The following is a 57,671-nucleotide window of genomic DNA, read 5'->3' as shown; positions in this document are numbered from 1 at the left end:
AGGTTCCTGGGGTTGGTCAGCACGTTTTTCGTGCCCAACACCATGGTCGGCCCGAGGAAAAACGTGCCGCCAAAGCCTAGCAGGAACTGGCTGATGTACATGTTTTGCGGGCGCGTGAGGTTGCTGGAGAAACTGTCCATCACCGAGCCTGTGGCCATGAAGGCCAGGGAGATGATCAGCGGCATCAGCAAGTGCGAGGGGTTGATGGTCAGCGCGCTGACGGCCAGGCCGGCAATCGCCCCCGCCAGCATCACCCAATACAGCGTGCGCATCTGCTCGTTGCTCATGTTCAGCATCTGCATGAAGCCCACGGCGCCGGTGGACTGCTCCGAGAGCACCATGCGAATCAGGATTACCGCCAGCGCCAGGCGAATCATCGCCCCGCTGCCCAGCCAGCGGGTCATCAGCAACGGGTTGGCGCGGTTATGCTCGATGGCCAGGCCGGCCATGATCAGCACCAGCGAGCAGGCCGAGGCGATACCGATCCACGGCGCCTCCAGCCACCAGTCGATTCGCCCCAGGGACAGCACAGCGCAGAGCAAGGCGACGCCGGTGGCGAGGATCGCGAAGGTGAGGAAGTCGAGTTTTTCGAAGGTCTTGAAGCGGTCGCCTGGGGGCAGCTTGAGCAGGAACACACAGCCCAGGCAGGTCAGGGCCATGCCCAGTTCGAACAGATACAGGCCGCGCCATTCGGCGATTTGCAGCAGGTCTTCGGAGAATAACCGGGCCAGGGGTAACGCGAGCTGTGCGGTGCCCAGGCCGAGTACCAGGGCTTTCATCCGCCATTTTGCGGGGAAGGCCTGGATCATATAGTACAGGCCCAGGGAACTGAGGGCGGCGCCGACCATGCCATGGGCGGCCCGTACGGCGATGGCGGAGCTGAGGTCGTTGACGAACAGGTGGCCGAAGGTGACCAGGGCGTAGAGCACCAGGAACACTTCGGTGAAGGCCCGCAGGCCGAATTGCTGGCGGAACTTCACCAGCAGCAGGTTCATCGAGACGTTGGTCATCACGTAGGCGGCGGGGAGCCAGGCCATTTCTGCGGTGGTGGCGCCCAAGGCGCCTTGCAGGTACACCAGGTTGGCGATCACCAGCGAGTTGCCGAGGCCGCCGGTGATTGCCACCAGCACGCCGACCAGGGCATAGGCCCAGCGCTTGCGGGTGGAATGCAGCGGCGTCGACGGCGAGCCCGGCAGGCTCGGGCGTTCGTGGGGCTGCCAGGTGTGGGGGGTGTATTTGTCCATTCGGTGACCTTGATGAACCGACGTGCAAGGTCGGTGAAACCATTACTCATAGAGTAGTTAACCTGAGTCCGGTTCATCTTGCCATCTTGGGATGGGGGATGGGTTGGTGTGTATATCCGTTGCTGCGGTCAGGGCCGCTATGGGTTCCGCCCTTACGGCGGCTCACTTTTGAAAAGCGCAAAAGTAAGCAAAACGCTCTTGCCCCACCACTCGGCACCTCGCTTGGGCTCGGTGTGCCCTCAGCTCCGGTATTACTCCGCGGGCCGCCGCGACGGGGCGTCCCTGCCCCGTCGCGGCTAAACCGGCGTCCTGCCGGTTTACCCGCTCCGTACTACCTGCGTTCGGCCAGCGTGGTTTAACGGGGCGCCTAAGATCAAGATCAAAAGCAGATCAACAGCACAGCACAGCGGCCTACAGGCCGGCTTGAGTGTGGTGAAGCAAAAGCAACATCAAATCTAAAGCGACCACGGTCCACTGTAGGAGCTGGCTTGCCGGCGATGGCATCACCTCGGTGTATCTGATGTACCGAGTTGTCTGCATCGCCGGCAAGCCAGCTCCTACAGAAAAGCGGCTTTTGCCTTTGCTTCTACCACTCAGGTCGGCTTTCAGGCCGCCGTGCTTTTGATTTTGATTTTGATCTGACTGCCCCATTCAGCCCGGAGTGAGGAACACCGAGCCTAGGCGAGGTGCCGACAGGCGGGGCAGAGCGTTTTGGTTACTTTGCCGCTTTTGCAAAGTGAGTCGCTGTAAGAGCGAAACCATAGGCGGCCGTTACCTGAATAACGGATATGTACACCCACCCCCTCAAATCCACCCCAACCAACTCCAATACGTAGCCGCAAACACCAACATCAACCCATACCCAATCAACGTCACCAAAATCCCAACCTTGGCAAACTGCCGCGCCGTAAACGTCCCCGTCCCCAAACACACCATGTTCTGCGGCGCATTGATCGGCAGGATAAACCCGTAGCTCATCACAAACCCCAACAACATCGTCATCCCCAGCCGACTGAACTCCCCAGGCAACGTCTGCAACACCGCAATCAAAATCGGCAACAACGCCGAGGTCAACGCCGTGGCACTGGCAAACCCCAGGTGAATCACAATCAGAAACGCCCCCAGAATCGCAAACACCCCAAGCGGCCCCACCTGATCCAACCCGGTGTGCGCCACCACCTGAGATCCCAGCCACTGTCCCGCCTGGGTAGTCAGCAACGCCGTGCCCAGGCTGATGCCAACCCCAAACACAATCACCGTGCCCCACGGAATCCGCGACTGCACATCCTTCCAGGTCATCACCCCAATCCCCGGCATCAGCAAAAACACCAACCCGGCATACGTCGTGGAGGTCGTATCAAAGCTGTGCAACCGGCCCTCCGTGGCCCACGCCAGCAACAGCAACACCGACACCGTCAGCAAGCGCTTCTGCGGCCCGGTCATCGGCCCGATGTCCGCCAGCGACTGCGCCACCGCCTCCTTGCCCCCAGGAATGCTGTCACTCTCCGGCGGCAACAGCTTCAATACCAGAAACAGCAACACCGCCGACATGATCAGCGCCCACGGCGCCCCCGCGATCAACCAGTCGATCCACGACACCCGCTGCCCCAGCATCTTGTCCATGAAACCCACCGTCAGCAGGTTCTGCGCCGCCGCGGTCTGGATGCCGACGTTCCAGATGCTGGTGCCCTGGGCCACGACGATCATGATCCCGGCCGCGATGTTGGAACGCTTGTCCACACCAAACGCCGCAATCACCCCCATCATGATCGGCACCACGCACGCGCTGCGGGCTGTGGCACTGGGCACCACCAGGCTGAGAAGGACGGTCACCGCAATCGCCCCGACAAGAATCCCCCGGGTGCTGGTGCCCACGCGGGTCAAGGTGACCAGCGCGATGCGCCGGTCCAGGCCGGTGTGGGTCATGGCCGCCGCGATAAACAGCGCCCCCGCCACCAATGCCAACGCCGGGTTGGAGAACCCGGTCAACGCCATACTGATGGCCGGGCTGGAACCGATCAGGTGCGTCGGGTCTTGCAGCGACGGCGCAGTGCCAAGCAAAAACGCCATCAGGGAGGTAATCATGATCGCGCTGGCCTCATAGGAGACCGCTTCGGTGATCCACACCACCACGGCAAACGCGAGGATCGCCAGCATCCGGTGCCCGGCCACCGGCAAGTCAGCCGGCAGCGGCAACAGCAGCACGCCGGCCATCACCAGCACGCCGACCACCAGGCCCAAGGGCAACTTGAAGGAAGCAGCAGTTGTTGCGGGGGCGCTCATGGGGTTCTCCGTCGACCTTTAAATCAGGCCGACAGCATGAGGCAAAGCGTCACGTCCGGTGTTGACGGGTATCAAGGCCCTGGGCCAATAACTGGCTCAACACCGCTCGCAACTTGCCGGGCTTGACCGGTTTGTTCAGCAACGGCGCGCCCAGGCGCTGCAAGGCGCGGCGGCACTGGTCAGTGCGGTCGGCGGTGATGATCACCGCCGGGATACGGCAGCCAAAATGCTCGCGTAACTCGCGCACGACCTCGCAGCCCACCACACCATGGTCCAGGTGATAGTCGGCCAGGATCAGCTCCGGCGCCCTGCCCTGCAACGCCACCAGCGCGTCCGCCTGGTCGGTGGCGGTGACCACCTCGCAGCCCCACTGCCCCAGCAACGCGCTCATGCTGTCGAGGATGCTGACTTCGTTGTCGAGCACCAGCAGGCGGCGGCCCGGCAACGGATTGCCGGCGCCCGGTTGCGCCGCCACCACGCTGATGGGCAACGGCATTTCCTCGCTGATGGGCACTTCGATGCTGAACATCGAGCCGCGCCCCGGCCACGAACGCACCGCCACCGGATACCCGAGGATCTCGGCGATGCGCTCGACAATCGCCAGCCCCAGCCCGACGCCTTTGCGGTCGGCAGCGCGGCCCACGTCCAGTTGATTGAACTCCAGGAAGATCGAATCCAGACGGTCCGCCGCAATCCCGCGGCCGGTGTCCCACACTTCCAGGCGCAGGCGATCGCCCCGGCGCCGCGCCCCCAGCAGGATGCAGCCCGCGCTGGTGTAGCGGCAGGCGTTGCTGAGGAAGTTGCGCAGGATGCGGGTCATCAGCCGCAGGTCGGTGTTGATCGCGTAGCGGCCGGTGTGCGCTCGCAGGTTCAGCCCCTTTGCTGCGGCGACCGACTGGAATTCCGAGACCAGCGGCGCGAACAGTTCGTCGAGGCGGTACAGGGCGATGTCCGGCTTGACCGCCGCCTGGTCGAGACGGGAGATGTCCAGCAGGTCGGTGAGCAAATCCTCGGCGCCTTCCAGGGCCTGGTGGGTGCGCTCCACCAGCACCTGTTCGACACTGGGCAAGTTGCGCTCGCGCAGGGTGGAGATCAGCAGGCGCGCGGCATTGAGGGGTTGCAGCAGGTCATGGCTGGCAGCGGCGAGGTATTTGTCCTTGCTGCGGTTGGCCGCCTGGGCGGCGTCCCGGGCATCGCGCAGGTCTTGCTCGATCCGCTCGCGTTGGGCGATCTGCTGTTGCAGATTGTGGTTGGCTTCCAGCAACTCGTCGGTGCGTGCCGCAACGCGCTGCTCCAGTTCATCGTTGAGGCGAATGTAGCGTTTGCGCTCGGCCTCCAGTTCATCGAGGCGCGCGGTCAGTTCCGGGTAATGACTCTTGCGCGCCGAATGGTTGCCCAGCCCCAGCAGCCCGGCGAGGGCCCGTTGCTGATCGTCAGAGAGCTTCGCCATAGACGACCTCGACGTCACGCTGGCTGGATTCGCGCGGGTTGGTGAGGATGCACGGGTCGTGCATCGCGTGCTGCGACAAAAACGGAATGTCCGCCACCCGCACGCCATGCAGGCCGAGGGTTTCGTGGAAGCCGATCGCGTGCTTGAGCGCGATCAGATGCTCCACCAGCCGGCCGCAGATTTGCCGATGGTTGAGGCCCCGGCAATCGATGCCGAAGGTCTCGGCAATCACCTTGAAGCGCTCCGGCGCCGAGTTGTAGTTGAACGCCACCACGTGTTCCACCAGCACCGCGTTGCACAGGCCATGAGGCAGGTCGAGAAACCCGCCGAGGCTGTGGGACATGGCATGCACCGCGCCGAGAATCGCATTGGAAAACGCCAGCCCGGCCTGCATGCTGCCGAGCATGATTTTTTCCCGCAGGGCGATGTCGCCGGGGTTGGCGATCATCTGCACCAGGTTGCCGTTGATCAGCCGCATGGCTTCCAGGGCGTGGGGATCGGTCAACGGGCCGTGGCCGGTAGACACGAACGCTTCGATGGCGTGCACCAGCGCATCGATGCCGGTACAGGCCGAAAGGAACGGGTCCATGCTCGCCGTGGTTTCCGGGTCGATCAGCGACACATCGGGCACCACCGCCTTGCTGACGATGGAAAACTTCATGCGCTCCTGCTGGTCGGAAATGATCACGAACTGCGAGACATCCGCCGAGCTGCCGGCGGTGGTCGGGATCAGGATCAGCGGCGGGCTCGGCACGCGGATGGTGTCGACGCCTTCGAACTCCAGGATGCTGCGGCCGTGGGCGACCACGATGCCGATGGCCTTGCCGCAGTCCATCGGGCTGCCGCCGCCGACGGCGACGATCACGTCGCAATGGTTTTCGCGGTAGACCTCGGCGCCGAGCATCACCTCTTCAACCCGGGGGTTGGGCGAGACGGCGGTGTACAGGCAGTAGTCAATGCCGATGGCTTGCAGGCTGGCTTCGACATCGGCCACCCAGCCGACGGCGACCACACCGGGGTCGCTGACCACCAGCACCTTGCGCGCGCCAAAGGTCTTGGCGTAATTGCCTACGTTGTGCCGGCAGCCGGCGCCAAAGATGATTTCAGGGGAAACGAATTTACGCAGGAGACTCAGGTTCGGGCTCATTGGTAAGCCTGTTTTTATTATTTTGGAGAATGCACCCCACACTAACCCATCCGGCACTGAATGCAATCAGACCAATGGGTAGCGCTGGACCCGCGACCCACGGCACGATCTACTACTTTGGTACTGGTTTCCCTCTCTATCGTCGCATTCCCAAGGGATCGAGACTGGCATGTAATAGCCGCATGCCCCTATGGATTGGACCGGCTTGAATAAGCAAAAAAATAAGGTGAACGGCCATGTACAAAATTCTGATTGCCGACGATCACCCGCTGTTTCGCGAAGCGATCCACAACGTCATCAGCGACGGGTTCCCGGGCAGCGAAGTGATGGAGACCGCCGACCTGGACAGCGCCCTGGCCCTGACCCAGGAGCACGATGACCTGGACCTGATCCTGCTGGACCTGAACATGCCCGGCATGCACGGCCTCAATGGCCTGATCAACCTGCGCAACGAGGCGCCGACGATTCCGGTGGTGATCGTGTCTGCCGAGCAGGACAAGCAGATCGTCCTGCAAGCCATCACCTATGGCGCGGTGGGGTTTATCACCAAGTCCTCGCCCAGGCTGCAAATGACCGAGGCGATCCAACAGATTCTCAACGGCAATGTGTATTTGCCGCCGGACATCATTCGCAGTCAGAAAATCGGCGGGCAGCGGCGCATGAATGATTGCCTGAGGCTTGCGCCGGAACTGCTGCAAGCGCTGACCCGCAAGCAATTGCTGGTGCTGGAGCGGATGACCAAGGGCGACTCGAACAAGCAAATTGCCTATAGCCTGGAAATTGCCGAGACCACGGTGAAGGCCCATGTCTCGGCGATCTTGCGCAAGTTGAATGTGCACAACCGGGTGCAGGCGATTCTCAGTGCCGGGGATATCGACTTCAGCGCCTATCTGCGGCGCTGATACCGCAGTACCTGGAAGTTGAGCCTTTTTCAAGGCGCCTGGATGAGGGCCCGCGCCAACATGCCCACCGCCACCAGCACACACAGGGTGGCGAAGCCCACCTGCAGGGTGCGCGCCTTGATCACCGAGCACAGGCGCCGCCCCGCCAACATGCCGACGATGCTCGAGCCGATAAACACCCAGCCCATCGGCTCGATACGGACCCCGGCATGAAACGCCCCGACCACGCCGACCAACGAGATCAGGCTGATCACCATCAGGGAGGTGGCGACGATGCCGCGCATCTGCACATCGGTCAGTTGCTTGAACGCCGGCACAATCAGAAAGCCGCCGCCCACGCCGAGCAGGCCCGACACCGCACCGGTCACTGCGCCAAGGGCCGCCAGGGTGGCGGTGCACTTGGCGGTCCAGGAAAAGCGCCCGGTCTGCTGGTCGAGCATGCAGTTCTTCTGGCCCCAGGACGCGGTACCGTGGTCGCTTGGCCCGGCCTCAATCTTCTCCCGCTGCAGCATGCGCCAGGCCACCAGCACCATCAGCGCGCTGAACAGGCCCATCAGGACCTTCTCCGGCATCTGGTGGGCGAAGAACACCCCAAGCGGCGAAAACAGCGCGCCGAGCAGCGCAATCAGCAGCGCCGCGCGGTAACGCACCAGGCCATGGCGCAAGCCGTCGGCTGCACCCACGGCCGCAGCCGCACCCACGGCGAATAACGACACCGGTGCGGCCTGGGTCATGGTCAGACCCAGCCCCAACACCAGCGCCGGGACGCCAAGAATACCGCCTCCGGCACCGGTCAAACCCATGACCAAGCCCATCAACACACCCAGCAAACTTGCCAGCAGCATAGGGTTGCCTCAATCCACCTTGGCCAGACGGGTCAGCCACTCGCGGCCCTTGAGCATGCCGTTCCAGTAGAACCACGGCAGGAAGCTCGCCTTGAGGAACCACGCCGAACGCCGCGCCACGGTCGGGTCGAGGGGAAAGGTCGGCAGCAGCTTGCCGCCGTAGCCGAACTCGGCCAGCACCACCTTGCCCTTCTCCACCGTCAGCGGGCAGGAACCATAGCCGTCGTACTTGAGAGGCAAAGGCGCCTGTTTGCGCAGGGCCAGCAGGTTTTCCGCCACCACCACGATTTGCTTGCGCACCGCCGCGGCGGTTTTCGCGTTGGTGGTGGAGCACACATCGCCCAGGCCGAAGATGTGCGGGTAGCGCAGGTGTTGCAGGCTCTGGGGATTCACTTCGCACCAGCCGGCGGCATCGGCCAGTGGGCTGTTGCGGATAAAGTCCGGGGAGACCTGCGGCGGGACCACGTGCAGCAGGTCGAAGGTTTTCTCTTCGACGCGCACGTTGCCATCGGCGTCCTTGATTTCAAACCAGGCCTTGCGCGCCGGGCCGTCGACTTTGACCAGGTTGGAGTTGAAGGCCAGTTGCGCCGAGTACTTTTCAACGTACTTCATCAGCGGCGGCACGAAGGTCGCCACGCCAAACAGGGCAGCGCCGGCCAGGTTGAATTCGACCTTGATGTTTTTCAGGTCACCCTGCCTGAGCCAGTGATCGCACGACAAGTACATGGCCTTTTGCGGGGCACCGGCGCATTTGATCGGCATGGCCGGCTGGGTAAAGATCGCCTTGCCCTGCTTGAGTTGCTGCACCAGTTGCCAGGTGTAGGCGGCATGTTGGTAGCTGTAGTTGGAGGTCACACCGTGTTGGCCGAGGGTCTCCGGCAGGCCTTCGATTTTTTCCCAGGCCAGGCGCAGGCCCGGGCACACGATGAGGTTTTTCCAGCTGACGCGCTGGCCGCTGTCGAGCACCAGGGTTTGCTCGTCGGGCAGCAATTCGCTGACCGCCGCCTGGATCCAGGTGACGCCGTTGGGCAGCACGTCGGCCATGGGGCGCACGGTCTTGGCAACGTCATAAGCGCCGCCGCCCACCAGGGTCCAGGCCGGCTGGTAGTAGTGATGGTCGCTGGGTTCGATCAGGATGAGGTTCAGGTGCGGGTCGCGCTTGAGCAGGCTGGCCAGCAGGCCGATGCCCGCCGAGCCGCCACCGATGACTACGATATCGCCACTGATGGTAGGGCCCCAGTGTTGGTCGTTCATGGTCTATGGCCTTTTTCAGTTAATGCACGCAAGGGTCGTTGCCGTATGGCACCACGCCCTAGCTGTTTGCCACCACGATGCCATCCTTTGCCTCGGGTCCTTTAATTCACTTAAGCTCACAAGGTTATGTGGAAACCTAACTGAATGTAAGTCGCCATTAGCTATCTGGGAAACCCGTCATGTCAGCGTTGATTCAATCCTTTCTGGACGAGGCGTCGTCGACCTACACCTACGTCGTCTATGAAACGGACGGTGGCCCGTGCGCCATCGTTGATTCGGTGCTCAACTACGACCCGGCCTCCGGGCGCACCGGCACCGGCCAGGCAGACCAGGTGATCGCGTTTGTGCGCGAGCATGGCTTGCAGGTGCAGTGGTTGCTGGAGACCCACGCCCATGCGGATCACTTGTCGGCTGCGCCGTACCTGCGTCGGCAGCTGGGCGGCAAGATCGCGATTGGCGAGTCCATCAGCAAGGTGCAGGGGGTGTTCAAGAACCTGTTCAACCTGGAGCCGGAATTTCGGGTGGACGGGTCGCAGTTCGATCATCTGTTTGCGCCGGATGAGGTTTTTCACATCGGCAAGCTGAAGGCCCAGGCGCTGCATGTGCCGGGGCATACGCCGGCGGATATGGCTTACCTGATTGAAGACTCGCTGATTCTGGTGGGCGATACGCTGTTCATGCCGGATGTGGGAACGGCACGTTGCGACTTTCCTGGTGGGGATGCGCGACAGCTCTTTGCGTCGATGCGCAAGTTGTTGGCCTTCCCGCCTGAAACCCGCCTTTATGTGTGCCATGACTATCCGCCTGAAGGCCGCGCGGCCAAGTGCCTGACCACGGTGGCGGAACAGCGGGCGGGGAATATTCATGTGCATGACGGGGTGGATGAGGCGGCGTTTGTAGAAATGCGCACCACGCGGGATGCCGGGTTGGGCATGCCGACGTTGTTGCTGCCGGCGATCCAGGTGAATGTGCGGGCCGGGGTGATGCCGCCGGCGGAAGAGAATGGAGTGGTGTATCTGAAGATTCCGCTCAACCAGCTCTGAAATGCATTATTGACAACTGTGGGAGCTGGCTTGCCTGCGATAGCGGTGTGTCAGACACCCCATCTGGCGGCTGGTACTCCGCTATCGCAGGCAAGCCAGCTCCCACAGTTGGGCTGTGTTGTTGTTTAGGAACAGGGCTCTTTAACCAAGGTTGATGCCGTTGGCCGGCAGCGGCAGCGCGGTTTTGTAGCGCACTTGCTTGAGGGCGAAGCTGGAGCGGATGTTGGCGACGCCCGGGACTTTGGTCAAAAAATCCATCATGAAGCGCTCCAAAGACTGGATGGTCGGCACCAGCACCCGGATCAAATAATCCGGGTCGCCGGCCATCAGGTAGCACTCCATCACTTCGGGGCGGTCCGAAATCGCCCCTTCAAATTGCTGCAATGCCAGTTCGTTCTGTTTTTCCAGGCTGACATGGATGAACACATTGACGTGCAACCCCAGCAGGTCGGCGTCCAGCAGCGTCACCTGGTCGCGTATCAGCCCCAGCTCTTCCATGGCCTTTACCCGGTTGAAACACGGGGTGGGCGACAGGTTGACCGAGCGGGCCAGGTCGGCGTTGGTGATGCGGGCGTTCTCCTGAAGAGCGTTCAGAATGCCGATATCGATACGGTCCAGTTTGCGCATGAGACAAAACCACCTGTTTATTATGTTTATGCAGTTTTTTTATCCCCAAATGATCTCCAACGCAACGAAACAGAGATAAATATTCTCCTGAGCCGAGCCTATGATTGTTGTAGGACAAGATTTCTTCTACCCGAAGAAGGACTGTCAGCTACCGCGCCCACTACAAGAAATTCACAAGATAGAGCGTAGAAAGCCATGACTCAGCAGTATGAACCACTGCGCCTGCACGTTCCCGAACCCTCGGGCCGCCCAGGCTGCAAGACCGACTTTACCTACCTGCGCCTGACTGACGCAGGCACCGTGCGCAAACCCCCTATCGACGTAGAACCGGCCGACACCGCCGACCTGGCCAAAGGCCTGATTCGCGTGCTCGACGATCAGGGCCAGGCCCTCGGCCCGTGGGCCGAAGGCGTACCGGTGGAGATTCTGCGCAAGGGCATGCGTGCCATGCTCAAGACGCGGATCTTCGACAACCGCATGGTGGTCGCCCAGCGTCAGAAAAAGATGTCGTTCTACATGCAAAGCCTTGGCGAAGAAGCCATCGGCAGCGCCCAGGCCCTGGCCTTGAACATCGACGACATGTGCTTCCCCACCTACCGCCAGCAAAGCATCCTGATGGCCCGGGAAGTGCCGCTGGTCGACCTGATCTGCCAACTGCTGTCCAACGAGCGTGATCCGCTCAAGGGTCGCCAGTTGCCGATCATGTACTCGGTAAAAGACTTCGGTTTCTTCACCATTTCCGGCAACCTCGCCACCCAATTCGTACAGGGCGTGGGCTGGGGCATGGCCTCGGCGATCAAGGGCGATACCAAGATTGCCTCGGCCTGGATCGGCGACGGCGCCACCGCCGAATCCGACTTCCACACCGCCCTCACCTTCGCCCACGTGTACCGGGCGCCGGTGATCCTTAACGTTGTGAACAACCAGTGGGCGATCTCCACCTTCCAGGCCATCGCCGGCGGTGAAGCCACGACCTTTGCCGGACGCGGCGTAGGTTGCGGCATCGCTTCCCTGCGGGTGGACGGCAACGACTTTGTCGCGGTGTACGCCGCCTCTGCCTGGGCCGCCGAACGCGCCCGCCGCAACCTGGGGCCGACCCTGATCGAGTGGGTGACCTACCGCGCCGGCCCTCACTCCACCTCCGATGACCCGTCCAAATACCGTCCCGCCGACGACTGGAGCCACTTCCCGTTGGGCGACCCGATTGCGCGCCTCAAGCAGCACCTGATCAAGATTGGCCAGTGGTCCGAAGAGGAGCACGCGGCGGTCAGTGCCGAGCTTGAAGCCGAAGTGCTCAAGGCGCAGAAAGAAGCCGAACAGTACGGCACCCTGGCCGGTGGCCAGATTCCAAGCGCCGCGACCATATTCGAGGACGTTTATAAAGAGATGCCGGAGCACTTGAAGCGCCAGCGTCAAGAGTTGGGGATCTGACATGAACGATCACAACAACAATATCCAGCTGGAAACCGCCATGACCACCACGACCATGACCATGATCCAAGCCTTGCGCTCGGCCATGGATGTGATGCTTGAGCGAGACGACAACGTGGTGGTGTTCGGCCAGGACGTCGGTTACTTCGGCGGCGTGTTCCGTTGCACCGAAGGCTTGCAGAACAAGTACGGCACCTCCCGGGTGTTCGACGCACCGATCTCCGAAAGCGGGATCGTCGGCGTGGCGGTCGGCATGGGCGCCTACGGCCTGCGCCCGGTGGCCGAGATTCAGTTCGCCGACTACGTGTACCCGGCCACTGACCAGATCATTTCCGAAGCCGCCCGCCTGCGTTATCGCTCGGCCGGCCAGTTCACCGCACCGTTGACCATGCGCATGCCCTGCGGCGGCGGCATCTACGGCGGCCAGACCCACAGCCAGAGTATCGAAGCGGTGTTCACCCAGGTCTGCGGCCTGCGCACAGTGATGCCGTCCAACCCTTACGACGCCAAGGGCTTGCTGATCGCCTCCATCGAAAACGATGACCCGGTGATCTTCCTCGAACCCAAGCGCCTGTATAACGGCCCGTTCGACGGCCACCACGACCGCCCGGTAACCCCGTGGTCGAAACACCCCCAAGCGCAAGTGCCGGACGGTTATTACACCGTGCCGCTGGATGTGGCCGCCATCGCCCGCCCAGGCAAGGATGTGACCATTCTCACCTACGGCACCACGGTGTATGTGTCGCAAGTCGCCGCTGAAGAAACCGGCATCGATGCCGAAGTCATCGACCTGCGCAGCCTGTGGCCGCTGGACCTGGAAACCATCGTCAACTCCGTGAAGAAAACCCGTCGCTGCGTGATCGTTCACGAAGCCACCCGTACCTGCGGGTTCGGCGCCGAGCTGGTGGCGCTGGTGCAGGAGCATTGCTTCCACTACCTGGAAGCGCCGATCGAGCGCGTTACCGGTTGGGATACCCCGTATCCCCACGCGCAAGAGTGGGCGTATTTCCCTGGCCCGACCCGAGTGGGCGCGGCTTTGCATCGGGTTATGGAGGTCTGAATGGGCACGCACGTTATCAAGATGCCGGACATCGGCGAAGGCATCGCAGAAGTTGAATTGTCGGTGTGGCACGTCAAGGTCGGCGACCTGGTGGTAGAAGACCAGGTGCTGGCGGATGTGATGACCGACAAGGCCATGGTGGACATTCCTTCGCCGGTGCACGGCAAGGTGATTTCCCTCGGCGGCGAGCCCGGCGAAGTCATGGCAGTGGGCAGTATCCTGATCAGCATTGAAGTGGAAGGCGCCGGCAATACCCGGGAGTCGGCGTTGTCAGCGGTGGTTGAAGACGTCGCGCCCGCTCCTGCTGCGAAAGTTGAAGCCAAGGCCGCGCCAGTGGTTGAGCCCAAGCCGGCAGCCAAGCCCGCGGTGGCGGCTGCACAAGCCCCCGTGGCCCGCGAGGCCGATGACCGCCCACTGGCCTCCCCGGCCGTGCGCAAACATGCGCTGGATGCTGGCATCCAGCTACGACTGGTCCAGGGTTCCGGCCCGGCCGGCCGGATTCTGCATGAAGATCTGGACGCTTACTTGCTCCAGGGTCCGGCGCAAAATGCCAATGCCTCCAACCCTTACGCCGAACGCAACGACGAACAGCAAATCCCGGTGATCGGCATGCGCCGCAAGATCGCCCAGCGCATGCAGGACGCCACCCGGCGCGCCGCGCATTTCAGCTATGTGGAAGAGATCGACGTCACCGCCCTCGACGAGTTACGCGTGCACCTCAACGAGAAGCACGGCGCCACCCGCGGCAAGCTGACCCTGCTGCCGTTCCTGGTACGGGCCATGGTTGTGGCGCTGCGGGACTTCCCGCAGATCAACGCGCGTTATGACGACGAAGCCCAGGTGATCACCCGCCTCGGCGCGGTGCATGTGGGCGTCGCCACCCAGAGCGATGTCGGCCTGATGGTGCCGGTGGTGCGGCATGCCGAAGCCCGCAACCTGTGGGGCACGGCGCAAGAAATCAACCGTTTGGCCAACGCTGCGCGCAATGGCAAGGCCAGTCGCGATGAGCTGTCGGGCTCGAGCATTACCCTGACCAGCCTGGGTGCCTTGGGCGGGATTGTCAGCACACCGGTGCTGAACCTGCCGGAAGTGGCCATCGTGGGGGTCAACCGGATTGTCGAACGGCCGATGGTGATCAAGGGCCAGATCGTGATTCGCAAGATGATGAACCTCTCCAGCTCCTTCGATCACCGGGTGGTCGATGGCATGGACGCGGCGCAATTCATCCAGGCCATCCGTGGCCTGCTCGAACAACCCGCCAGCCTGTTCCTGGAGTAACACATGTCTCAAACATTGCACACCACGCTGCTGATTATCGGCGGCGGGCCTGGCGGTTATGTGGCGGCGATTCGCGCTGGCCAACTGGGCATCCCGACCATCCTCGTGGAAGGCCAGTCCCTGGGCGGCACCTGCCTGAACATCGGCTGCATTCCCTCGAAAGCGCTGATTCATGTGGCCGAACAGTTCCAGCAAACCGTGCACCACAGCCTGGGTTCACCGTTGGGCATCGAAGTTGATGTGCCGACCCTGAATATCGGCAAAAGCGTGGAATGGAAAGACGGCATCGTCGACCGCCTGACCACCGGCGTTGCGGCGCTGCTGAAAAAGCACAAGGTGCAGGTCATTCAAGGCTGGGCCAAGGTCGTCGATGGCAAGACCGTCGACGTCGGCGACCAGCGCATCCAGTGCGAGCACCTGCTGCTGGCCACCGGTTCGAAAAGCGTCAACCTGCCGATGCTGCCGATTGGCGGGCCGATCATCTCCTCCACCGAAGCCCTGGCGCCGAAACGCATCCCTAAACGCCTGATCGTGGTGGGTGGCGGCTATATTGGCCTGGAGCTGGGGATTGCCTATCGCAAGCTCGGTGCCGAGGTCAGCGTGGTGGAGGCGCAGGACCGGATCCTGCCGGCCTACGACGCCGAACTGACCCAGCCGGTGGCCGAGTCCCTGAAACAGCTCGGGGTGAAGGTATTCCTGAAGCACAGCGTCACCGGCTTTGAGAACAGCACCCTGCAAGTGCGTGACCCCAGCGGGGATACGCTGTCGCTGGAAACCGACCAGGTCTTGGTTGCCGTTGGTCGCAAACCCAACACCCAGGGCTGGAACCTCGAAGCGCTGAACCTGGACATGAACGGCTCTGCGATCAAAATCGACAGCCGTTGCCAGACCAGCATGCGCAATGTGTGGGCGATCGGCGACCTGAGTGGTGAACCGATGCTCGCCCACCGCGCCATGGCCCAGGGTGAAATGGTGGCCGAACTGATCAGCGGTAAAACCCGCGAATTCAACCCGGCAGCGATCCCGGCCGTGTGCTTCACCGACCCGGAACTGGTGGTGGTCGGCAAGACCCCGGACGAGGCCAAGGCCGCCGGGCTGGACTGCATCGTGTCGAGCTTCCCGTTCGCGGCCAATGGCCGGGCCATGACCCTGGAGTCGAAAACCGGCTTCGTTCGGGTGGTGGCGCGCCGCGACAATCACCTGATCGTCGGCTGGCAGGCGGTGGGCGTTGGCGTCTCGGAATTGTCCACGGCCTTCGGCCTGAGCCTGGAAATGGGCTCACGCCTGGAAGACGTGGCGGGCACCATCCACGCCCACCCAACCCTCGGCGAAGCGGTACAGGAAGCGGCGCTGCGGGCCCTGGGGCATGCATTGCACCTTTGAGACCGCGGTGGCGCCATCGCAGGCAAGCCAGCTCCCACAAGGGATCGACATTCGACAGGGCAACTCGGTCGAATGTGGGAGCCGGGCTTGGCCGCGATGACGGTGGATCGGCCAACCAGGATGTCGAATGGTCCACCTACCCCGCTCCCACACAAGCCAAGAATGAAGTATTGTTGCGCCCATCCAGAAATAAACCATAAGCCTGCCTTCGACCAGGCGGTTGACCAAAGATAGAGGGTGTCATGGGTAACGAAAGCATCAATTGGGACAAGCTGGGTTTTGACTACATCAAGACCGACAAGCGTTTCCTCCAGACCTGGAAAGACGGCGCCTGGCAAGAAGGCACCCTGACCGACGACAACGTGCTGCACATCAGCGAGGGCTCCACCGCCCTGCACTACGGCCAGCAATGCTTCGAAGGCCTCAAGGCCTACCGCTGCAAGGACGGCTCGATCAACCTGTTCCGCCCGGACCAGAACGCCGCGCGCATGCAGCGCAGCTGTGGCCGCCTGCTGATGCCACAAGTGCCGACCGATACCTTTATCGAAGCCTGCAAGGAAGTCGTCCGCGCCAACGAACGCTTCATCCCACCGTACGGCACCGGCGGCGCGCTGTACCTGCGCCCGTTCGTGATCGGCACCGGTGACAACATCGGCGTGCGTACCGCGCCAGAGTTCATCTTCTCGATCTTCTGCATCCCGGTAGGCGCCTACTTCAAGGGCGGCCTGACCCCGCACAACTTCCTGATCTCCGGTTACGACCGTGCGGCGCCAAACGGCACCGGCGCAGCCAAGGTCGGTGGCAACTACGCCGCCAGCCTGATGCCCGGCTCCCTGGCCAAAAAAGCCAACTTCGCCGACTGCATCTACCTCGACCCGGCCACCCATTCGAAAATCGAAGAAGTCGGCTCGGCCAACTTCTTCGGGATCACCCACGACAACAAGTTCGTCACCCCGAACTCGCCGTCGGTGTTGCCAGGCATCACCCGCCTGTCGCTGATCGAGTTGGCCAAATCCCGCCTGGGCCTGGAAGTGGTTGAAGGCGACGTGCTGATCGACAAGTTGTCGGACTTCAAGGAAGCCGGCGCCTGCGGCACCGCGGCCGTGATCACCCCGATCGGCGGCATCGAATACAAAGACAAACTGCACGTGTTCTACAGCGAAAAAGAAGTCGGCCCGGTCACCCAGAAGCTCTACAAAGAGCTGACTGGCGTGCAATCCGGCGACGTCGAAGCGCCTGCAGGCTGGATCGTAAAAGTCTAAGCAACACCGCAACACCAGCAACACCAGCAACACCACAAAACCAATGTGGGAGCTGGCTTGCCTGCGATAGCGGAGTATCAGTCGACATGTTTATTGACTGACCCACCGCCATCGCAGGCAAGCCCGCTCCCACATCGAGTTTCCAGCGTTTGGAAAAATCGGGCTTCAGGCCTTACCCGCCGGGATATTTTCCAGAATCTTCTTGCCCATGCTGATCCGCGGCTCGGCGCCATAACCCAGCGCCTCATAAAACCCCATCACCGCATCATTGCCGCTGGTGATCTGCAAATTGATCTTCATGCAACCCAACGCAGTCAACGCCTGCTCCGCATGCCGCACCAGCGAGGCGCCCAGGCCCTGACGGCGATAGTCGTTATGCACTGCCACCGAATACAGCCAGCCACGATGCCCGTCGTAGCCGGCGAGGATGGTGCCTATCACTGCCTTCTTATCGGTAGCCACGAAAAACAGCCCATCATTGACCGCCAGCTTCTTGTCGATCGCCAGGTTCGGCAGGTTGTGCGCCGCGTCATAACCAAACGCCGCCTGCCACAGCGCCACCACCTGTGCCCTATGCGCCCGGTCGCGATAGCCGCCGATGGGATGGCGGGACGACAACCCCTTCTCCATCACCAGCGTGCGCTCATTGCCATGGTAGACATCGCGCACCGTGTGAAAACCCAGCTTGGTGTAGAACGGCTCGGCCGTGAGTGAAGACGGCACATGCAGCGTCGTCACGCCTGCCTCCCGGGCGCGCAACTCGAGCTCAATCATCAGCAAGCGCCCGATGCCCTGCCCTTGCAGCGCCGGATTGACGAACACCGAGCGCACTACGTTGGCATCCAGCGCGGCAGTGGCAACGATCACCTCATCCTGGACGGCCACCAACACCGTTCGACGCGCCAGCAATCCCACCACCGCCTCAGGGGTAAAGTTGCTCGCCACCCGCGCAATCACATCCGCCGGGTAATCCCGCGCGTTGCTGTCATGCAGGGCCGCCAGGATGACCTGGCTGATGCCCTCGGCATCGGTGGTTTGGGCGAGACGGACTTCAGTGGGCATGGGCACTCCTTAATGACGGACTCAATTCCTGCAGCCCCCCCATACTAATGTGGGAGCTGGCTTGCCTGCGATAGCGGTCTGTCAGTCGATACTTGATTGAATGACAGACCGCTATCGCAGGCAAGCCAGCTCCCACAGTTGATCAGCTTTGTTCCTTCAATCGCGCCCGACAGCCGATTCGGCTGCCCCACCCCACTCTTCAGCTTTCCCGGCTGAGCCACCCCCTCACTTCAGCCGGGATTCTTCCTTCACACCGCACAAAATAGCCTCACTGCCCAACCCCATGGACCCGTGCCCCCATGCAAACCACCAACACCGTCCTGATGATCCGCCCGGCGCACTTCGCCTTCAACCCGGACACCGCGATCAACAACCGCTTCCAGCGCGCGCCCCTCGACCCGTTGGCCGCACAGCAGAAAGCGCTGGAAGAATTCGACGGCTACGTCGACACCCTGCGCCATCACGGCGTTGAAGTGCTGGTGGTCCAGGACACTCCCGCGCCCCACACCCCGGATTCGATCTTCCCCAACAACTGGTGGAGCAGCCACGCCGACGGCAGCCTGGTGCTCTACCCGATGGAAGGCCAGAACCGACGACTTGAACGCGACAAAGGCGTGCTGCAAGTGCTGGAGCAACGCTTCGCGATCCACAACACCATCGACTTCAGCCACCTCGAACAACAGAACATGTTCCTGGAAGGCACCGGCAGCATGGTCCTCGACCGCCAGCACCGCATCAGCTACGCCTGCCATTCCGGGCGTACCCATCAGGACGCCCTGCGCCAGTTCGCCGAACGCCTGGACTACCAGGTGTGCGTGTTCCACGCCGTCGACCGCCACCAAGCGCCGATCTACCACAGCAACGTGATGATGAGCGTCGGCCGCGACCTCTCCGTGGTGTGCCTGCAAGCCCTGCCCGACGACCACGAGCGCCAGGCCCTGGAACGCTCCCTGCGCGACACCGGCAAAGACATCGTTGCCCTGGACTTCGACCAGCTGGAAGCCTTCGCCGGCAACATGCTGGAAGTCCACGACCGCGACGGCCAGCCGCTGCTGGTGATGTCGGCCAGCGCCTGGGGCTCGCTCAAGCCGGCCCAGCGCCGGCACGTGGAGCGCCATACCCGGCCGGTGGTGGTGAACATCGACAACATCGAACGCATCGGCGGCGGCAGTGCCCGCTGCATGTTGGCGGAAGTGCACCTGCCCGCCCGCCCCTCATTTCAATAAGGAGTCTTCCCATGACCCGCTATATCGACGTCAACGACTTGAGCTACCTGGTTTCGCAAAAAGGCCTGCAAACCTGCATCACCGAGATGGCCGAGTACATCCGCGCCGACTACCTGCGCTGGCAGGACTTTGAAAAGTGCGCGCGCCTGGCCAACCATTCCCCCGAGGGCGTGATCGAGTTGATGCCGGTGTCCGACGCGTCGCTCTACGCCTTCAAATACGTCAACGGCCACCCGAAAAACACCCAGAGCGGCATGCTCACCGTGATGGCCTTCGGCGCCCTGGGCGATGTGGACACCGGCAAACCGGTGCTGCTGGCGGAAATGACCCTGACCACCGCGATCCGCACCGCCGCCACCTCGGCCCTGGTGGCGCGCTACCTGGCCCGGGACAACAGCCGCAGCATGGCGCTGATCGGCAACGGCTCCCAGAGCGAATTCCAGGCCCTGGCCTTCCACGCGATGCTGGGCATCAATGAAATCCGCCTGTTCGACATCGACGCCAAGGCCACCGCCAAGCTGGCCGCCAACCTGAAAGCCTTCCCGGCGATCAAGGTGATCCTGGCCGCCAGCGTGGCCGAAGCCGTGAAAGGTGCCGACATCGTCACCACCGTGACCGCCGACAAGGCCTACGCCACCATCCTCACCGACGAAATGATCGAACCCGGCATGCACCTGAATGCCGTGGGCGGCGACTGCCCGGGCAAGACCGAGCTGGACCGACGAATCGTCGAACGTGCGCGGGTGATCGTCGAGTACGAACCGCAAAGCCGCATTGAAGGCGAGATCCAGCACATGCCGGAAGATTCGCCGGTCACCGAGCTGTGGCAAGTGATCAACGGCCAGGCCCCGGGCCGCGAAAATGCGCGCCAGGTCACCCTGTTCGACTCGGTGGGTTTTGCCATCGAAGACTACTCCGCCCTGCGTTACGTGCTGGACGTGGCCAAGGCGCTGGACGTGGGCAGCGAACTGGAACTGGTGCCGGACCTCGCCGACCCCAAAGACCTGTTTGCCCGCCTGGCCCAAGCGCCGGCTGCACAGCAGAAAAAGCGCGCCTGAGACCGCTCTGGCCTGCCGCTTTGCGTGAGGGGCAGGCCGGAAAAAGTCGACTGACAAGCCGATTCAGCGGGTTCCGCAGCCGTTTCTGCTGCGGCCCGCGTTTTAACAGCACATACCGCGCGCCGCAGCGGGGGTAAACGACACAAAAAACGCACCATCATGAAGCATTCTGAGCGCGACCCAAGAGTCAGCAAATGAATGCACCAGCAGCACCTTCTACTGCCCTGACATCAATTACAAAATATAGGGAATACACATGACTCCGCTCCGATCACTTTTCGCTGCGCTGCTCCTGCCATTGGCCGCCACCGCTGCCCAGGCCCAGGAATGGAAAGAAATCCGCTTTGGGGTCTTCCCCGAATACCCACCGTTTGAATCGGTCGCCGCCGACGGCAGCCTGCAAGGCTTCGACATCGACCTGGGCAACGCCATCTGCGCCAAGCTTGAAGTCAAATGCGTATGGGTCCACAACGAATTCGACGGCATGATCCCGGCCCTGCGCGCGCGCAAGTTCGACGCCATCATGTCCTCCATGGCCGTGACCCCGGCCCGCCAGAAAGTCATCGACTTCAGCGACCGCCTGTTCCTCAGCCCGACCTCGGTGATCACCCGCAAAAGCGCCGACTTCGGCGACACCCCCGAATCCCTGAAAGGCAAACAGGTCGGCGTGCTGCAAGGCTCGCTGCAGGAAGCCTACGCCCGTGCGCACCTGGCCAAGCTTGGCGCGCAGATCAAGGCGTACCAGTCCCAGGAACAGAACTACGCCGACCTGCAAAACGGCCGGCTCGACGCCACCCTGACCGACAAGCTCGAAGCCCAGCTCAACTTCCTGTCCAAGCCTGAAGGTGCCGACTTCAAGACCGGCCCGGCGTTCAAGGACCCGACCCTGCCGCTCGACATCGCCATGGGCCTGCGCAAGAACGACAAGGACCTGGTGGAGCTGATCAACAAAGGCATCGCCGCCGTCCAGGCCGATGGCACCTACGCACAGATCCAGAAGAAATACTTCGGCGATCAGGACATCTACAACGAGTAAAAACAACGCCCCCCCCCGTAGCAGCTGTCGAGCGCCAGCGAGGCTGCGTTGGCCGCACTGCAGCCCTCGAGCCAAGCAAGGTACCGAGGCGCGCCTGACGCAGCCTCGCTGGCGCTCGACAGCTGCTACGGGGGGGGTAGTTAGAGATGCGTTGTTTCACCCCACAGAGATCTCCCCTCCATGAATGAATTCCTCAACTTGCAAGGCTTCGGCCCGCTGCTGGCTCAGGGTGCCTGGATGACGGTCAAGCTGGCGTTCCTGGCGCTGGTGCTGAGCCTGTCCCTGGGCCTGATCGCCGCCGGCGCCAAGCTGTCCAGCGTCAAGCTGCTGCGGGTTCCGGCCACGCTCTACACCACGCTGATTCGCAGCGTGCCGGACCTGGTGCTGATCCTGCTGATTTTCTACAGCCTGCAACTGTGGCTGAACGACCTGAGCGAAATGCTCGGCTGGGCCTACTTCGAAATCGACCCGTTCACCGCCGGCGTCATCACCCTCGGATTTATCTACGGGGCGTATTTCACCGAGAACTTTCGCGGGGCGATCCTCAGCGTGCCCGCCGGCCAGCTGGAAGCCGCCACCGCCTACGGCCTGAGCCGCTGGCAGCGCTTTCGCCTGGTGCTGTTCCCGCAGTTGATGCGCTTTGCCCTGCCGGGCCTGGGCAATAACTGGCTGGTGCTGCTCAAGTCCACGGCACTGGTGTCGATCATCGGCCTGTCGGACCTGGTCAAGGCCGCACAGAACGCCGGCAAGACCACCAACGACCCGTTGTATTTCCTGATCCTCGCGGGCCTGGTGTACCTGGTGATCACCACTCTCTCCAACCGCATCTTCAAGCGCCTGGAACGGCGCTACAACGTGGGCATCAAGGGGATGGCGCGATGATCGAACTGATCCAGCAATACGGCCTGGCCTACCTGTTCACCGACGGCAACGGCTTTTCCGGGGTGGCCATGACCCTGTGGCTGTTCATTATCTCGGTGGTGCTGGGCTTCTTCCTGTCGATCCCGCTGGCCATCGCGCGGGTGTCGGAGCACTTCTGGATTCGCTGGCCGGTGGAGGTCTACACCTACCTGTTTCGCGGCACGCCGCTGTATATCCAGTTGCTGATTTGCTACACCGGCCTCTATGGCCTGGACGTGGTGCAGGACAACGCCCTGCTCAACCAGTTTTTCCGCAATGCGCTGAACTGCACGCTGCTGGCGTTTGTGCTGAACACCTGCGCCTACACCGTGGAAATCTTTGCCGGGGCGATTCGCAACATCCCCCACGGCGAGATTGAAGCGGCCAAGGCCTACGGCCTGCACGGCTGGCGCCTGAACCTGTTCGTGGTGGTGCCCGCCGCGCTGCGTCGCGCATTACCGGCCTACAGCAACGAAATGATCCTGATGCTGCACGCCACCTCCCTGGCGTTCACCGCCACCATCGCCGACATCCTCAAGGTGGCCCGCGACGCCAACGCCGAGACGTTCCTGACGTTCCAGGCCTTCGGCATCGCGGCCCTGCTGTACATGCTGCTGTCCTTTGCACTGGTGGGCCTGTTTCGACTGGCCGAACGTCGCTGGATGCGTTTTCTTGTTCCTACCCGAGGCTAACCCATGACTCAGTCCGCGCAGGCCCTGGCCGCTTATCCCACCGATGTACGCCCGGCCGCCAAACCGGTGGCCGTGGCCGAAAACGCCAACGTCAAACTCCAGGTCGAAGGCCTGCACAAACGCTATGGCGACCATGAGGTGCTCAAGGGCGTCTCCCTCAACGCACGCAATGGCGATGTGATCAGCCTGATCGGCGCCAGCGGCTCCGGCAAAAGCACGATGCTGCGCTGCATCAACTTCCTCGAACAGCCGGACGCCGGGGTCATCACCCTGGACGGCATCAGCATCGAAATGCAGCAAGGCCGCGCCGGCACCCGCGCGCCGCACCAGGCGCAACTGCAGAACCTGCGCACCCGCCTGGCCATGGTGTTCCAGCACTTCAACCTGTGGAGCCACATGACCGTGCTGGAAAACATCACCATGGCCCCGCGCCGGGTGCTGGGGGTGAGCGCCGCCGAAGCGGAAAAACGCGCACGGATGTACCTCGACAAGGTCGGCCTGCCGGGCCGCGTGGCGGATCAATACCCGGCATTCCTGTCTGGCGGCCAGCAACAGCGGGTGGCCATCGCCCGGGCCCTGGCGATGGAACCGGAGATCATTCTGTTCGACGAACCCACCTCGGCCCTCGACCCTGAACTTGTAGGAGAAGTCCTTAAAGTCATACAGACGTTGGCTGAGGAAGGTCGTACCATGCTCATGGTCACCCACGAAATGGGCTTTGCCCGGCAGGTGTCCAGCCAAGTGCTGTTTCTGCACCAGGGGCGCGTCGAGGAACAAGGCGCAGCGGAAATCCTCGACCAGCCGAACAGCGAACGCCTGCAGCAATTTCTTTCCAACCGATTGAAGTGAACACCACACACCATGGATACCAAGGCCACCGGATCGAACGCCTCCCCTGTGCTGGACCGCATCGATGAAGCCATCATCGACGTGTTGCGGCACCAGGGGCGCATCACCTACGAAAAACTCTCGTCGCTGGTGCACCTGACACCCAGGCCGTGCCTGGAACGGGTGCGTAAACTGGAGCGACGCGGGGTGATCCGGGGGTATGGGGCAATCATCGATGTACAGATGGTTTCGCCGGGGTTGTCACTGCTGGTGCTGGTGGCCCTCTCCAACCAGAGCGGGCGCTCGGCGCAGAAGGCCTTCGAGGCCTGCGTCAAAGCCTGCCCGCAAGTGTTCGAATGCCAGTTGATCAGCGGGCCGTTCGACTACAGCCTGCGCATGCGCTGCCGGGACATGGAGCACTATCGGGTGCTGACGGAAACCTGGTTGAACAACGACGAATTGCACATTGATAAATTGGTGGCACATCCGGAGTTAGCGGTCGTAAAAAACACCGCGACTGAACTGGCCTGAACCTACCCCGAAACACCGAAGATCAACTGTAGGAGCTGGCTTGCCGGCGATAGCATCACCTCGGTCTAACTGAAATACCGAGCCGCCTGCATCGCTGGCAAGCCAGCTCCTACATTAACCGTGCCCGCTTGAGATTCTCTTGCCCGGCCTGGCCCCAATCATCTTCGCCTGCCCATCCCGCTGCTTGCCCGTACGCGCTTCGCTGATCAACCCCGGAATCAGCTTGCCCTCCGGCAGATTCTTCCAGAACCGGCTCGGCAAGTGCCCTTCCATCACCTTGGGATTCAACCGTGCCGGGTTAAAGATATGGCTGTAATACGTCAACCACATCGCACTGTGGGGATCCTCGACATTCTGCGCCAACGCCTGCCATTCCACCGGGCATTGCCGCTGGTGAATCAACTGCTCCCCATCGTAATAAACCCCATCCAGCGGTGTAGCGATCATCCAGCGATGGCGCCCCATGCGCCCGACAAAATGCTGACTGGCCACCTTCAAGATATCGTGAGCCGGCTCATGCCAGGCCACATACTCCGGCAACTCCATCCCCGCCCCCGCCGGCAATGCGATAAACCGCACAAACGCATGCAGGTGATGGGCCTCGCGCTGCACCTGCTTGATCCGCCGCTGCAACTCGCTGCCCAGCTTGTCACCCGACATCATCGCCGTGCGATCACCATGGCTCACGCGCCATAACACCTCATACAGCAGGCTCCAGCGCTGCTCACCGTGATAACACGCGGCAGACTCCAGCAGCTCCAGCAGCGCCTTGGGAATCCGCGCCTGGAACGGCCCGCACTCGGCCGGGTACTGCTCGTCGGTGGCAAACAGGTCCGCCACCTCGGCCATGCCCCAACTCACATGGCTTGGGTCAATCTGATGGCTGAGCAACCAGCGCGCCTGTTCGCGCCAAGTGCTGAAAAGGTTGTCGCACTCCAGGCTGATCATCCCCAAAGCCCCATCTGCTGCGGCTGCGGGCGATCCCGCAGTTGCTCACGCAGCAGCACGCTGGTGCTTTCCGCCTGCTGCGGGTGGTAGTCGCTGGTGATGAAAAACGGCTTGGCCTTGGTCAGCACACAACGCATGCGCGCCAGGTCTTCGAAGCGGATCTTGCGCTGGCGGCGCAGGTCCACCAGCCGCTGGGTGGTGCGCAGGCCGATCCCGGGAATACGCGCAATCAGCGTCGCCTCGGCGCGGTTCAGGTCCAGCGGGAACACCTCGCGGTGCTCCAGAGCCCAGGCCAGTTTCGGGTCGATATCCAGGGCCAGGTCACCTGGCCCTTCGAACAGTTCATTGGCGCTGAACCCGTAGCTGCGCAGCAGGAAGTCCGCCTGGTACAAGCGGTGCTCGCGCATCAACGGTGGCGCGGCCAGGGGCACGCTTTTCGGGCTGTTGGGAATCGGGCTGAACGCCGAGTAATACACCCGGCGCAACTTGAAGTTGCCGTACAACGCCTCGGCGCTGTGGAGGATGGTGCTGTCGTCGGTGTCATCGGCGCCGACGATCATCTGCGTGCTCTGCCCCGCCGGCGCAAAACGTGGTGCGCGGGGTTCGTTGAGTACGGTCTGTTCACCGGTGTAGATGGTTTGCATCGCCTGTTTGATCGAGAAAATCTGCTTCTCGGGCGCCAGGATCTGCAGGCTCTTGTCGGTCGGCAACTCGATGTTCACGCTCAGGCGATCGGCATAGCGCCCCGCCTCGGCAATCAGCGCCGGGTCAGCTTCGGGAATGGTCTTGAGGTGGATATAGCCGCGAAAGTCATGCTCTTCGCGCAGCAGTTTGGCCACCCGCACCAACTGCTCCATGGTGTAGTCGGCCGAACGGATGATGCCGGAGCTGAGAAACAGCCCGCTGACGCAGTTGCGCCGGTAGAAATCGAGGGTCAGGGTCACCACCTCCTCCGGGCTGAAGCGTGCACGGGGCACGTCGCTGGAGCGGCGGTTGACGCAGTATTGGCAGTCGTAGAGGCAGAAGTTGGTCAGCAATACCTTGAGCAAGGATACGCAGCGACCGTCGGGCGTGTAGCTGTGGCAGATGCCCATGCCATCGGTGGAACCCAGCCCCGCCTTGCCCTCCGAGCTGCGCTTGGGCGCGCCGCTGCTGGCGCAGGACGCGTCGTACTTGGCGGCGTCGGCGAGGATGCTGAGCTTTTCGATCAACTGCATGGGGCTTCTACCGATACTGGTTTTTTGTACAGTATCAGCAGCTGCGCGCCAATTCCAGTGCCGTCTGTAGGAGCGAGCTTGCTCGCGAAAAACCTGAGAGCGCCGCGTTGAATCAGGATGCCAGCGTTATCGTTGGCGACCTTCGCGAGCAAGCTCGCTCCTACAGTGGGCAGTGGGCGGTCCTCAGCTAGCGGTCGCCAGTAAGAGGTCCTGCACCGAACGGCTCTTGCCGCGGTTGCGGTCGTGCTCGTACAGCGACGCGGCAATTTCGTCGGCACGGATCGGCAGGATCGACAGCAAGGTGTCGCTCAAACCATGGCTGGCCTGGCTGAAGCCCTGCATGTAGATGCCGGCCTTGCAGCGCTCGTCGGTGACGATGCGATAGTCGCGGCTGACTTCGAAGTCGCCCATATAGTCGGCCAACGGCGCCAGCAACTGACGGTGCATCTGGCGTTCGTAACCGGTGGCCAGCACCACGGCGTCGTAGTGGTTGAGGCTGGTCTCGCCAGTGGCGTTGTTGCGCAACGCCAACTCGACGCCCAGCGGCCCGGCCGTGGCTTTTTCCACGGTGGTCAGGGTGCGGAACGCGTGACGGGCAATGCCGGAGACTTTCTGGCGGTAGAAGATCCCGTAGATGCGCTCGATCAAGTCCAGGTCCACCACCGAATAGTTGGTGTTGTGGTACTCGTTGACCAGGCGCTCGCGCTCGCTGCCGTTCTGTTGGAACACCAGGTCGGTGAATTCCGGCGAGAACACTTCGTTGACGAACGGGCTGTCGTCCGCAGGCTTGAGGGCCGAGCCACGCAGGATCATGTCCACCTGCACCGACGGGAAGCTGTCGTTCAGATCAATGAAGGCCTCGGCCGCGCTCTGGCCGCCACCGATGATCGCAATGCGCATCGGCTTGCCGTCCACACACGGCTGCTGGGCCATGCGCTCCAGGTACTGGGAATGATGGAACACCCGCCCATCCTCCTTGAGCGCCTTGAAGGACTCGGGAATACGCGGCGTGCCGCCGGCGCTGACCACCACCGAACGGGTGGTGCGCACATGCTGCTCGCCCTGCCCATCCCGGGAAATCACCCGCAGCGCCTCGACCTGCTGCTGATGCAGGATCGGCTCGATGGCCAGCACTTCCTCACCATAACGGCTCTGCGCCTGGAACTGCCCGGAAACCCAGCGCAGGTAGTCGTTGTACTCCATGCGGCACGGATAGAAGGTACCCAGGTTGATGAAATCCACCAGGCGGCCGTGGGCTTTCAGGTAATTGACGAAGGAATACGGGCTGGTGGGGTTGCGCAGGGTCACCAGGTCCTTGAGGAAGGAAATCTGCAATTCGCTCTGGGTCACCAGGGTGTTGCCATGCCAGCGGTAGTCGGCCTGCTTGTCGAGAAACAGCACGTCCAGCTTGCCCTGGGCTTTCTCGCGTTCCTGCAGGGCGATGGCCAGCGCCAGGTTCGAGGGGCCGAACCCGATACCGATCAGGTCGTGAACGGCGGGCGATGCAATTGCCTGTGTCATTCCAGTGTCCTCTGGATAAGCCCCGTGGCAGTGGGGCGGGAAAGCCTCAGAGACCTGAAGGCACAGCAACAGGTCGTGTGTTGATAGGAGACGAGGACAATGAAAAAAAATTTAGCTGGCGCTGGAATCAGTGCGCATCCCACTCACGCATGCGCGCTCGGCAATGCTTCATGGCATTGACGATGTGTTTTTCCACCAGCGCGCGGGAAATACCAAGGCGCCCGGCGATTTGCAGGTGGGACAGGCCGTCGAGCTTGCGCAGCAGGAAACTGTCACGGCAGAGCGGCGGCAACTCGGCCAGCGCGCGCTCAAGCATTTCCAGGCGCTGGCCGTGGTCCAGGCAGTGATGGGGCGAAGACAGCGAAAAACGCTCCTCGCTGTCGAGTACTTCCAGGGGTTCATCCTGGCGCAGGGCGTTGCGTCGATGACCGTCGATCACCAGGTTCAGCGCCGTGCGATAGAGAAACGCCCGGGGCTGCTCGATCGGGACCTCGCTGGCACGCCCCAGCACCCGCACATAAGCGTCATGCACCACATCTTCGGCCACCTGACGGTTGCCCAGCTTGGCGTTGAGGAAACACACCAGCTCGCGATAGTAGTTTTCCAACATGACTCCCGACCGCCTGGAGGCGGCATTAGGTCCTTTGAGTACGAAGATAACGGCCGATTCGGTGATGCAGCCCGATGATGGCAGTTTGAGGCACGTGTAATTTATAGTAATTCTCATCTAGTTTTAAACAAGACTTGCGTCGCCAGGCAATTATTTTGTCTGCCCACACCTGTAACCGCATATGTAATGGCCTAAATCCCGGGGCAATTTCCTCGTCTACCTGTCAGCTTCCCGCTCCTGCGGGCCGATCTTTCCTGGCTGGAACTCTGCATGAAACGTCCTCGACCTGCCCGACGCGCCCTGCTTGTGGTCGCGTGCCTGATCCCCGTCATCGCTTTAGCTGCCTGGCAGGTCCTGCCGCCGGGCCGGGACAAGCTGGCGACCGTCACCGTGACGCGTGGCGATATCGAAAGCAGCGTCACGGCCCTGGGCACTCTGCAACCCCGGCGTTATGTCGACGTGGGCGCGCAGGCGTCCGGGCAAATCCAGAAGATTCACGTAGAGGCCGGTGCCGAGGTCAAGGAAGGCCAATTGCTGGTAGAGATCGACCCTTCGACACAAAAAGCCAAGCTCGATGCCAGCCGCTATGCCATCGAAAACCTGCAGGCCCAGTTGCAGGAGCAACGGGCCCAACACGAACTGGCCCGCCAGAAGTACCAGCGCCAGCAGCGCCTGGAGGCCGGTAACGCCACCCGGGAAGAAGACGTGCAAACCGCCAAGGCCGAACTGAGTGCCACCCAGGCTCGGGTCGAGATGTTCCAGGCGCAGATTCGCCAGGCCAAGGCGAGCCTGCGCAGTGACGAGGCCGAGCTGGGGTATACGCGCATCTATGCGCCAATGAGCGGCACTGTGGTCGCCGTTGACGCCCGCGAGGGCCAGACCCTCAACGCCCAGCAACAAACCCCGCTGATTCTGAGGATCGCCAAGCTTTCGCCGATGACCGTATGGGCCGAAGTCTCGGAAGCCGATATAGGCCATGTCAAACCCGGCATGACGGCCTACTTCACCACCCTGAGCGGCGGCAGCCGACGCTGGACCAGCACCGTGCGTCAGATTTTGCCAATCCCGCCCAAGCCGCTCAACGAAACCAGCCAGGGCGGTGGCAGCCCGAGCAGCGCCAGCAAAAGCGGCACCGGGCGAGTGGTGCTTTACACGGTGCTGCTGGATGTCGACAACACCGACAACGCGTTGATGGCGGAAATGACCACCCAGGTATTCTTCGTCGCCGGCCAGGCCCGGGACACCCTGACCGCACCGGTCGCTGCCCTGCAAGGTCACGTCGGCGGCGACAAACAGATCGCCCGTGTGGTGACGAAAAACGGCAGCATCGAGCAACGCGAAATCCGCCTGGGCCTCAGCGACCGCCTGCGGGTCCAGGTGCTGGAAGGCCTGAACGAAGGCGATCACCTGCTGATCGGCCCGGCCGATGGCAGCGGAGGTTGAATGTCGACCCCACTGATCGAACTCAAGGGCATCCGCAAATCCTACGGCGGCGGCGACACGCCGCAGGTTGATGTGCTGCGCGGCATCGACCTGGCGATCCATGCCGGGGAATTCGTGGCGATTGTCGGCGCCTCCGGCTCCGGCAAATCCACGCTGATGAATATCCTCGGCTGCCTCGACCGCCCCACCGAGGGCGATTACCTGTTCGCCGGGGAAAACGTCGCCCGGCTCGACAGCGACGAACTCGCCTGGCTGCGCCGCGAGGCCTTCGGTTTCGTGTTCCAGGGCTATCACCTGATCCCATCCGGCTCGGCCCAGGAAAACGTCGAGATGCCGGCGATCTATGCCGGCATCAGCGCCGCCGAACGCCATGCCCGCGCCAAGGCCCTGCTCACGCGCCTGGGCCTGGCCGAGCGCACCGGCAACCGCCCGCACCAGCTTTCCGGCGGCCAGCAACAGCGGGTGTCGATTGCCCGGGCGTTGATGAACGGCGGGCATATCATCCTCGCCGACGAACCCACCGGCGCCCTCGACAGCCACAGCGGCGCCGAGGTCATGACCCTGCTGGACGAACTGGCCAGCCAGGGCCACGTGGTCATCCTGATCACCCACGACCGCGAAGTCGCGGCGCGGGCCAATCGCATCATCGAGATCCGCGACGGGCTGATCATCAGCGACTCTGCCGACACCAGCGAGACGCCCCCCGTGGCCATCTCGGGCGCCTTGCAAGCCGTGGACCTGCGCCAGCGCCTGGCCGATGGCGCCGAGCACAACGGCGCCTGGAAAGCCGAGCTGCTGGATGCCGTGCAAGCCGCGTGGCGGGTGATGTGGATCAACCGTTTTCGCACGGCGCTGACGCTGCTGGGGATCATCATCGGCGTGGCGTCGGTGGTGGTGATGCTGGCGGTGGGCGAAGGCAGCAAGCGCCAGGTGATGGCGCAGATGGGCGCTTTCGGCTCCAATATCCTCTACGTCAGCGGGTCGGCGCCCAACCCGCGCACACCACCCGGCGTGATCACCCTCAACGACGTGGCCGCCCTGGCGGCCCTGCCTCAGCTCAAGCGCATCATGCCGGTTAACGGCGCAGAGGCCGGCGTTCGCTTTGGCAACGTCGACCATATGGCGTATGTCGGTGGCAATGACACCAATTTCCCGGCCATTTTCAACTGGCCAGTGGTCGAGGGGAGTTACTTCACCGAGGCCGACGAGCGCGCCGGAGCCACGGTGGCAGTGATCGGCAAACGGGTACGCGACAAGCTGTTCAAGGATGTGGCCGACCCGATCGGGCAATACATCCTGATCGAAAACGTTCCATTCCAGGTGGTCGGTGTGCTCGCCGAAAAAGGCGCCAGCTCCGGCGACAAAGACAGCGACGACCGTATCGCCATCCCCTACTCTGCCGCCAGCGTGCGCTTGTTCGGCAGCTATAACCCCGAATACGTAGTGATTGCCGCCGCCGACGCGCGCAACGTGCACGACGCCGAACAGGCTATCAATCAGTTGTTGCTGCGCCTGCACAACGGCAAGCACGACTTTGAACTGACCAACAATGCCGCGATGATCCAGGCCGAGGCACGCACCCAGAATACCTTGTCACTGATGCTCGGCTCGATTGCCGCGATCTCGTTGCTGGTAGGCGGTATCGGGGTGATGAATATCATGCTGATGACCGTGCGCGAACGCACCCGGGAAATCGGCATTCGCATGGCCACCGGCGCACGGCAGCGGGACATCCTGCGCCAGTTCCTCACTGAAGCGGTGATGCTCTCGGTGGTCGGCGGCGTCACCGGCATTGGCCTCGCCCTGCTGGTGGGCGGTGTGCTGATCCTGAGCAACGTGGCCGTCGCTTTCTCGATTCCGGCCGCGTTGGGAGCCTTCTTCTGCGCCCTCGTCACCGGCGTTATCTTCGGTTTCATGCCGGCCCGCAAAGCCGCCCGACTTGACCCGGTCAAGGCCCTTACCAGTGAATGATCGCCCTATGAAAGTGCCCCTGACCCTCCTCGCCGCCAGCCTGCTGCTGGCCGCCTGCAGCACCCCCGCACCGCGTCCCGACGCAGGCATGCAAACACCGCTCGCCTGGCACAGCGCACGCGACGCAACGGCGCTGCAGGCCAACCAGCAATGGTGGACACGCTTTGACAGCCCCCAGCTCAACCAACTGATCGAACAGGCCCGCAGCGGCAGTTACGACTTGGCCAGCGCCATGGCCCGGGTGCGCCAGGCCCAGGCCAGCGCAGTGATAGCCGGCGCACCGTTGCTGCCTGAACTCACCGGCGCGCTCAATGCAAACCGCCAGAAGCTGCTGCGGGGCAAGGGCTACAGCCAGCTGGATGCCGACAGCAGCAACAAGGCCGTGGATTACTTTGATGCGCGCCTGAGCGCCACTTACGAAATTGATTTCTGGGGTGGCAAACGCGCCGCCCGGGACAGCGCCGTGGAAGAGGTGCGCGCCAGCGAATTCGACCAGGCCACCGTTGAGCTGACCCTGCTCAGCGGTGTTGCGACCAGCTATACCCAGTGGCTGTCATTGCGTGAGCAACTGCGCATCGCCCAACTCAACCTGGACAACGCCCAAAACGTGTTGAAGCTGGTGCAGACTCGCCACGATGCAGGCTCCGCCACCGCCCTGGAACTGGCCCAGCAAAAAAGCCTCGTGGCCGCACAGCAACGCCAACTGCCGCTGGCACAGCAACAGGCCGACGAGGCCTTGATAAGCCTCGCGGCACTGCTGGGCACACCGGTGCAGGACCTGCACCTGGCCCCGCAACCCTTTGCCCAATTGAACTGGCCGAGCATCGCCGCCGGTGTTCCCAGCCAACTGCTCAGCCGCCGGCCCGACATCGCCAGCGCCGAGGCCCGGCTGGCAGCAGCCCAGGCAGACGTCACCGTGGCCCGGGCAGCCATGCTGCCCACCATCACCCTCAGTGCCGACCTTGGCTCGGGCGCTGACAAGCTCGGCGACGTGTTACGCAGCCCGTTCTACAACCTCACTTCCGGGCTGGTCGCACCGATCTTCAACAATGGCCGCCTGAGCGCCGAACGGGACAAGGCCCGCGCACGCCAGGATGAGCTGCTGCAGACTTACCGAGGGGCGATCATCAATGGCTTTGCCGATGTGGAAAAAGCCCTGAGCAGCATTCGCGGGCTGGATGCACAGCGCCAATGGCAGAGCGTGGAGTTGAGTGAGGCGCAGACCGCCTTCGAGATTGCCCAGAGCCGCTATGAAGCCGGGGCGGAGGACTTGCTGACGGTGCTGGAGACGCAGCGTACGTTATATGCTGCGCAGGATTTGAATGTGCAATTGCGCCGGTCGCGGCTGAACGCAAGCATTGCGTTGTATAAGGCGCTGGGTGGCGGATGGCAGGTGCCAGGCACGATCAACTGAATGAAAGCCGGGCTTTCCCGGCCACCACCGTTGAACGGCGCCCTTTAGAGCGCCCGCTCCTTGACCTTCAAATGCCGCGCATACCAGGGACGCTTTGGCACCTTGCGAAACAGCTCGGCCAGCTTGTCCTCATCCGCCCCGAAGGTAATCCGCAGCGCCAGCTTCATGGTTTCCGGGTCCATCTCCATCGACTTGCCCATCTGCAAACCCGGCACAGTGCTGCAACCGTGGGTGTCCGGCCCCAACCAGGGGTCATCCACCTCAACCCAGCGCCCCGGCGCAAACCATGGCACGCCGTTGACCTCCAGCCGGCTCACTTCACCAGGATGAAAACGCTCATGGGCCCGAAACCAATCCTCGACCCGATCATCAATCCACCCATGAAAGTGCCAGAACACCGGGTTCACGTGGGATGAAAACGGATCACCGAGGAAGTCGTTCTGCGCCGTGTACCAGCGCGCAGCGAAGTCCGCAGGGTCACGGGCAAACGGCACGGGTGCGCCGTTGGACGGGTCCCGCGGTACCGACGCCCAGCGCATGTGCAACCAGTCATGCAGGCCCAGCTCGACTTCTGAACCGAACTGCCCCAACGTCAACTTGGCCAGGTAGCGCGGGTCGCGGTACTGCGACTCCCATACCTCAAAGTTGCTGTGGTAGGTCTCGGCCGCCTTGATATCGCTGACCCACTGGGTGTATTCGGCATCGTCACTGGCCATCCAGGTCGGCGGCAGCGCGAAGCCGTCATGGTTGTCGAAATACCGGATAAACCCTTGCCGGTCACGCTCAAGTGCAGGCTGCGGCTGGGGAAAGTACGGCCACGAGGGCAAGTCCTGCATGGACCGCGCAGTGCCCAGCATATGCCGGTGCATGAAAAAGAAATCGATGCCCGAGCCATTGCGATCCTTGTGCGGACCACGGGCGTCGCGCTCCTTGTCCCGTGGCCCGGGTTGCCAGCCAATCCCGCGCAGCGCGTTGCGCTTCTCTTCGGAGAGTTTGTGCCACTGATCACGGGAGGCGTGCCAGAGTTGGTGAAACAGGCGATGTTCGGGAGCAATCAACCAGGCCAGCAATGTCGGGTGCAGGCCGATACGCTCCCGGGCTTCGGGAAACAGCTGCTTGCTGGCGACAAAATGGTTGTCCAGCTCAAGCAACGCCAATGGCCGATCCAGGCGCAGGATTTGCCCGCTGAGGGTTCCACCACCGGCATTACCGAACTCGCCCCACACTTCATCAAGGATCATTGTGAGTTCATGGGTCGGCGCGGCGTCCGGCGCATCACGGTCGATCAACCGCACGTACAGTCGAGCGCCATTGCCAGGCGCCAGGTCACCGATCACCCGATAGCGTGGCTCTTCGTCCAAGCGCAGTTGTTCGGCGGTGTCCAGATAGCCCCGCAGGCCACGACCACGGGGAGCGACGTCGAGCAGCAGCTCCAGCCCGCTGAGCGGCAAGCCCGCAAGCCCGGCATCCCGACCCTTGAACCGCAGGCTCCAGACACCCCTCAGGCTGTTCGCCAACTGCTGGCCAGCGGTGTCCGCAAGGTCGACCGTGGCCTCGCCCGGCGTGATCGGAAACTCTTCTTCACGCGTCAACTCGCGATGGGCGTAATAGGCCGCAGGCACTACGGCGCCCGTCAGTGCCAAGCCTGCGATGAACCCTCGTCGAGAAATCGTCATTGCTTTACCTGTGTCAGCCATCAAGCAGGCTTTATCCAAGCTAGAACGTTCCCGGCAAGGGGAAATTTACCGCCAATGGCCACCCGCCTAAATTTGTCCCGCCATCACTCGTTCTTCCCTGATAGCAAAGGCCTCAACTGACTGAGATGGCAATGACAAAACCACGTTCGAAAAAGGCGCTGTACCTGGGCCTGCCGCTGGTCCTGGCCATTGGCGCAGGTGCTGGCTTCCTGGTCTGGGATCACTGGTTCAAGGGCAACGCCGGCTACCCGCTGGAGGTCATCAAGCAAGCCGATGAGTTGCAGGACCGCCTGCTGTCGTTCGACAGTCACATCACGGTGATGCTCGACTTCGGCGCCACCGGCAACGAGGCGGACAAGGACGGTGCCGGTCAGTTCGACCTGGCCAAGGCCAGCCGTGGCCGGCTGTCCGGTGCTGCACTGACGATTTTCGGCTGGCCGGAAATGTGGAACGGTCCGAATGCCCCGCACAAGCCCACCGAAGGTTTTGTCGAAGAAGCCCGACACCAACAGGAAGTCCGCTACAAGATCATCACCGGCATGGTCCGCGATTTTCCCAATCAGGTGGGCATTGCCTATACCCCGGATGACTTCCGACGCCTGCACGGCGAAGGCAAGTTTGCGGTCTTTATCAGCATGCTCAACGCCTACCCGCTGGGCAACGACCTGAACCAACTGGACCTGTGGACCGCACGCGGCATGCGTATGTTCGGCTTCAGCTACATTGGCAATAACGCCTGGGCCGATTCGTCACGCCCACTGCCGTTTTTCAATGATTCGCCCGATGCCCTCGACGGTCTCTCGGACATTGGCAAACAAGCGGTACACCGCCTCAATGACCTGGGGGTGATCATCGATGTTTCGCAAATGTCGACCAAGGCCCTGGAGCAAGTCGCCCAACTGAGTCGCACGCCGATGGTTGCCTCGCACTCGGCACCGCGCGCCTCGGTGGACATCCCGCGTAACCTCAGCGACAAGGAAATGCAACTGATCAAAAACAGCGGCGGCGTGGTCCAGGTCGTCGGTTTCTCCGCTTACCTGCGCCCGCTCAGCCAGCCCACCCAAGACAAGCTTAACGCCCTGCGTGCACGCTTTGATCTACCGCCGCTACCCAACCTGGCCATGGCCTTGATGCCTGGCGATCCGATCATCTCGGCCTGGTCCGAGCAAAAATTCGGCCAGTACGCCAGCGCCCTGTACGCGATTCTCGACGAGGAACCCAAAGCCACACTCAAGGACCTGGGCGACGCCATCGATTACACCGTGCGCAAGATCGGCATCGATCATGTCGGCATCGCTTCAGACTTTAACGAAGGCGGCGGGGTTCAGGGCTGGGAGAACGTCGGCGAGGTGCGCAATGTCACCGCCGAACTGATCCAGCGCGGCTACTCCGAAGCCGATATCGCCAAACTGTGGGGCGGTAACTTCCTGCGGGTCTGGGACCAGGTACAAAAAGCCGCCAAGCCCTTGGCCAATCGCTGAACCACCCCCAATGAATGAAGTGAATTCATGACCGACCGCCGTACGTTTCTCAAGCAGGCCGGGCTTCTCGCCGCGAGCCTGCCGCTGGGCACCGCCATCATTCCCCAGGCCCTGGCAGGCAATCCGGCGTCACCCGGCGACTCATGGGCAGGCTTTCGCCAGCTGTTCACCCAAGACCCGGACTACCTGCATTTTTCCAATTTCCTGGTGACCTCGCACCCCAAACCGGTGCGCGATGCGATTGACCGCTACCGCGCGCAGATCGACCGCAACCCCGGCCTGGCCATGGATTGGGACCTGCAGGAAACCTGGAAACGTGAAGGCCAGGTGCGCGAATGGGCCGGCCGCTACCTGAACGCCAAACCTGGCCAGATCGCCCTGACCGGCAGCACGTCCGAAGGCCTGGCGATGATCTATGGCGGAATCCAGGTGCGCCCTGACCAGGAGATCCTCACCACCGTCCACGAACATTACGCCACTGAGTACAGCCTCGACTTCCGGGTGCGCAAACAAGGCACCCAGGTGCGCAAGATCAAGCTGTTCGAGGATGCCAACCGCGTGTCCGCCGACGAAGTGCTCGGCTCGATCAAGCGCAATATCCGCCCCAACACCCGTGTACTTGGCATGACCTGGGTGCAGTCCGGCAGCGGCGTCAAATTGCCGATTGGCGAAATCGGCACGCTGGTGGACGAACACAACCGCAACCGTGACGACAAGGACCGCATCCTTTACGTGGTCGACGGCGTGCACGGCTTCGGCGTGGAAAACCTCGACTTCCCCGACATGCATTGTGATTTCTTTATCGCTGGCACTCACAAGTGGATGTTCGGCCCACGCGGCACTGGAATCGTGTGTGCCCGATCAGAGCAGAACAGCTACGTGACGCCGATGGTGCCCACCTTCTCCGAAGACAATAACTTCGCCACCATCATGACACCGGGCGGCTATCACGCCTTCGAACATCGGTGGGCGGCAGACGAGGCCTTCAAGCTGCACTTGCAACTGGGCAAGGCGCAGGTGCAGGCGCGCATTCACCAGCTCAACGACGAACTGAAAAGCCAACTGCTGGCCCACTCGCAAATCGAGCTGGTGACGCCGCGCAGCCCCGAGCTGTCGGCCGGCTTTACGTTCTTTCGGGTCAAGGGCCAGGACAGCGGCGAGGTCGCGGCGCACATGATGAAGAACCGCGTGGTGATCGATGCCGTGGACCGCGACGTGGGCCCGGTGGTGCGTACCTCTCCGGGCCTGCTCAACACATCAACCGAGATCCAGCGCTTCATGACCTTGCTCAGCCAACGGTTTTGACGCCCCTTTTTCCTTTTGATCGAGACGCCCCATGAACAGTGACACTCCCGCTCCATCCCGCCTCAAACCACTGGCCGCTCTGGCCCTGACGATGCTATGCGGCGCCCTGCTGCCAGGCCTCGCCCAGGCAGCCGCCGCGCCACAGCCGGGCAAGGTGTTCAAGGACTGCAAGGACTGCCCGGAGATGGTCGTGCTGCCCGCCGGCACCTTCACCATGGGCACGCCGGAAGATGAAGTCGGCCGCGAGCCCGACGAAGGCCCCATGCACGATGTCACGTTCGCCAAACCCTTCGCCATGAGCCGCTTCCACGTCACCGCCGGTGAGTGGGACAGCTACGTGCGCCAGACCGGGGTCAAGATCGCCAACGGCGACGAGCGCCCAGGCCGCGAATGCATCGCCAGCAAGCCGCGCTACCCCCAGGGCCCGCGCCAGCCTGCGGTGTGCATGGACTTTGACGACGTGAAGAACTACGTCGCCTGGCTGTCGAAAAAAACCGGCCACACCTACCAGATGGTCAGCGAAGCCCAACGCGAATACGCTGCCCGCGCCGGCTCCACCGGACCATTCCCGTTCCCGTTTGACGCGGGCAAGGGCTACAGCATCGCCGAGCACGCCAACACCTACGGCCCGGCGGATGGTTATAGCTATTCATCGCCGGTGGGCAGCTACCCACCCAACGCCTTTGGCATGTACGACATGCACGGCAACGTCTACGAGTGGCTGGCCGACTGCGAACACACCAACTACATCGGGGCGCCGACCGATGGCAGCGCCTGGGTGGAACCGGGCTGCGAGTCCCGCCAGATTCGTGGCAATGACTGGGGCGAAGCTCCGGTGTTTTCCCGCTCGGGCAACCGTAACAATATCTACCCGCAAACCCGCGGTGACTGGATTGGATTTCGGGTGGTGCGCGATCTCTGAGGCCTGCCGCAACCTCCCGCGCAAGCAAGGTCGCCGTCAATCGGCGACCGTCTAAATTAAGCGCGTGACCAGACGTTCTAAAGGGTATCTGCCTATTCCACCCAAGGAACCGTCCCCTCATGACCCAGCCAACGCGCGGCGCCATTCATGAATTGTTTACCCTGCTCAAACCCTTCAGGTTAATCGTCGCCCTTTCCATCCTGCTGGGCATGATCGGCGGCTTGAGCGTGACGGTATTGCTGGCGACCATCAACAATGCCCTGCACGCCGACAGCAGCCCCACCAGCAGTGTGGTGGCCCTGTTTGCCGGCCTGTGCCTGCTGGCCCTGCTCAGCTCGATTTTTTCCGACATCGGCACCAACTTCGTCGGCCAGAACATCATTGCCACGTTGCGCAAGACCCTGGGGGAGAAGGTTCTCGCCGCGCCCATCGATCAGATCGAGCGCTATCGCAGCCACCGACTGATCCCGGTACTGACCCACGACGTCGACACCATCAGCGACTTCGCCTTCGCCTTTGCGCCCCTGGCCATTTCGATGACCGTCACACTGGGCTGCCTGGGCTACCTGGCGCTGCTGTCATGGCCGATGTTCCTGTTGATGCTGGTGGCGATTGCCATCGGTACCGGCGCCCAGTTCATCGCGCAGTCCAGCGGGGTCAAGGGCTTCGAGGCTGCGCGGGAAGCCGAGGACGATTTGCAGCGTCATTACAACGCGATTGCTGATGGCGCCAAGGAACTGCGCATCCATCGCCCGCGCCGCCACCGCATGTTTGTGCACGGGATCCAGGCGACCGCCGACTTTATCTGCAAGACGCAGATTCGCTCGATCAACACGTTCGTGATCGCCAAGACCTTCGGCTCCATGTTGTTTTTCATTGTGATCGGCTTGGCGCTGGTGCTGCAAACCGTGTGGCCAAGCCATGACAAGGCCGTAATGAGCGGGTTCGTACTGGTGTTGCTGTACATGAAAGGCCCGCTGGAACATCTGGTAGGCACATTACCGATTGTCAGCCGCGCGAAGATCGCGTTTCGCCGGATCTCGGAACTGTCGGATCAGTTCTCCTCCCCCGAGCCGCACCTGTTGCTCAGTGATACCGAACAGCAAAAGCGCAGCATCCAGAGCATCGAACTGCGGGATGTGTCGTATGCATTCCCTCCGGTTGAAGGCGCGGATCCTTTCCGCCTCGGCCCGGTCAACCTGCAGATCAAGCAAGGCGACATCGTGTTTATCGTGGGTGAAAACGGCTGTGGCAAAACCACGCTGATCAAGCTGCTGCTGGGCCTGTATGCACCGCAGCAAGGTGACGTCAGCCTCAATGGGCAAGCGGTTACCGCCCAGGGTCGCGATGAATACCGCCAGTTGTTCACCACCATTTTTGCCGATTATTACCTGTTCGATGACGTCGTCCAGGGTGACAGCCACTTGCCACAAGACGCGCAAAAATACCTGCAGCGCCTGGAGATCGCCCACAAGGTCAGCGTGCGTGACGGCAAGTTCACCACCACCGACCTGTCGACCGGCCAGCGCAAGCGACTGGCCCTGGTCAATGCCTGGCTGGAGGAGCGTCCAGTACTGGTGTTCGACGAATGGGCCGCCGACCAGGACCCGACCTTCCGACGAATTTTCTACACCGAGTTGCTGCCCGACCTGAAGCGCCTGGGCAAGACCATCATCGTTATCTCCCACGACGACCGCTACTTCGATGTCGCCGATCAACTGGTACGGCTGGAAGCTGGAAAAGTCGCAATCGAACAGGTTCCGGCCTGATACCTGAAATTAACCGGAAGATTTTTTCCGGTTCTGGTGTGTTGCTGCGTCTCACTTTCATTAATAACAATCATTACCATTAGCATCGCCAACATAAGAGCCCAGCCAATGCCCGCGCCGACAACGTTGACACCCCTTTCAAAAGCCATCTGGATGCGCCACCTGCTCAAGCCCCGACTGGCACCCAGCCTGCTCGGGCTGATGGTTGCGCTACCGCTGGCGTGCCAGGTACAAGCCCAGGAAATCAGCTTCCAGATTCCCGCCCAGTCCTTGACCAGCGCACTTCAGGCCTTTGGCCAACAAAGCAAATTGCAGGTGCTGTATTCGCCTGACCAGCTCAAGGGCCTGAAAAGCATCGCTGTGCGCGGCTCCATGGAGCCCACCGTGGCGCTGCAGAAGCTGCTGGGGAGCAGCGGCGTGGCGTACGGAGTTTCCGGCAACACCATCACGATCACCGGCCGCAGCGAAGGCGGCGCCCTGGAGCTGGGGGCCACCAGCGTTACCGGCCAACAACTGGGTGAGACCACCGAAGGCACCGGCTCCTACACCACCGCCTCCATGAGCACCGCGACCAAACTGGCGACCTCCATGCGCGAGACGCCGCAGTCGGTCACGGTGATCACCCGCCAGCGCATGGATGACCAGAACATGCAGTCCCTGGAGGACATTTCGACGTATACCCCAGGCCTGACCATGCGCAAGACCGGCGGTGAACGCCCGGAGTTCTACTCCCGCGGCTCCGCCATCGACAACATCATGATCGACGGCCTGCCCGTCGCGTATGACAGCGACACCCTCGGCACCTCGACACTGGCGATGTTCGACCGGGTGGAAGTGGTACGCGGTGCATCGGGCCTGATGATCGGTGCCGGCAACCCGTCCGGCACCCTCAACCTGATCCGCAAACGCCCCACCGTCGAGCCGCAAGTGTCGGTCACCCTGGGTGCCGGCTCGTGGGACAACTACCGCACTGAAATCGATGCCAGCAGCGCCCTCAACTCCAGCGGTTCGATCAGGGGCCGCGTGGTCGGTGCCTTCCAGGACAAAGACAGCTTTACCGATGGCTACAGCAGCAAGCGACAGTTGCTGTACGGCATCACCGAATTTGACCTGAGCGAAGCCACCACCCTGACCCTCGGAGCGTATTACAACCGTGAGGACAACCCGGGTGCCGACTGGTCGGGCATTCCGACCCGCGCCGATGGCACGTTCCTGCCGATATCCCGTTCGACGCGCATGAGCCCGAACTGGACCTACTGGAACAAGAAAAACACCAGCGCATTTGCCGAAATTGAGCACCGCTTCGACAACGACTGGAAACTGCGCCTGAATACCACGTGGCTGCGAGGCGACCTGGACATGCTGGGCACCAGTTTCTATCGACTGGACTCCAGTGCGGATCAGTTGAACCTGAACGTGGGCCGCTACACCTACCAGCACACGCAAAAAAGCGTCGACGGCTACGTGTCCGGCCCCTTCACCCTGTTTGGTGCGACCCACGAACTGGTGCTCGGTGGCAGTTATCGCAACGATAAAACCGACGATGGCCCCGGCGGTGGTTTCCTCAACGACCCGAACATCGTGCTCGACCCGTCAAACTTCGACTATCACGGCGTAGAGAAACCGGCCATCAACTACAACTGGTCGCGCAAGGGCAAGGTCGATCAATACAGCACCTACGCCACCGTACGCTTCCATCTGCGCGACGACCTGAAACTGATCCTCGGTTCACGCCTGGACTGGTACGAATACGAACAGAACACTATTTCCGGCGAATACACATTCGGCGCCGACTACAAGGCGACGCGGGAATACACCCCCTATGCCGGCCTGATCTACGACATCAACGATACCTACTCGGTGTACACCAGCTGGACCAGAATCTTCCAGCCGCAAGCCAACGTGGACTTCCAGGGCAGCCTGCTGCCGCCAGTCACCGGTACCAACCGTGAAGTCGGGATCAAGGGCGAGTACTTTGACGGCGCGTTGAACGCCAGCCTGGCCTACTTCCAGTTGAACCAGGAAAACCTCGCCCAAGGGCTTGATGCCTGTGCACCGGGTGTTGCTTCCTGCTCCGTGGCCTCCGGCGAAGTGGAAACCAAAGGCGTCGACCTTGAACTGCAAGGCATGCTTGCCCGTGGCTGGCAGGCCTCGGCCGGCTACACCTATGCCGGTGCCAAAAACGTCAAGGGCGGCAGCGGTCGCTTCGACAGCGACACGCCATACAACCTGCTCAAGCTGTCCACCACTTATCAATTGCCGGGCGATCTCGAAAAATGGTCGATCGGCGGTTCATTCCGTAGCCAGAGCAGCACATACACAACCTACGGCGTGTCTCAGGGCGGCTACAGCATCGTCGACCTGATGACCGGCTATAACGTGAACAAAAACCTCAAGGTGCAAGCCAACCTGAACAACGTGTTCGACAAGCACTACTACCAGAGCATCAGTAACCCGGCAGGCGCAAACATCTTCGGCGACCCGCGTAACGTGGCCGTGACCATGAAGTGGAGCATGTAAAACACAGCCCCTGAAACAACAACACCCTGCCACGGCAGGGTGTTGTCAACACAGCAAGACAGCAACCGGGACGCAAGGTCTCAGCGACTGGCCAACCACCGGCCCACCTCAAGGTAAATCCCCTCAACCTCCGCCACCAGGCCCTGCATGCGCAGGAAGTCATGGGTCAGCCCCGGCTGGATGACTGCGGTCACCGGTGTGCCGCTCGCCTCAAGACGCGCGATCCACTCACGCCCCTCATCCAGCAACGGGTCAAATTCGGCCAGCATCACGCAGGCCGGCGCCAGTGCGGGCAACGTCGTGCTCAACAGCGGCGAAGCGCGCCAGTCATGGCGGTTACCGGCAGTGCCCATGTAGTGCTGGTAGAACCACTCCAGTGTCTTGGTTTCCAGCAGATATCCCTCTGCATAAGCCCGGTGGGAATCGCGCAGCCGCGTGATATCGGTGACCGGATAAAACAGCAATTGCGCCGCAGGCCGCAAGGCCAGCCGCTGGGGTTCCTGCACGGCGGTCATGGCGACAATCATCGCCAGCGTAGCGCCGACACTGTCACCGCTGACGACCACCTGACTGGCATCGAGTTGCAACTGCGACGCCTGCTCGACCAGCCAGTTGGCTGCCGCCAGTGCATCATCCACCGCCGCCGGGAACGGTGCCTCGGGCGCCAGGCGATAAGCCGGGGCCAGCACCGCATAGTCACTGGTGCCCGCCAGGCGTCGGCACACCGAGTCGTGTGAGTCCAGGCTACCGACCACATAGCCGCCGCCGTGGAAGTACAAAATCACCGGCTGCGCTCCGTGGCCGCGTCCAGGCTTGCGATACAGGCGTGCCGGCAGCGGATTGCCGTCGGCGCCGGTAAAGGTCAACGGCTGCACTTCAATAGCGTCAGGAGGGCTGGGGTCGAGAATCAGCGAGGTATTTTCGAATTCGCGACGGGCCTGCGCCACGGACAAATCATGCAGGGGTTGGCTTTTTCCGCTCCAACGGCCCATTTCCACAAGCTCCAGAAACGCAGCCAGGTCGGGGTGCAAGGGCATCATGTTTTCCTTGGAAAGTAGTGAGGTACGACGCCGGCCCCGTCCCCAGGGCCGGCGCCAGGGTCAATCGGTAATCAGCTCGGCGCTGTGGAGCAAGCCCGCCAGGCGCTGCAACAACAGAGGGTTGCGCAGCAGGTCGTAGTGGCCGGCGTCGATCTGCTCGGCGCCGGTGAGTTGTGGCAGCAGCCGCTCGAAGGCTTGACGCTCCAGCGTGCTCACGCCATTACCCCACCAGCAGCACGTGTCGACTGCCACCCACGGCAAGACGCTGAACGCCTGCGCCAGGGCCTTGAGTTGCATGCCGACCATAAACGCCTGTGCCAGGTCGGTCGCCTCCAGTTGGCCATAACGCCCGCCGGCCGGTTGACTGGCTTGCAAACTATTGATGATCACTTCCACGGCAGCTGGCTGCAGGGTGACCGGCAATGCCTGCGGCCAGGTCTGGCCCAGGGTGGCTGCGAGGAAATCCTGCAGGTCATCGCGCCAATCCGAGGTGGCGGGCGTTGAGGTGGGAATGTAGCTGTCTACCAGCCCGACAAATTCCACTGCCTGGCCTTGCTCCTGAAGCTCTTTGGCCACCAGCAGCGCCAAGGGTCCACCGAGTGACCATCCCAGTAAACGATACGGTCCGTAGGCCTGCTTCTGGCGAATGTACTGAGCGTAATCGATCGCCATCGCCGGCAATGATTCATCCTGCCATTGGCGGTCCAGCAGCATGCGGCACTGCACCCCATAGACGCTGCACTTCCCTTCCAGCAGGCGTGCCAGTGGCTCATAGTCAAATACGGTGCCGAAACCGGCATGCAGGCAGAACAGTGGACGGCGGTTCGCCACGTTACTGTTGAGCAGTAACAACGGATCAAGCGGAGCCCCGACCTCTTCATGGCCACTGAGCTGGGCGATGGTCGGCTTGCTCATCATGTCGCGCAATTTCAGGTCCAAGCCAAGCTGCGTGTTGCCGCGAACCTTGCCCAGCACCTTGAGCACGCGCAGCGAATCGCCGCCCATCTCGAAGAAGTTGTCGGTGACACCCACCTGCTCGACCTCCAGCACCTCTTGCCAGATCGCGGCCAGCGCCTGTTCGACCGGGTTGCGTGGCGCAACGTAATGGCGCCCCTTGAATTCGGGGTCTGGCAATGCCTTGCGATCCAGCTTGCCATTGGGGCTGACGGGAAACGCTGGCACCACCAGAATCTGCGACGGCACCATGTAATCGGGCAGTTGCGCCTGCAAGTCCTGGCGCAAACGCTCGGCAAGCGCCGGATGCTCATCGGCAACCACATACCCGATCAACTGCTTGCCGGCGCTGGTGTCACGTGCGACCACTACCGCATCACGCACCTCGGCCATGTCACGCAGCCTTGATTCGATTTCGCCAAGCTCAATACGAAAGCCACGGATCTTCACTTGATGATCCAGGCGTCCGAGGTAATCGAACACCCCGTCCGCCCGCTGACGCACCAGGTCGCCGGTGCGGTAGAGCCGTCCGCCTTCCGTGGAAAACGGGTCCGCGACAAAACGCTCGGCCGTCATTCCCGGACGCTGGCGATACCCGCGTGCCAGCCCCTCACCACCGATGTACAACTCACCGGCAACGCCCTGCGGCACGGGGTTGAGGCACGCATCCAACACATACAGGCTGCGCTCGCCAACTCGACTGCCGATCGGCGCATACACAGCGTCGCAGGTTTCGCTCGCGGTGGCTTTCCACAACAGGGGCGTGACCACCGTTTCCGTTGGGCCATAACCATTGGTCAGATAGCGCGGCTTGAGGGTGCGTTTGACCAGTTCGAAACTGGCCTGCGCCACGGCATCGCCACCAAAGCAGTAGACCTGCACCGGCGGGGCTTCCCGGCCTTCGGCATACTCCGCCAGTTGCTGGAGATACGCTGGCGGGAAACAGGCAATACTGATGCGCTGCTCGTGCAGCGCCTGCCAGGTTTCCTGCGGGGTCCACAGGTTATTGTCGCGAATCACCAGGCACCCGCCACTGCGCAGGGTCGACAGCCACCGCTCCTGGGCACCGTCGAAGGCGAACGACATGAACAACAACTCGCGCGTCGCCACATCCATTTCGTAGCGCTCGGCAATCGCGGCGCAGTGCATGCCAATGGGGCCGTGACTCACCGCCACGCCCTTGGGTTGCCCCGTGGAGCCTGAGGTGTAGATCAGGTAAGCGAGGTTATCCGGTTGCAGGCGCGATGGCGGGCATGCATCCGGGAAGCTGTCGAGAGACACGCGGTCCAGCAACACCCGGGTGGTCGCGTCCAACGCCCCAAAGCCTTCGCTGACGCCACTCTGGGTCAACAACACCGAGACATTCGCATCCTTGACGATCCAGTCCAGGCGCTCCCGAGGGTAATCGATGTCCAGCGGCACATAGGCTCCCCCCGCCTTCATGACCGCGTAGAACGCGACAATCACCTCGACGCTGCGCTGCAGGGCGACTCCGACGCACACCTCCGGACCCACGCCCAGGCCGATCAGGTAATGGGCCAGGCGATTGGCACGCCGCTCCAATTGCCCATAGGTCAGTTGCACGCCGTCACACACCAGCGCCACGGCCTCGGCTCGCGCCTGGGCCTGTTGCTGGATCAGTTGCGGCAACAAGGGTGGTGTGGCCGGCACCTGGCGCAGCGGGTTCGCGGCGAGCAAGCTGGCGTATTCGTCGCACGCCAGGGTCGGCAAGCTGCCCACCCGGGCCTGAGGCGAATCGAGCATGGCCAACAACAGCGTCTCGAAACTGCGTCGAACCTGGTCGCACGCCTGTTCGGTGAACGCGTTGCGCAAATACAGGAACTCGATCTTCAGGGTCTGGCCCAGGTTGATCGCCAGGTCCATCGCGTAGTTGGTCACATCACGGGTACTGACCTGGCCAAACTGCAGGTGTTGATTGCCGACCTCGGCCAGGCGCTCATCCACCGGGTAGTTTTCGAACACAATAATGCTGTCAAACAACGGCGTGCCGCCCTGCCCCGACCAGCGCTGGATATCGGCCAGCGCAGCGTGTTCGTAGTCGCGCACTTCCAGGTTGAGCGCCTGCAACTCAAGCAGCCACTGGCACAGCGCCTTGGCCGGATCCGGTTGCTGGACGATCGGCAATGTATTGATGAACAACCCGAGCATTTCGTCCGCACCCGGCAGGCTGGCCGGACGTCCGGCCACGGTGGCACCGAAACACACACTGGCTTGCCCGGTATAGCGCTGCAACAGCAACAACCACACCGCCTGGATCAAAGTATTCGGGGTGATACGCCAGTGCTGGGCAAATTCGCGCAAGCGCCGGGTCTGGTTGACATCCCAATTCAGGTACAGCGCCGCATGCCCCTCCAAGCCAGGCTCGGGCTGGGGATGAATGCTCGCCGCCAGGCTGGTGGGACCTTCAAGGGCTTGCAGTTGCGGCTTCCAGAACAGCGACGCCGTTTCCGCGGACTGCTGGCGCAGCCAGGCGATGTAATCGCGGTAATGCCCTTTGCGCGCAGGCAAGGCGCGGCCGGCGTACACCTCGAAGACTTCACCCATCAAGCGTGAGTTGCTCCAGCCATCCATCAGGATATGGTGGCTGGTCCAGATCAGTTGGTGGCGGTGTTCATCCAGGTGCACCAGAGTCAGGCGCGTCAGAGGGGCCGCCAACATGTCAAAGCCCCTGGCGCAATCGTCCTGCGCCAACGCTTGCAAGGCGTCAGCATCAACCTGGCGATCGCGCCAATCGACGATTTGCACCGAGACCTGGGCGGCCTTGTACACCACCTGCAACGGTTCGCTCAGGTCGCTGGATGACCAGAAGCCAGTGCGCAGAATCTCATGGCGCGCGACCACCTGATCCCAGGCGGCGATAAACGCCGGTACGTCCAGCCCGTCGACAGGCACACAGGTCTGGTTGATATAAAGGTGCGCCGCCGACGGGTCCAGCGTATGGAACAACATGCCTTGTTGCGTCGGTGACAGCGGATAGAGGTCTTCGACCTGCTCCAGCGGCACGGGCAGGCTGTCCAGCTGTTGCTGGGTCAAGGTGCAGAGGGCAAAGTCCGAGGGCGTCGCGCCGAGGTTTTGCGACTGGCTGCAGTGTTCAACCAGCGCCTGGAGTTCGGCGATGTACGCCTGCGCCAGATGCTCGATCGTCGCTTCATTGAACATCTCCCGACTGAACACCCAGTTCAGGCTCAATTGGCCGCCGTACACTTGGCCATTGATGGTCAACCAGTTGCCCAGCGGTGCTTGCGGGCTTTGTTCCAGGCCGATGGATTCGCCGGAAGGCACAAACAGCGCACCGGCATCCACATCAAAACTGCCGTCAAACTGCCCCAGGTAGTTGAAGGTCACACGCGGCGCGGGCAATTGCCCCAGTACCTTGCGGTGCACGGGGCTGCCCATGTAGCGCAGCACTCCAAAGCCGATACCCCGCTGCGGAACGCCTCGCAGCTGCTCCTTGACCTGCTTGATTGACTCACCAATACCCGCTGCCGGCGTGAGTTTCACCGCAAACAGGCTGGTGAACCAACCGACCGTGCGGGTCAGGTCGATGCTGGCAAACAGATCTTCACGGCCATGCCCTTCAAGTTGAATCAGTGCCTGGTCGTGGCCGGTCCAGCGCACCATGACCCGGGCCAGCGCCGTCAGCAACAGGTCATTGACCTGGGTCCGGTAAGCTGCGGGCGCTTCCTGCAGCAGCAACTGCGTCAGATCCTTGCTCAACTGTGAATGGACCGTGAGGCCATGTTTGTTTTGCAGGCCACCGCTCGGATGATCCACCGGCAAGTCCGGGCGGGTATCCTGCAACTGCTGCTGCCAGTACTGCACTTCGGCTTGCGCTTCGGGGCGCTGCGCATAAGCCTGCAAGTGCTCGGCCCAAGCCCGGACAGAATGAGTCTTGGGCGCCAGCTTGAGCGCCTGCCCGCTCGCCAACTGGCGATAGGCAAGCTGCAAGTCGTCAAACAGGATGCGCCAGGAAACACCGTCCACCACCAGATGGTGAAGCACCAGTAACACACGCTGCGAACCATCCGCCAACGCGACCAGCGCCACCCGTAGCAGCGGCCCGTTCAGCAGGTCGAGACTCTGCTGGAGTTGCTCGCCAAACGCCTGCAACGCTTGCGTATCGGGCAGTTGCACCTCCTGCAACACGTTCCGGCCCTGCAACAGTGCCTCGACACTGCGGTAAGTAGCGGCCCAGCCCTCTTCGCCCTGACTGAACACCAGGCGCAGCGAATCGTGATGCACCAGCAGCGCACGCAACGCCTGCTCCAACAGCGCAGCCTCGATAGCCTGTGTCGGCTTGAGCAGCACCGACTGGTTCCAGTGATGACGCTCGGCGATAGGTTCTTCAAAGAATCCCTGATGAATCGGCAACAACGGCAGGTTGCCCGTTACTGCGCCTTGCTCGACTTCAAGCCCGACGGCATCAATGCGCGCGACGCCTGCCAGCCCCTGTACGGTCTGGTGCTGGAACAACTCTTTGGGCGTGAAGAAAATGCCTGCCTGGCGGGCACGCCCCACCACCTGGATCGAAATGATCGAGTCGCCGCCCAGCTCGAAAAAGTTATCCGACAAACCGACCCGCTCAAGCTTGAGCACGTCTTGCCAGATCGCGGCAATCTGCTGCTCCAGCGGGCTTTGCGGCGCAATGAAATTTTGTTGAGCCTGGCGTACATCCGGCTTGGGCAACGCCTTGCGCTCCAGTTTGCCGTTGGGGCTCAGGGGCAGTTGCTCAAGGAACAACAGGTGCACCGGCACCATGTAGTCCGGCAATACCTCGCGCAAACGGGCCTTGAGTACTTCGCGCAGCGACGCTTCGTCCACATCGCCTTGGGCAGGTACCACATAGCCCACCAGTTGCTGGCCGCTCGCGCCGTCTACCGCCAACACTACCGCTTCGCGCACCGCGTCCTGCTCCATCAGGCGTGCTTCGATTTCCCCCAACTCGATCCGCAGGCCGCGGATCTTCACCTGGTGGTCAATACGCCCGACGTATTCGATCACGCCGTCTGCCCGGTGACGCGCCAGGTCGCCCGTGCGGTACAGCCTCTGGCCGCCGCCAAACGGGCTGGCTACAAAGCGTTCGGCGGTCAACGCCGGACGACGGTGATAACCCCGCGCCAGTCCTTCACCGCCGAGGTACAACTCACCCACCACCCCGACGGCTACCGGCCCCAGGCCCGCATCAAGAATGTAGGTACCCAGGTTGGCAATGGGCTGGCCGATAGGCACGCTGTCGCGCCCTTCTTCACGGCAGGTCCAGTGGGTGACATCGATAGCAGCCTCGGTCGGGCCGTACAGGTTGTAAAGCCGGGCTTGAGGCAGCTTGGCGAACACTTGCTGCTGCGCGTCCACCGGCAAGGCCTCGCCGCTGCAGATAATGCGCTGCAAGCCGGTGCAACGGTTGACCGCTACATCGGCGACAAACGCTTGCAGCATCGACGGTACAAAGTGCAGCGTGGTGACGTGCTCAAGGTTGATCAGTTCAATCAACTTTGCCGGCTCGCGGTGAATGCCGGGCGCTGCAACCACCAGGCGCGCGCCCGTCATCAAAGGCCAGAAGAACTCCCACACCGACACGTCGAAGCTGAAGGGGGTTTTCTGCAACACCGTGTCCACTTCACTCAAGCCATAGGCCTGCTGCATCCAGCACAGGCGGTTGGTCAGCGCCGAGTGACGATTGCCGGCCCCCTTGGGCTTGCCGGTGGAACCGGAGGTGTAAATCACATACGCCAGGTTTTCCGGCTGCACGCTGATCGGCGGGCAGGTCGAAGCGTACCCGGCCAGCGGCTGATCCAGCAGCAGGCAAACCACCTGCGCCGGGATCGGCAAGCGCTCACGCAGCGCCTGCTGGGTCAGCAGCAAACCAATGCCACTGTCCTCGATCATGTAGGCCAGGCGCTCCTCGGGATAGTCCGGGTCCAGCGGAACATAAGCACCGCCGGCCTTGAGCACCGCCAGCAACCCCACCACCATCTCGATACTGCGCTCGACCGCCACGCCCACCAGCACGTCCGGGCCGACACCCGCCTCGATCAACTTGTGCGCCCATTGGTTGGCCAGCGTATCCAGCTGGCGATAGCTCAGTTGCTGGCCGGCAAACACCAGGGCGATGGCCTCCGGCGTCGAGTCCACCTGGGCCTGAATCAGCGCCTGTACGCTTTGGTCCAACGGGTAAGCGGCCTGGGTGGCATTCCAGTCCTGCAACAGCGTGCGCAACTGCACCGTGTCGAGCATCGGCAGCTCGGCGATTGCCCGGGAAGGCTGCGCGATAATCCCTTGCAACAAAGCCTGCCAGTGCCCCGCCATGCGCTCGACTGTGGCCGGCTCGAACAGGTCAGTGGCATAGGTCAATTGCGCCGACAGGCCCTCGCTGTGTTCAACCGTATTGAGGGTCAAGTCGAACTGCGATGTATGGGTTTCCCAACTCAGGCGTTCGATCTCCAGGCGCGAGGCCTGGCCTGTCACCTCGACCCGCCCGCGAGTGTCTTCACTTTGGTGGTTGAACATCACCTGGAACAGCGGGTTGTGGCTCAACGTCCGCTCGGGCCGCAGGGCTTCCACCAGTTGTTCGAACGGCAGGTCCTGATGTGCCTGCGCGCCCACGGCATTTTGCTTGACCTGCTGCAGGAACTCGCGGAAGGACGTGCGCCCGTCGACGTCTGCCTTGTGAATCTGCGTGTTGACGAAGAATCCGATCAACCGTTCGGTTTCGGCACGGTTCCGGTTAGCCACCGGCACCCCGACCCGAATATCGCCCTGGCCGCTGTAGCGGTACAACAGCACCTGGAACGAGGCCAGCAACAACATAAATGGGGTGACGTTTTCGCGCTGGGCCAGCCGCTTGAGGCCGGCAACCAGTTCCGCGCCCAGGTTGAGGGTGTGGGTGTTGCCGCGAAAGCTCTGCTCGGCGGGACGCGGATGGTCGAACGGCAACTCCAGTACCGGCTGCTCGCCACCGAGGCGTTCGGTCCAGTAGCCCAACTGGCGCTCCAGCTCCCCCGCCTCCATCCATTGGCGCTGCCACAATCCATAGTCGGCATACTGCACCGGCAACGGCGCCAACTCGACCGAGCGTCCCTCGCTGTAGGCGGCATAGCACTGCACCAGCTCGTCGACCATCACCTGCATCGACCAGCCATCGGAAACAATATGGTGCTGAGTGAGCACCAGCACATGCTCATCGGCACTGACTCGCAGCAGCTTGACCCGCAATAGCGGGCCTTGCTGCAAATCGAACAACTGTCGGGTTTCATCCTCCACGAACGCCTTGATCTGAGCGTCACGCTGTAGCGCGTGCGCCGGCGCCAACGTGTGCAAGTCGATGCTGGCGCCCGCCGCCGGGCTGATGACCTGCAGCCGCTGTGAACCGTCCTGGACAAAATGGGTACGCAGCGATTCATGACGCTCGATCAGCGTCGAAAAGCTGCGCTCCAGAGCTGCCACGTCCAGCGCCCCACGCAAACTCAAGGCACTGGAGATGTGGTAAGCCGTACTGTCCGGATCCATCTGCCACAAGAACCACTGCCGCTCCTGAGCGTAGGACAGCAACAACGGTTCACTGGCGTTTCTCTTGAAAACAGGCGCGACACTGAAGAGATTGATGCCCTTGTGTTTAAGCAGCACCGCCAAGGCTTTGCGTTCCTTTGGCGAAAGCTCGCCCACTGCTCCGATCAACTCTTTCACACCTATCCCCTTCACTCTGAAATTAGCTTTTCAAGCTCATCCCCTGTTAAACGTTTGAGGGCCTCCAAAGATTTAGCCAATTCATCCATCAGCGGTTCACTGGCCGATCCCAACTGCGCCACTTCGGCACTGAAGGTGCGCAAGTTGCTGGCAGCGAACAGCGTCTTGAGCTGCACTTGCAGGTCCATTCGCTCACGGATACGCACGATGAGTTGGGTGGCCAGCAACGAATGCCCGCCCAATGCAAAGAAGTCATCCTCCAGGCCGACCTGCTCGACGTTAAGCACCTCACTCCAGATTTGCGCCAATTGCTGCTCGGTGTCGGTCTGCGGTGGTGTGTATTGGTCACGACGCTGTACCGCGCCAGGGGCCGGCAAGGCCTTGCGATCAAGCTTGCCGTTGGGGGTCAGCGGCATGTAATCAAGCAACAGCAACTGCGCCGGCACCATGTAGGCAGGCAACACTTCATGCAGACGGCGCTTGAGGTCGTCTTGCAAGTCTGCTTGCGCGTCGGCGTCGATAAGGCCCGGCTGGCTAGGCACCACATAACCCACGAGTTGCAAGCCACTCACACCTTCCACCGCCAGCACCACGGCCTCGCGTACCGAGCCCTGGGCCATCAATTGAGCTTCGATTTCGCCCATCTCAATTCGGAAACCGCGGATTTTCACTTGATGGTCGATACGCCCGACGTACTCGATCACCCCCTCCGGGCGATAACGGGTCAGGTCGCCGGTACGGTACAAACGCTCGCCGGTGGTCGAGAACGGGTTCGGCACAAACTTCTCGGCGGTCAACCCCGGACGCAAGAGGTAGCCACGGGTGATGCCCTCGCCCGCCAGGTAAAGCTCCGCCGCCACGCCGACGGGCACTGAGTGCAATTCAGCGTCCAGCAGGTAGCTGGCCGTGTTGGCCAACGGCTTGCCGATATTGGCCTGGCCACCGGCTTCGCGGCGGGTCCAGGTGGAGTAAGTGGTGTCTTCCGATGGGCCATACAGGTCGTAGACATGCTGCACATGCCCACGGCCATACAACGCATCCACCAGCGACTGCTTCAACGGTTCGCCCGCCAGATTGATGATGCGCACGCTTTCCGGGATTTGCCCGGCACGCTGCAAGGCTCCCATCGCCGAAGGCACGCTGTTGATCAGGCGCACCCGGTCTCGGGCCGCCAGCTCCGGCAGCTCCAGGGCATTGCGGGCACCGACGATAAAACCGCCGCCGGCCAGGGTCACAAACAGCTCCCACACCGACAAGTCGAAGCAGATCGACGTTGAGGCCAACACACCTTGAATGTCTTCAGGGCTGTAAACCTGCTGCGACCACTGCGTCAGAGCCGCCACGTTGCGGTGAGTAATGGCCACGCCCTTGGGCAAGCCGGTGGAGCCGGAGGTGTAGATCACATAGGCCAGGTTATTCGCACTGACCACAACGGCCGGGTCCTGGTCATCGGTGTCCTGAGCCTCAACCAGCAGGACTTCGATGGATGCATTCACCTCCACCGCCGCCAGCACATCAGATTGCGTCAACAACACCCGCGCCTGGCTGTCCTTGAGCATGTACGCCACGCGCTCGGCCGGGTAATCCGGGTCCAGCGGCACATACGCACCACCCGCCTTGAGCACCGCGAGCAATGCCACAACCATCTGCGCACTGCGCGGCATGGCCACGCCAACCCGCACTTCAGGGCCAACACCCAACGCCACCAGCTTGTGGGCCAGGGCATTCGCCCGGCCGTTCAACTGGCGGTAGGTCAGGTGTTCATCACCCCAGATAACCGCCAGGGCATCGGGAGTACGCTGCACCTGATCCTGAATCTGCTGATGGATACACCGCTCACGCGGGAAGTCCAGGGCATTGGCGTTCCAGGTCTGTTCAATCAGTTGACGTTCGTCGCCACCGAGCATCACCACATCAGCCAGCACCCGCTCACTTGAGGTCGTCAACTCGACCAGCAACCGGTTGAGGTGGCCAGCGATACCTGCCATCGCCTCTGAACCAAACACGCTGCAGTCATAGTGATAGTGCAGGGCCAACGTCTGCCCGGCATTGACCAACAATGTCAGCGGATAGTTGCTCTGCTCCTGGACGGCAACCGCGCCAAACACCAGGCCATTGTCACTGCCCTGGACCAACGCTTCGGCGATCGGGAAGTTCTCGAACACCAACAGGGTGTCAAACAACGACTCGGAACCGTGTTCGGCCCAGCGCTGAATCTCGAACAGCGGCGTGTGTTCATGCTCACGCAGCCCCAGGTTTTGCGCCTGGACCGCCTGCAACCAATGACTGACGCTCTGCCCGGCGAGCGGGCTGGCAACCACTGGCAAGGTGTTGATGAACAACCCGATCTGCTGCTCGACCCCTTTGAGATCGGCCGGACGCCCAGCCACGGTGGCACCAAAGCACACCGTCGACTGCCCGGTATAACGCTGCAAAAGCAGGAGCCAGGCGGCTTGCAGCAAGGTATTGAGGGTGACTTTCTGCTGGCGGGCAAACTCGTTCAGAAGGCGCGCCTGAGTAGCATCCAGTACCTCGAAGTGGCTGGCATAGCCCGTACCCTGGACACGTGGCGCAACGACCGCCTGGGCCAGGCGCGTCGGTGCTTGCAGCGATGCCAGCTGCTGTTTCCAGAACGCTTCCCGTAGCGTCTGGTCCTGACCTTGCAGCCAGGCAATGTAATCACGATAGCGCCCGGTCGACACCGACGGGTTATGACCGCTGTAGCGTTGCAACACCTCACCGAGCATCTGCGAGTGGCTCCACCCATCCATCAGGATATGGTGATGAGTCAGGATCAGGTGATGGCGACGATCATCCAGCGCCACCAGGGTCAACCTGAGCAACGGTGCCTCTTGAAGCTCGAAGCCCCTGGCTTGTTCGGCCTCGGCCAGTTGGCGCAAGGCCTGCGCCTGCCCGGCACGCCCGCGCCAATCGTGCAACGCGTAAGGCAGGGTCACCTGCTTGCGCACGATCTGCAGCGGCTGATCCTGTTCAGCCAACCACACGAAGCCGGTGCGCAGGATGTCATGGGCGTCCAGGGTGGCCTGCCAGGCCTGGCGGAACTTGTCCGGGTCCAGCCCTTCGACGTCCAGGCACATCTGGTTGATGTAATCGCCAGAGGCCTGTTCATATAGCGTGTGGAACAGCATGCCTTGCTGCATCGGTGACAACGGGTAAATGTCTTCGATGCTGTGTGCCGTCATCGGCAAGCCGTCCAGCGCGGATTGGCTCAGGGTCGCCAGCGGGAAATCCGACGGCGTCACCGCTCCGGCGCCCGGCAGGCAGCAATGCTCCACCAGGCCAGCCAACTCACGGGCGTAGTCATCGGCCAGGCGCTGGATGGTCGACTCATCGAAACGTTGGGCACTGAAGGCCCAACCCAGGCTGAGTTCGCCGGCGTACACCTGGCCATTGAGGATCAGGCCGTTGGCCAACGGTGCCTCTGCGTTTTGCTCCGGCCCACGGGCCTCGTCGCAAGGTGCCCAGAGCGGTACATCGCCATCGTCAAAACTGCTGTCGAACTGGCCCAGGTAGTTGAAGGTGATCTGCGGTGCAGGCAACTGCGCCATAGCCTCACGCGTCGCTGTCTCGGCAAAGGTAGACAACACACCAAAACCCAGGCCTTTGTCGGGGATGGCGCGCAGTTGTTCCTTGATGTTTTTCAGCGAACTCGCCGGGTCACCGGCCGGGGTCAGCTTGACCGGAAAAGCACTGGTGAACCAACCGACGCTGCGGGTCAGGTCAACTTCATCAAACAGGTCTTCACGGCCATGCCCTTCCAATTGGATCAAGGTGCTCGCCTGGCCGGTCCAGCGGCAAATCACCCGCGCCAGGGCCGTCAGCAACAGGTCGTTGATTTGCGTGCGATAGGCCGCCGGGGCGTCCTGCAACAGGCGGCGGGTCTGCACCGAGTCCAGACGGCTGTACACCGTGAGGCCGTCCTGGTTGGTTTGTCGACCACCCGAATGGTCCGAGGGCAATTGGGCTTGAACATCCCGCAACTGCATTTGCCAGTAAGGCAATTGCTCCAGCGCCTCCTCCCGGGCAAAGCGAGCCAGCCGCTCGCCCCAGGCCTTGATCGACGAAGTCTTGGCCGGCAATGCCACAACGCGGCCCTGCTGCAGTTGCTCGTAGGCGGTTTGCAGGTCTTCAAACAGGATGCGCCACGACACACCGTCCACCGCCAGGTGATGGATCACCAGCAGCAGCCGCTGACTGCCGTCGGCCAGGGTCGCCAGCACCGCGCGCAGCAGTGGGCCATTGCTCAGGTCCAGGCTGCGCTGGGCTTCGTCGCCCAGTTGCTCCAGCGCCGAAGCGTCACTGATGCTGCGTTGCCACAGCAGAGGTTGCTCGCTGACCGCCTGGTAAGTCGCTCGCCAGCCATCGGCCTGCTGGACGAAGCTCACGCGCAAGGCATCGTGCTGCACCAGCAGGGCGTGCAGGGCGTGTTCCAGATGTTCAGGGTTCAGCGGCTGCGTGGTCTTGAGCAGTACCGACTGGTTCCAGTGGTGCCGCTCAGGAATTGCCGTGTCGAAAAATGCCTGATGGATCGGCAGCAATACGCTGTCGCCGGTTACCGGGCCCTGGTCGATCAGCAGTGCACCCTCACCCAG

The 57,671-nt window shown here is 62.2% G+C and carries 38 protein-coding genes and 1 pseudogene (1 of these 39 running past the window's edge); 22 read left to right on the top strand and 17 right to left on the bottom strand.

Annotated features, from left to right (window positions below; translation table 11 throughout):
• The 4 genes from V3W39_RS19835 to ercA all read right to left on the bottom strand — a co-directional run.
• On the bottom strand, positions 1–1,244 hold the 5' portion of the coding sequence (locus tag V3W39_RS19835) for an MFS transporter (protein WP_177079331.1). Its footprint begins 415 nt before the window's first position; only the first 1,244 of its 1,659 coding nucleotides appear in the window; it begins with the start codon at positions 1,242–1,244; its stop codon lies beyond the left edge, outside the window.
• 804 nt (positions 1,245–2,048) lie between these two features.
• Positions 2,049–3,527 carry a DASS family sodium-coupled anion symporter gene (locus tag V3W39_RS19830; RefSeq protein ID WP_177040873.1) on the bottom strand — a complete coding sequence of 493 codons (1,479 nt, stop codon included), beginning with the start codon at positions 3,525–3,527 and terminating at the stop codon, positions 2,049–2,051.
• Positions 3,528–3,576: 49 nt separating this feature from the next.
• Entirely contained in the window at positions 3,577–4,977 is a 1,401-nt protein-coding gene (locus V3W39_RS19825; protein ID WP_259198872.1) for a hybrid sensor histidine kinase/response regulator, read from the bottom strand.
• The gene (ercA, locus tag V3W39_RS19820; protein WP_177040869.1) at positions 4,961–6,124 is read right to left on the bottom strand and encodes an alcohol dehydrogenase-like regulatory protein ErcA; all 1,164 of its coding nucleotides are present in this window, start codon (positions 6,122–6,124) and stop codon (positions 4,961–4,963) included. Before ercA ends, V3W39_RS19825 begins: the two co-directional genes overlap by 17 nt.
• Positions 6,125–6,360: 236 nt before the next feature.
• Between ercA and V3W39_RS19815 the strand changes: the two genes are divergently transcribed.
• Positions 6,361–7,026: a response regulator transcription factor gene (locus tag V3W39_RS19815; RefSeq protein ID WP_177040867.1), complete on the top strand. Its 666-nt coding sequence runs from the start codon at positions 6,361–6,363 to the stop codon at positions 7,024–7,026.
• A gap of 29 nt (positions 7,027–7,055) precedes the next feature.
• Here the strand turns inward: V3W39_RS19815 and V3W39_RS19810 are convergent, their stop codons facing one another.
• Both V3W39_RS19810 and V3W39_RS19805 read right to left on the bottom strand, forming a co-directional pair.
• Positions 7,056–7,871 carry a sulfite exporter TauE/SafE family protein gene (locus tag V3W39_RS19810; protein WP_177079840.1) on the bottom strand — a complete coding sequence of 272 codons (816 nt, stop codon included), beginning with the start codon at positions 7,869–7,871 and terminating at the stop codon, positions 7,056–7,058.
• Between the two features lie 9 nt (positions 7,872–7,880).
• On the bottom strand, positions 7,881–9,125 hold the full coding sequence (locus V3W39_RS19805; RefSeq protein ID WP_330213167.1) for an NAD(P)/FAD-dependent oxidoreductase: 1,245 nt from the start codon (positions 9,123–9,125) through the stop codon (positions 7,881–7,883).
• A 179-nt stretch (positions 9,126–9,304) separates the two neighbouring features.
• Here V3W39_RS19805 and V3W39_RS19800 point away from each other — a divergent pair, with 179 nt between their 5' ends.
• Complete coding sequence (locus V3W39_RS19800) at positions 9,305–10,168, top strand: MBL fold metallo-hydrolase (RefSeq protein WP_330213166.1); 864 nt, start codon at positions 9,305–9,307, stop codon at positions 10,166–10,168.
• Between the two features lie 141 nt (positions 10,169–10,309).
• On the opposite strand, the gene bkdR is transcribed toward V3W39_RS19800, so the two are convergent.
• Complete coding sequence (gene bkdR / locus V3W39_RS19795) at positions 10,310–10,795, bottom strand: Bkd operon transcriptional regulator BkdR (RefSeq protein ID WP_003212855.1); 486 nt, start codon at positions 10,793–10,795, stop codon at positions 10,310–10,312.
• A 195-nt stretch (positions 10,796–10,990) separates the two neighbouring features.
• Here bkdR and V3W39_RS19790 point away from each other — a divergent pair, with 195 nt between their 5' ends.
• From V3W39_RS19790 to V3W39_RS19770, 5 genes are all read left to right on the top strand, one after another.
• The gene (locus tag V3W39_RS19790) at positions 10,991–12,226 is read left to right on the top strand and encodes a 3-methyl-2-oxobutanoate dehydrogenase (2-methylpropanoyl-transferring) subunit alpha (protein ID WP_330213165.1); all 1,236 of its coding nucleotides are present in this window, start codon (positions 10,991–10,993) and stop codon (positions 12,224–12,226) included.
• A 1-nt stretch (position 12,227) separates the two neighbouring features.
• Complete coding sequence (locus tag V3W39_RS19785; RefSeq protein ID WP_010166768.1) at positions 12,228–13,286, top strand: alpha-ketoacid dehydrogenase subunit beta; 1,059 nt, start codon at positions 12,228–12,230, stop codon at positions 13,284–13,286.
• Positions 13,287–14,564 (top strand): dihydrolipoamide acetyltransferase family protein, encoded by a 1,278-nt coding sequence (locus V3W39_RS19780; RefSeq protein ID WP_330213164.1) that lies wholly within the window; start codon positions 13,287–13,289, stop codon positions 14,562–14,564.
• 3 nt (positions 14,565–14,567) lie between these two features.
• Positions 14,568–15,947, top strand: coding sequence for a dihydrolipoyl dehydrogenase (lpdA, locus tag V3W39_RS19775; RefSeq protein WP_177121201.1), 1,380 nt, complete (start codon positions 14,568–14,570; stop codon positions 15,945–15,947).
• 242 nt (positions 15,948–16,189) lie between these two features.
• Positions 16,190–17,209, top strand: a complete 1,020-nt coding sequence (locus V3W39_RS19770) for a branched-chain amino acid aminotransferase (protein ID WP_177040856.1) — start codon at positions 16,190–16,192, stop codon at positions 17,207–17,209.
• Positions 17,210–17,374: 165 nt separating this feature from the next.
• Here V3W39_RS19770 and V3W39_RS19765 read toward each other — a convergent pair whose 3' ends face one another.
• Positions 17,375–18,271 carry a GNAT family acetyltransferase gene (locus tag V3W39_RS19765; protein WP_177040854.1) on the bottom strand — a complete coding sequence of 299 codons (897 nt, stop codon included), beginning with the start codon at positions 18,269–18,271 and terminating at the stop codon, positions 17,375–17,377.
• Between the two features lie 299 nt (positions 18,272–18,570).
• Between V3W39_RS19765 and ctlX the strand changes: the two genes are divergently transcribed.
• The 7 genes from ctlX (at position 18,571) to V3W39_RS19730 (ending at position 24,542) form a co-directional block, all read left to right on the top strand.
• Positions 18,571–19,497 (top strand): citrulline utilization hydrolase CtlX, encoded by a 927-nt coding sequence (gene ctlX / locus V3W39_RS19760; protein WP_259198877.1) that lies wholly within the window; start codon positions 18,571–18,573, stop codon positions 19,495–19,497.
• An 11-nt stretch (positions 19,498–19,508) separates the two neighbouring features.
• Complete coding sequence (locus V3W39_RS19755) at positions 19,509–20,555, top strand: ornithine cyclodeaminase (protein ID WP_177079846.1); 1,047 nt, start codon at positions 19,509–19,511, stop codon at positions 20,553–20,555.
• A gap of 256 nt (positions 20,556–20,811) precedes the next feature.
• Positions 20,812–21,591, top strand: a complete 780-nt coding sequence (locus tag V3W39_RS19750) for an ABC transporter substrate-binding protein (RefSeq protein WP_010166754.1) — start codon at positions 20,812–20,814, stop codon at positions 21,589–21,591.
• A 180-nt stretch (positions 21,592–21,771) separates the two neighbouring features.
• Positions 21,772–22,473 carry an ABC transporter permease gene (locus tag V3W39_RS19745; RefSeq protein WP_010166737.1) on the top strand — a complete coding sequence of 234 codons (702 nt, stop codon included), beginning with the start codon at positions 21,772–21,774 and terminating at the stop codon, positions 22,471–22,473.
• Positions 22,470–23,183, top strand: coding sequence for an ABC transporter permease (locus tag V3W39_RS19740; RefSeq protein WP_008434490.1), 714 nt, complete (start codon positions 22,470–22,472; stop codon positions 23,181–23,183). Before V3W39_RS19745 ends, V3W39_RS19740 begins: the two co-directional genes overlap by 4 nt.
• 3 nt (positions 23,184–23,186) lie before the next feature.
• Positions 23,187–24,032, top strand: coding sequence for an ABC transporter ATP-binding protein (locus V3W39_RS19735; protein ID WP_256352359.1), 846 nt, complete (start codon positions 23,187–23,189; stop codon positions 24,030–24,032).
• Between the two features lie 12 nt (positions 24,033–24,044).
• Positions 24,045–24,542 (top strand): Lrp/AsnC family transcriptional regulator, encoded by a 498-nt coding sequence (locus V3W39_RS19730; RefSeq protein WP_177040846.1) that lies wholly within the window; start codon positions 24,045–24,047, stop codon positions 24,540–24,542.
• A 114-nt stretch (positions 24,543–24,656) separates the two neighbouring features.
• Here the strand turns inward: V3W39_RS19730 and V3W39_RS19725 are convergent, their stop codons facing one another.
• From V3W39_RS19725 to V3W39_RS19705, 5 genes and pseudogenes are all read right to left on the bottom strand, one after another.
• Positions 24,657–25,490, bottom strand: a complete 834-nt coding sequence (locus V3W39_RS19725; protein WP_330213163.1) for a TIGR03915 family putative DNA repair protein — start codon at positions 25,488–25,490, stop codon at positions 24,657–24,659.
• Entirely contained in the window at positions 25,487–26,707 is a 1,221-nt protein-coding gene (locus V3W39_RS19720) for a putative DNA modification/repair radical SAM protein (RefSeq protein WP_330213162.1), read from the bottom strand. The genes V3W39_RS19725 and V3W39_RS19720 overlap by 4 nt, the downstream gene beginning before the upstream one ends.
• Positions 26,708–26,772: 65 nt before the next feature.
• Positions 26,773–26,859, bottom strand: a pseudogene (locus V3W39_RS19715) (outer membrane lipoprotein carrier protein LolA); the annotation flags it as partial.
• A gap of 31 nt (positions 26,860–26,890) precedes the next feature.
• Entirely contained in the window at positions 26,891–28,228 is a 1,338-nt protein-coding gene (locus V3W39_RS19710) for a lysine N(6)-hydroxylase/L-ornithine N(5)-oxygenase family protein (protein ID WP_259198881.1), read from the bottom strand.
• 127 nt (positions 28,229–28,355) lie between these two features.
• On the bottom strand, positions 28,356–28,886 hold the full coding sequence (locus V3W39_RS19705; RefSeq protein WP_330213223.1) for a sigma-70 family RNA polymerase sigma factor: 531 nt from the start codon (positions 28,884–28,886) through the stop codon (positions 28,356–28,358).
• A gap of 222 nt (positions 28,887–29,108) precedes the next feature.
• Between V3W39_RS19705 and V3W39_RS19700 the strand changes: the two genes are divergently transcribed.
• The 3 genes from V3W39_RS19700 to V3W39_RS19690 are packed head-to-tail and all read left to right on the top strand — an operon-like array spanning position 29,109 to position 33,666.
• A complete protein-coding gene (locus V3W39_RS19700; RefSeq protein ID WP_330213161.1) occupies positions 29,109–30,281 on the top strand; it encodes an efflux RND transporter periplasmic adaptor subunit in 1,173 nt (390 codons plus the stop codon).
• On the top strand, positions 30,282–32,252 hold the full coding sequence (locus tag V3W39_RS19695) for a MacB family efflux pump subunit (RefSeq protein WP_330213160.1): 1,971 nt from the start codon (positions 30,282–30,284) through the stop codon (positions 32,250–32,252).
• Between the two features lie 7 nt (positions 32,253–32,259).
• Positions 32,260–33,666 carry an efflux transporter outer membrane subunit gene (locus V3W39_RS19690; protein ID WP_330213159.1) on the top strand — a complete coding sequence of 469 codons (1,407 nt, stop codon included), beginning with the start codon at positions 32,260–32,262 and terminating at the stop codon, positions 33,664–33,666.
• 44 nt (positions 33,667–33,710) lie between these two features.
• On the opposite strand, the gene pvdP is transcribed toward V3W39_RS19690, so the two are convergent.
• A complete protein-coding gene (pvdP, locus tag V3W39_RS19685) occupies positions 33,711–35,342 on the bottom strand; it encodes a pyoverdine maturation tyrosinase PvdP (protein ID WP_330213158.1) in 1,632 nt (543 codons plus the stop codon).
• A gap of 152 nt (positions 35,343–35,494) precedes the next feature.
• Between pvdP and pvdM the strand changes: the two genes are divergently transcribed.
• The 5 genes from pvdM to V3W39_RS19660 all read left to right on the top strand — a co-directional run bounded on the left by pvdM (position 35,495) and on the right by V3W39_RS19660 (position 43,360).
• Positions 35,495–36,844, top strand: coding sequence for a pyoverdine-tailoring dipeptidase-like protein PvdM (gene pvdM, locus V3W39_RS19680; RefSeq protein WP_294736477.1), 1,350 nt, complete (start codon positions 35,495–35,497; stop codon positions 36,842–36,844).
• A gap of 27 nt (positions 36,845–36,871) precedes the next feature.
• Entirely contained in the window at positions 36,872–38,149 is a 1,278-nt protein-coding gene (pvdN, locus tag V3W39_RS19675) for a pyoverdine-tailoring periplasmic protein PvdN (protein ID WP_330213157.1), read from the top strand.
• Positions 38,150–38,180: 31 nt separating this feature from the next.
• Entirely contained in the window at positions 38,181–39,071 is an 891-nt protein-coding gene (gene pvdO, locus V3W39_RS19670) for a dihydropyoverdine dehydrogenase (protein WP_330213156.1), read from the top strand.
• Between the two features lie 119 nt (positions 39,072–39,190).
• Positions 39,191–40,840, top strand: a complete 1,650-nt coding sequence (locus tag V3W39_RS19665; RefSeq protein WP_275965395.1) for a cyclic peptide export ABC transporter — start codon at positions 39,191–39,193, stop codon at positions 40,838–40,840.
• A gap of 108 nt (positions 40,841–40,948) precedes the next feature.
• On the top strand, positions 40,949–43,360 hold the full coding sequence (locus tag V3W39_RS19660; protein ID WP_330213155.1) for a TonB-dependent siderophore receptor: 2,412 nt from the start codon (positions 40,949–40,951) through the stop codon (positions 43,358–43,360).
• 80 nt (positions 43,361–43,440) lie between these two features.
• On the opposite strand, the gene V3W39_RS19655 is transcribed toward V3W39_RS19660, so the two are convergent.
• The 3 genes from V3W39_RS19655 to V3W39_RS19645 all read right to left on the bottom strand — a co-directional run.
• Positions 43,441–44,397, bottom strand: coding sequence for an alpha/beta hydrolase (locus V3W39_RS19655; protein WP_330213154.1), 957 nt, complete (start codon positions 44,395–44,397; stop codon positions 43,441–43,443).
• A 63-nt stretch (positions 44,398–44,460) separates the two neighbouring features.
• Complete coding sequence (locus tag V3W39_RS19650; protein WP_330213153.1) at positions 44,461–53,058, bottom strand: amino acid adenylation domain-containing protein; 8,598 nt, start codon at positions 53,056–53,058, stop codon at positions 44,461–44,463.
• An 11-nt stretch (positions 53,059–53,069) separates the two neighbouring features.
• A partial coding sequence (locus V3W39_RS19645; RefSeq protein ID WP_330213152.1) for an amino acid adenylation domain-containing protein occupies positions 53,070–57,671 on the bottom strand: 4,602 nt, incomplete at its 5' end.

Origin of the sequence: Pseudomonas sp. Z18(2022) (assembly GCF_036346535.1) — a bacterium.
GTDB classification, from domain to species: Bacteria; Pseudomonadota; Gammaproteobacteria; order Pseudomonadales; family Pseudomonadaceae; genus Aquipseudomonas; species Aquipseudomonas yamanorum_A.
Note: the sequence above shows the minus strand (reverse complement) of the source record. Positions and strands in the feature narration are given on the sequence as shown.

What these genes read in the sequence shown, in the direction of transcription:
- V3W39_RS19755 (WP_177079846.1), top strand. Translation starts at nt 19,509, where the DNA reads ATGACCCGCTATATCGACGTCAACGACTTGAGCTACCTGGTTTCGCAA.
- lpdA (WP_177121201.1), top strand. Translation starts at nt 14,568, where the DNA reads ATGTCTCAAACATTGCACACCACGCTGCTGATTATCGGCGGCGGGCCT.
- V3W39_RS19770 (WP_177040856.1), top strand. Translation starts at nt 16,190, where the DNA reads ATGGGTAACGAAAGCATCAATTGGGACAAGCTGGGTTTTGACTACATC.
- V3W39_RS19655 (WP_330213154.1), bottom strand. Translation starts at nt 44,397, where the DNA reads ATGCCCTTGCACCCCGACCTGGCTGCGTTTCTGGAGCTTGTGGAAATG.
- pvdN (WP_330213157.1), top strand. Translation starts at nt 36,872, where the DNA reads ATGACCGACCGCCGTACGTTTCTCAAGCAGGCCGGGCTTCTCGCCGCG.
- ercA (WP_177040869.1), bottom strand. Translation starts at nt 6,124, where the DNA reads ATGAGCCCGAACCTGAGTCTCCTGCGTAAATTCGTTTCCCCTGAAATC.
- V3W39_RS19805 (WP_330213167.1), bottom strand. Translation starts at nt 9,125, where the DNA reads ATGAACGACCAACACTGGGGCCCTACCATCAGTGGCGATATCGTAGTC.
- V3W39_RS19765 (WP_177040854.1), bottom strand. Translation starts at nt 18,271, where the DNA reads ATGCCCACTGAAGTCCGTCTCGCCCAAACCACCGATGCCGAGGGCATC.
- V3W39_RS19815 (WP_177040867.1), top strand. Translation starts at nt 6,361, where the DNA reads ATGTACAAAATTCTGATTGCCGACGATCACCCGCTGTTTCGCGAAGCG.
- bkdR (WP_003212855.1), bottom strand. Translation starts at nt 10,795, where the DNA reads ATGCGCAAACTGGACCGTATCGATATCGGCATTCTGAACGCTCTTCAG.
- V3W39_RS19695 (WP_330213160.1), top strand. Translation starts at nt 30,282, where the DNA reads ATGTCGACCCCACTGATCGAACTCAAGGGCATCCGCAAATCCTACGGC.
- V3W39_RS19825 (WP_259198872.1), bottom strand. Translation starts at nt 4,977, where the DNA reads ATGGCGAAGCTCTCTGACGATCAGCAACGGGCCCTCGCCGGGCTGCTG.
- pvdO (WP_330213156.1), top strand. Translation starts at nt 38,181, where the DNA reads ATGAACAGTGACACTCCCGCTCCATCCCGCCTCAAACCACTGGCCGCT.
- pvdP (WP_330213158.1), bottom strand. Translation starts at nt 35,342, where the DNA reads ATGACGATTTCTCGACGAGGGTTCATCGCAGGCTTGGCACTGACGGGC.
- pvdM (WP_294736477.1), top strand. Translation starts at nt 35,495, where the DNA reads ATGACAAAACCACGTTCGAAAAAGGCGCTGTACCTGGGCCTGCCGCTG.
- V3W39_RS19790 (WP_330213165.1), top strand. Translation starts at nt 10,991, where the DNA reads ATGACTCAGCAGTATGAACCACTGCGCCTGCACGTTCCCGAACCCTCG.
- V3W39_RS19690 (WP_330213159.1), top strand. Translation starts at nt 32,260, where the DNA reads ATGAAAGTGCCCCTGACCCTCCTCGCCGCCAGCCTGCTGCTGGCCGCC.
- V3W39_RS19660 (WP_330213155.1), top strand. Translation starts at nt 40,949, where the DNA reads ATGCCCGCGCCGACAACGTTGACACCCCTTTCAAAAGCCATCTGGATG.
- V3W39_RS19710 (WP_259198881.1), bottom strand. Translation starts at nt 28,228, where the DNA reads ATGACACAGGCAATTGCATCGCCCGCCGTTCACGACCTGATCGGTATC.
- V3W39_RS19750 (WP_010166754.1), top strand. Translation starts at nt 20,812, where the DNA reads ATGACTCCGCTCCGATCACTTTTCGCTGCGCTGCTCCTGCCATTGGCC.
- ctlX (WP_259198877.1), top strand. Translation starts at nt 18,571, where the DNA reads ATGCAAACCACCAACACCGTCCTGATGATCCGCCCGGCGCACTTCGCC.
- V3W39_RS19665 (WP_275965395.1), top strand. Translation starts at nt 39,191, where the DNA reads ATGACCCAGCCAACGCGCGGCGCCATTCATGAATTGTTTACCCTGCTC.
- V3W39_RS19830 (WP_177040873.1), bottom strand. Translation starts at nt 3,527, where the DNA reads ATGAGCGCCCCCGCAACAACTGCTGCTTCCTTCAAGTTGCCCTTGGGC.
- V3W39_RS19810 (WP_177079840.1), bottom strand. Translation starts at nt 7,871, where the DNA reads ATGCTGCTGGCAAGTTTGCTGGGTGTGTTGATGGGCTTGGTCATGGGT.
- V3W39_RS19725 (WP_330213163.1), bottom strand. Translation starts at nt 25,490, where the DNA reads ATGATCAGCCTGGAGTGCGACAACCTTTTCAGCACTTGGCGCGAACAG.
- V3W39_RS19800 (WP_330213166.1), top strand. Translation starts at nt 9,305, where the DNA reads ATGTCAGCGTTGATTCAATCCTTTCTGGACGAGGCGTCGTCGACCTAC.
- V3W39_RS19740 (WP_008434490.1), top strand. Translation starts at nt 22,470, where the DNA reads ATGATCGAACTGATCCAGCAATACGGCCTGGCCTACCTGTTCACCGAC.
- V3W39_RS19700 (WP_330213161.1), top strand. Translation starts at nt 29,109, where the DNA reads ATGAAACGTCCTCGACCTGCCCGACGCGCCCTGCTTGTGGTCGCGTGC.
- V3W39_RS19735 (WP_256352359.1), top strand. Translation starts at nt 23,187, where the DNA reads ATGACTCAGTCCGCGCAGGCCCTGGCCGCTTATCCCACCGATGTACGC.
- V3W39_RS19730 (WP_177040846.1), top strand. Translation starts at nt 24,045, where the DNA reads ATGGATACCAAGGCCACCGGATCGAACGCCTCCCCTGTGCTGGACCGC.
- V3W39_RS19785 (WP_010166768.1), top strand. Translation starts at nt 12,228, where the DNA reads ATGAACGATCACAACAACAATATCCAGCTGGAAACCGCCATGACCACC.
- V3W39_RS19720 (WP_330213162.1), bottom strand. Translation starts at nt 26,707, where the DNA reads ATGCAGTTGATCGAAAAGCTCAGCATCCTCGCCGACGCCGCCAAGTAC.
- V3W39_RS19780 (WP_330213164.1), top strand. Translation starts at nt 13,287, where the DNA reads ATGGGCACGCACGTTATCAAGATGCCGGACATCGGCGAAGGCATCGCA.
- V3W39_RS19745 (WP_010166737.1), top strand. Translation starts at nt 21,772, where the DNA reads ATGAATGAATTCCTCAACTTGCAAGGCTTCGGCCCGCTGCTGGCTCAG.